The organism is Streptomyces scabiei 87.22, assembly GCF_000091305.1.
Taxonomy (GTDB): domain Bacteria; phylum Actinomycetota; class Actinomycetes; order Streptomycetales; family Streptomycetaceae; genus Streptomyces; species Streptomyces scabiei.
This window is the reverse complement of record NC_013929.1, coordinates 3,282,013-3,339,683: the sequence shown is the minus strand read 5'-3', so window position 1 is coordinate 3,339,683 and position 57,671 is coordinate 3,282,013. Positions and strand designations below refer to the sequence as shown.

The window sequence follows — 57,671 nt, the reverse complement described above, 5'->3', positions numbered from 1 at the left end:
GTGGTCCTGGTCGTCGGCACCGTCCTCGTCTCCATGCTCCTCGCCGTCGCCGTCACGGCCGCCTCGGTCGCCGTGTGTGCCGTCGTCATCCGCTCCCTCCTGACCCACCGCTGACCTACCTCTGACGCGACAGCTCCACGGGCCCACCCCTACCCGCACTGTCTAGCCCCCTCGACAGAAGGGGGTGGGCCCGTCACACCTGAACCCCTGCAAGGAGGAACCCGCACATGCGTCCCTCGGCTCCCCTCGGAGCCATCCGCCACCTGGCCAGCCTCGCCCGACACGGCGACCTCGGCGCCTACGCCCGACAGATCCAACATCTCGGCGGCTGCGAGCGGCCCGTCCGAATGGAGGGTCACCGGCTCGATGTCCATGCCGCAACTGGAGAGATCGTCCGGGAGATCGCCGACACCGACCTTCCGGCCGGACAGCTCCTGATCCGCTGCAACAACCGCCGTGCCACCCGGTGCGCCGCCTGCGCCGAGGTGTATCGCAAGGACACATTCCACCTCGTCACGGCCGGACTGAGCGGCGGCAAGGGCATCGGCCCTGCCGTCGCCCAACACCCCCGCGTCTTCGCCACCTTCACCGCCCCCTCCTTCGGCCCCGTCCACAATCGCCCCAACGGCGGCCGGTGCCGCTGCGGCCGGACTCACCCGGAGGACGACCCCGCCCTCGGTACCCCGCTCGACCCTGACCGGTATGACTACCGCGCGGCCGTCCTGTGGAACGCCCACGCCGGCGCTCTCTGGGCCCGCTTCACCACCTACCTGCGCCAACAGCTCGCCTCCCGCGCGGGCCTCACCCGCTCGGAACTCCGCGACTCCCTCAAGGTCTCGTACGCCAAGGTCGCCGAATACCAGCAACGCGGCGCCGTCCACTTCCATGCCGTCATCCGCCTCGACGGCCCCGAGGGCGCCGAAGACACCCCACCGCCCTGGGCAACGACCGAACTCCTCACCGACACCATCCGCACGTCGGCGCGCCTTGCCGAAGCCCCCGGCCCTGTCCTGGACGCACGCCCCTACACCTTCCGCTTCGGCAAACAGCTCGACGTCCGTCCCATCCGCTCGGCCGACTTCGCGGGCACCTCGGAACTCTCCAGCCGCGCCGTCGCCTCATACATCGCGAAGTACGCGACCAAGGGCGCCGAGACCGCCGGCACCCTCGACCGCCCCATCCGCAACCCGATCACCGACCTCATCGGCTCCGGCGTCACCGACCACGCCCGACAGCTGATCCTCACCTGTTGGCACCTCGGCGCCCGCCCCGAACTCGAAGACCTGCGCCTGCGCAAGTGGGCCCACATGCTCGGCTTCTGCGGCCACTTCTCTACCAAGTCCCGCGCCTACTCCGTCACCCTCGGCGCCCTCCGCCAGGAACGCGCCGACCACAACGAAGCCCTCACCCGCGCCCGCGCCGCCGAAGCAGGCCACCCGCTACCCGACCCGGACACCATCCTCGTCCTCTCGCACTGGCGCTTCGCCGGCACTGGCCTGACCGCTGCTGAGACCTGGTTCGCGACATCGCGTCGGCCCGACGCCACCCCCGACACGGAAGGAGACTCGGCATGGATCGCCGACGAGACGAACTGATGACTGTCCCGCAGATCCTCGCCGAGCTGGGCGGAGTCTCCCGGCGCACCTTCTACCGCTGGCGGGAGCTGGGGCAGGCTCCGGAGGCGATCAAGCTTCCGAACGGTGAACTCCGCTTCTGGCGCAGTGACTTCACTTCGTGGCTTCACGGACTCGGGGAGGCGGCGTGAAGTCGCATGACGTGAAGGTGTGGGGCATCCGCAAGCGGCCGTACAAGACGCCGTCGTACGACGTGCGTTGGAAGGTCGGTGACGTCCCACCGTTCTCCGAGACCTTTCGCACCAAGGCGCTCGCCGACAACTTCCGCGCGAAGCTGCTCCGGGCTGCGCAAAAGGGCGAGGCATTCGACACGGAAACCGGTCTGCCGGACTCCATGGCACCGGTCAAAGCGTCCCTCTCCTGGTATGACTTCGCGCGGGCGTACGTCGCCATGAAGTGGCCGCATGCTGCCCCGAACTCGCGTGACAGCCTGAACGAGACGATGACACTCGTCACGACTCAGCTCCTGGGAGATCGGCCCGGTCGTCCGGCAGACGATGTGCTGCGGCGTGCCCTGCGCGGCTGGGCCTTCGTCGTCCAGGCCCCGGACGGCGAAGCGCCGCCGGTGGACATCGCCAATGCCCTCCGCTGGGTCGCCAAAGCCTCGCTGTCGCTGGCCACGCTCAAGAATGCGGCAGACATCCGCAGCGTTCTCGACTCGCTCAAGCTCACGTTGTCCGGGGCCCCGGCTGCCGCTGAGACGGTGCGGCGCAAGCGAGCCGTCCTGTTCAACGCCCTGGCCTATGCGGTCGAGCTGGGGGAGCTCCCGGAGAACCCGGTCACGCTCGTGAAGTGGAAGCTGCCGAAGGTGACCAAGGAAGTAGACCGCCGAGTCGTGGTGAACCCGCGGCAGGCTGCTGAACTCCTTGGCGCTGTCTCGTACGTCGGTGGCTACCGGCGGGCTCGTGGGCGCCGCCTGGTCGCGCTGTTCGCCTGCATGTACTTCGGTGGGCTTCGGCCGGCGGAAGCGGTGGCGCTGCGTCGTCCGGACTGCACGCTGCCGGAAACCGGGTGGGGCTCGTTGATCCTGGAGAAGAGCCGGCCCACCGTCGGCAAGCGTTGGACTGGCACGGGGGAGGTGCACGACAACCGCGGGCTCAAGAACCGGCCCGCGAACGAGACCCGCATTGTTCCGATTCCGCCCCGCCTCGTCCGCATCCTGCTCGCGCACATCGAGGAGTTCGGTACGGCCAAGGACGGCCGGCTGTTCGCCAACGAACGCGGGGGAGTGGTCGCCTCCACCACATACTGGCGTGTCTGGGACGAGGCGCGGCACCTGGCGCTCACGCCGGAACAGGTGGCCTCGCCGCTGGCTGCCCGCCCGTACGACCTGCGGCACGCCGCTCTGTCGTCCTGGCTCAACGCTGGCGTGGACCCCACCGAGGTTGCGGAGCGTGCGGGCAACAGCGTCGAGGTGCTCCTGAGCCGTTACGCGAAGTGCCTCGACGGTCGGCAAGACGTCGCCAACCGTCGGATCGCCGAACTCCTCGGGGAGGACGACGGCCAGGAGGAGGGGCCCGGCAACGGGACCTGATCCCGACACACCTTCGGCACGCGCACCTGCGGAATGATGGCCCCTGGACTACGGTCCGGGGGCCTCGTCATTTCCCTGGCCCCACCTGCGGATTTGTGCCCTGCGGCCAGTCCACACATAGTCCACAGCACCCGACATACGGCCGCTCCGAGCGGCACACGCCTGCACATACGCGAAGACCCCGGCCTCAGCGTTTCCGCTGGTGACGGGGTCTTTGGGCACCTCATGCAAGGTGCGCCTCCGTGACTCGCTTTCGAACCCTGGCGCACCCCTGTTGCGGCTGTTCAAAGCGCTAGATGGCAGTAGTAGGACGACGTCGCAGGTAGAGGTGACCGCATCAGTGGGGCCTGATGTCGCGCCGAGCGTTCGCGAGTGTCGGATGTTGGCGCCCGACGAAGTGGCAGAACTGGTCGAGGCATACCGGCGCGGCGCCACTGAACTATCGCTCGCCCGTGAGTACGGCGTCCACCGCCATACCGTGGACCGGCACTTGGAACGAGCGGGTGTTGTCAAAAGGCCGGTGGTCAAGATGACCCCGGCCAGGGTGGAACTGGCGAAAGAGCTCTACGAGCAGGGGCTCAGCAGCAACCAGATCGGGAAGAAGTTCGGTATTAGTGGCAGTACGGTCTGGAAGGCGTTGAAGCGGGCGGGAGTGAGGATGCGAGGGACTGCTGGCTAATCGACCAAGCAATGGCACTAAATGGTTGGATCCGGAAGGAGATCATCCAGGCTAGGCTCGGCATCCCTGCCCAACACTTCGCTCACTGCATTGCGCAGCGCCCGAAGACGCTCGATATTGCCACCGAGAAGTTCCAAGAGTTGAGCATCTTCCGTTTTATCGATTACCTCAGCGCTAGTGAAGCCGCTCTCGGTAAGGCGCAAGTAGTGCTCACGTTCAAGACCTGCACCAGCAAGTGCAAGCGAAGCGAGACCGGCCGGAATACCCAGCTCGAGTTGGGCAGGAATCAAGAATGAGAGGTTCGTCAAGTCCGCCACCGGGTGAAGCTCGGTGGCGATACCGATGATGGTGCCGATGACATCATGCGTCCTATTCACTACGGCACGGACTGGCCCGATGGCGTTCCTGTCCCTCCAGTGCTGCATAACGGTTCGTTCGAGCTGCGCGGCCGCGACACCATTTGTCCATAGGAGACACGCGACAGCCTTCTTTGCGCGCGCTGCGGTGACAACTGCGTCACCATCATTACTGAACGCGCTAATGACGCTAGGTGCAACCTGCTGGCGATGCAACGCACTAATGAAGGTGTTGAGTTCGACGCGTACACCGCGGGTATTGACCACCAGCCGTGTATCGTCGAGCTCCTGAGTCAACTGAGCTACGGCGATGAGTGTTGCGTGGTTCAGATCCTCAGGCCGAACACTCCGAAGGACATTCGTTACTCGGATGGCAGAACGAACGGTAAGTCCGCTCTGAGCCACGATCGCACCAAGCGAGTTTAGACGAAGCTCATCGTTACCTACATCGTCAATGAAGCCGACTCGGCACAGTTCCTGAAGAATCTGTCCAGTGCGCTCCGGATCGAACGCATTACCTGTCCCTGACAGCCGTGCCTGGTGAGCGGCAAAGCTGTTCGACAATACCGACACCACCTCGGCGCTCTGTAGCGCCCTGCCTTCGACCCGTGCGGATACAATTGCCACAACCCGCAGCACTAGCGTGTATGAGTCAGCTGACGGATCAAGCAGAGTTGAGCTGACGTTCTCCGGATCGCCCTGGACGTAACGGCCCCAGATCTCGTTGGCGTTCGCAGTCCCATACGTGAGCACAATGGCGCGCCCGTGTTCGGCGAGGCCAAGCCGCCCAGCGCGGCCCGCGATGTTCTTGTATTCCGCAACCCGATACCAAGCGTACGTGTTACGGCCCGTTCGTCGGCTCAATTCGGGCATGATGACCGTCTCGGCGGGCATGTTGACGCCCTGGGCGAGCGTAGTGGTGGCGACAATCACCCGGATCTGGCTGTCTGGCAGCCGAAACTGCTCCTCGACCACACGGCGTTCTTCCCGCTCGAGATCGGAGATGTGGAAGGCTGTGCCTCCTTGTAGACACTGGCGCAGATCGGCACTTGTCAGGCTCGGGTCGCCAGCAGGCAAGCGCTCAAGAGCCTGCGTTGCCGGCTGAAGGCCAAGTTCAGCTGCCAGATATCTGGCAGCCCCACGGGCATCACCGCGGGTGCCCCGGATCACGACTACTTGCTGACCATCTGCGACGAGCTTGCGTACGAGTGGGACCAGTAGCGTTCGAGCCCTCGATTCTCCATACTGCGGAGGGATCAGCTGCTCAATCTTCTCCTCGCCATCCGTATTGACGTACCTGTAGCTGCCGTTGGCTTCAAGTACGCCCTCATCGAGGGGCACCGGGCGCTCATCGCGCCGAAGCAGGTTTGCCTCAAGCCAGCTATCCAAGCCGCCGAGATCGCCGAGCACGGCAGATAGAGCCACGATTTGCGGCTCGATCCCTTCTTCCTTCCGGCTCTTAAGGAGCGTGAGTAGTAGCTCCAGATATTCGCCACGCGATCCGTCGACGATAGTCTGAACCTCGTCGATGACGACCACTGACACCAAAGGCAGGAGGTGAGGGAACGTCAAAGCCAAGTTTCCGAACTTCTCATACGTCAGGATGCCGAGGTCGAACTGTCCTCGAAGTAGGGCGGGCACATCGTCGCCAATGTCGCCGGTCGCGCGAATCACACGGACATCAGCTGGGCCGTAGATCCGAGTAAAGCGCTCGTACTGCTCATTGACAAGCGCCTTGGTCGGCAACAAGAAGACCGACCGGCCACCATTCTGCGTAGCGCTCAATGCAGCAAGCTCGCCGACCATGGTCTTGCCCGAGGACGTTGGTGCTATGACGAGGACGTTCTCGCCTTTTAGCAGTCCCGCCTCATTGATGGCTGATTGCTGAAGCGGATTCAGACCCGGCAGATTCGTGGCCCATGCGTCGAGTACCTCGTCCGACAGTCCATGTTCGGCGAGGCTCCGGATGTCGGCAGTAACAGGCGCTGCGATAAGTGACGGGTAGAGAGCACCGTAGCGTGGGCCCGGCGCGAAGACCGGCCAGATTACTTCGCCGTCCCATTGACCTCGAAGCGTCGGCTCCTGACGGGCCTGCGCGACACCCGATGCACTCGCGACAACTCGCTGTGTCACATACTTAAGGAGGTCGTAGAAGCTGATGCACCCGTCTTTGGCGAGGCCCTCCGGCCCGAGAAGCGCTTGCAGTAGGTGGTACGTAAGAAGCCCGTGTCCTAGGCGCGTGTCTTCCCAAGCTGGCTGATCTGCAGTGGATGCCGTCAGAATTAGCCGACCAGTGCCCGCCATCTGGTCAAGTAGTGCCTCGGTTGATAGCGGAACGCCTCCGTGACCACCTTTCGGTGTCAGAGGGGCTCTAAGTACCTTGGCGCCTGCACCTCCCGAAAAACAACAATCAAGCACTACCACGAGATGTCGGGCCGGAATATTTCCAACAAGCTCAGTGAATTCGTCCAGCGCAAGCGATGTCGCAGGCAGATTATGCGGATCAGCGTCGTAAGTGATGAGCTCGTGAGTGTCACTTCCGTGACCCGAGAACGCGATTACGACAGTGTCATCTTCACTGCTGGCTGTACGAAGACTAACGAGCTCAGCTCGGGTGCGTTCAAGTGTGGCATCAGTGTCAGTGACGAGAGTGCAATCCTCCTCTCCTAGGTTGTCCGCGAACAAGGCGCTGAGAGCGGCCGCGTCGCGCACGGCGGAGGCCAGGTTGCTGATGTACGGCGACTGGTAGCGGTTAATTCCAATGAAGAGTCCACGAAACCGTGGACGCCTTTCGTCGCCGTCAGTCATGTCCACTGCTCCTCCGCGAGCGGTGCATTATTCAGCTGGTCACGGATACTTCGCCAGTTCGGCATGAACCGCTCCATGAGCTTGGTGAAACGGTCGTCGTGGTGACGCTCCAGGTAATGCGTCATCTCGTGAACGACGATGTACTCCAGGCAGGCCGGCGGCTTCTTGGCGAGCTCGACGTTGAACCAGATGTGCCCGGTCTCGCGATTACAGGATCCCCATTTGGTCTTCATGCGCTTGATGCTCCACCGCGGCACCGATACGTCGAGGATCGGCTCCCACTTGGTGATCAGGGCCGGGATCGCGTGTCGAAGCTGTTCCCGGTACCAATGGTCGAGTAGTTCGCGTCGCCGTTCGGCTGCGGTGCTGGCTGGGACGTACAGCAGCAGTCGCTCGCCGTCGAGCTCGAAGTGAGCCCGCCCGGGGCGTTCAACGACTTTCATCCGGCGTCGAACACCCCACACGTAGTGAGATTCGCCGGTGACCATCTCTCGCGTGGACTGGCGTGCGGCTGACTGAAGTTGGTCGCGCTGCTCTTTGATCCACGGCAGACGTTGAATCACAGCGAGCCGCACCTGCTCATCGTCGAGCTGCTGCGGCGCCGCTACCCGAACGCGCCCAAGGGGTGGATAGACCCCGATGTGCAGGTTCTTGATGTTCTTGTAGATGACGTCGATGTCGATGCCACGGACGGTGAGATAGGCACTAGCGGTACTCATGACGTGCCTTTAGCAGTTCAAGCAGTTCATCGAGCCGGTCAAAGTCGGCGGGCAACGTCTGAGCAAGCGCGCGTTTGACCTTCTTCTCCTTCATCGCGTTGCCCACCCACGAGTCGGGCTTGGTGTGCAGGATGGTGGTATCCACCACTGCGGCCAGCTCCGGTGCCTGATCGAAGAAGTCGATCAGGGCGCGACGGGCGCCGTTGTCGGCCCACTCCGGGTACTCGGTGTCCGATTCGCCCTTACCCAGGTTGGACGCGTGCTCCAGTAGCTTCTCGAGGTACTCCTTGTAGTCCAGAGCGCCCTGCCGTCGTTCCTCGAGTATGGCGTCGAGTAGTTCCGACATCTTGTCGTAGTACTTCGGGTTCATCGGGCGCTCGTCGATGATCACCTTGCGCATGTTGTTGGCGATTGTCTCCGCCATCGCTTCGGGGTCCTTCTTGATACCCGCAGGAAGCTTGTCGAGCGCACCAGCCCCCATCTCGACGATCAACTGGATCAGCCCGGCTTCCTGGAAGTCAGACACGACCTCGGAGGGTTTTGCGCTGATATAGGTGTCGAGCAAGTGCCGCATGCCGGCCTCGTACTGCTTGAAGTCCACGTCCTCGCCAGCGCCGAGCTTCACCTCATCACGCACGTTGGCGTAGTGAGCGATCTCGTCCTTGATCGCTGTGGCCTCGGCGTCGCTGTAGCCAGCGGCCTGCATATCGTTGGCGAGGTTGCCGTACGCGCGGGTCACGGCCGCAACAGACTTGTAGAGCTCAACCCGCTTGGGTTCGTTGGCCTTGAGCTGCTCGGCGTTGCCCTGCTCGCGGGCGCAGAAGTACTGCTGATACTGGAGGGTGTCCTTCGGCGGTGCGACGGGTTCACAGAGTGCCCGGATCTTCTCCAGGGCCTCATCAAGGTCGTCACGGGCCTTGTCGATCCGGTCTGACAGCAGCCCCTCGATGTCCTTCGTCTCGTAGCCTTCGAGGGCACCGCCGGTGTAGTCAGTGATCGCGGATTCAAGAGAGTTGAACAGGTCGCGATAGTCGACGATGTAGCCGTAGTCCTTGTCCTCGCCGTCAAGGCGGTTGACTCGGCAGATCGCCTGGAACAGGCCATGATCCTGCATCTTCTTGTCGATATACAAGTACGTGGCACTCGGGGCGTCGAAGCCGGTCAAGAGCTTGTCGACAACGATGAGCAGCCGCATCTGGCCCGGGTCGTTGACGAACCTCTCCTTGACGTCCTTCTCGAACTGCTCGACCTTGCCCATCGCCTTATCGGCAGGCTCGTTGAAGTGGTCAGCGAGCATCTGCCGGTAGATCTCGTACTGGCGCAGCCGCTCCGTGGCACCGTGGCCGGAGTCTTCCTTGGAGATGTCACTCGCCTGCGGCGTGTACGACGTGATGATGGCGCACTTGCCCTTGAATCCAGCCTGGGTGAAGAGCTCGTAGAACTTGCACGCCTGGTAGATGCTCTGACTGACGAGAATCGCATTGCCACGGCCGTTCGACAAGCGCGGCTTGATCTCCATGTCGAGCAGGATGTCATTGACTATTTGTCGGGCACGCGGCTCCGAGCTGACAACCTTCTGCATGGTGCCCCAGCGCTTCTTGAGCTCGGCGCGGGACAAGTCCGTCATGCCACGGGTCTTGGCCTCAAACCACTGGTCGACCTTTGCCGGCGAGGTCAGGTCCTGGTCGATATTGCGTGCCTCGTAGCGTAGGTCCAGGACGACGCCGTCGGCCACACCCTCGTCGAACTGATAGGTGTGGATGAAGCTGCCAAACCTTTCTTCGGTGGTGGCTTTGTCCTCCTTGAGTAGCGGCGTGCCAGTGAAACCAATGAACATGGCTCCCGGCATGAGTGCCTTCATGGCGTCGTGCATCTTGCCCGACTGGGTGCGGTGGGCTTCGTCGACGAAGACGAAGATGTTGCCCTTAGCGTGGAAGTCCTTGGGGATGGTCGCTTTCAGCTCACGAATGAACTCGCTCTCAGCCGCATCGCGGGCGGCCTCGTCTTCCGAGCCGCGGAATTTATGGACCAGCGAGCAGACCAGCCACTCCTCGCTTACGTTCAATGTGGCCAGGAGATCGCCACCACTCTTCGTCCGGTAGATGGACTCGTTGACTCCTTGGAAGACCTTCTCAATCTGATCATCCAGTTCGGTCCGGTCGGTGATGAGGAGTACGCGCGCGTCCGGCTGGTTCTCGCGGATCCACTTCGCCAGCCACACCATGGTCAGCGACTTGCCAGAGCCCTGGGTGTGCCAGATGATGCCGCCCTCACGCTTGGCGATCCGCTCCTGAGCGGCCTTGACGCCAAAGTACTGGTTGTGCCGACTCGTCTTCTTCTGCCCCGCGTCGAAGACCATGAAGTCATGCACCAGCTCGAGCAGACGCTCCTTCGAGCAGAGCTGGGTCAAGGACCGATCGAGCGGGTCGGCGATGTCGGACGGCTCACGCCACGCCAGCCAGTACTTCTCCGGCGTGTCGATTGCGCTGTAGCGCAGCCCCTCCACGTCGTTGCCGGCCATGACGAACTGCACCGTGGTGAAGAACGGACGAATGAACTCGGGGCGCTGGTTCCCGATGCTCTGCCGGATACCTTCAGAGACGGCGACCTTCGAGCGCTTGAGCTCGATCGTCCCAAAGGCGATGCCGTTGACATAGAGCACGATGTCCGGGCGCTTCGTGTGCTGCCCCAGTACCGTCACTTCCTCCGCCAGGGCGAAGTGATTGACCTCCGGGCGTGCCCAGTCGACGAGCCATACCGTCTCCGTCTGCTCGCCCACACCAGGCTTGACCTTCACGCCGTACCGGAGCAGGCCGTAGACGTCCCGGTTCGCCTCGTACAGATCGCGACTGCTGCCGAGCGAGGCGTCGCTCTTCAGCTTGTCGATCGCCTTGTTGATGAGGTTGTCGCTGTAGCCCCGGGCACGGAGGTTTTGGGTGAGCAGCCCAACATCAATGTTGGAGTTTGCCGCGCGATACTCCCAGTTTCCGAGGTAATCGTAGCCCAATGAGTCTCGGAACAGCTCGATGACGCGATCTTGAGTCTTGCGCTCTGGCTGGCCGACGTTGCTCATGCTGCGCTCTCCTGGACGGGGAGGCGGGTGCGACCGGTGAGGAGCTGCTGCATCATGCCCTGCTTGACGTCCCGCGCCTTTGCGAGTCGTGCGTGGAGAATACTGATCTCACGGTCAATGTCGGCGAGGACCGACGCGATTGCTCGCTGCTCATCGTGTGGTGGAATGTCCACCGAGAGGCTCCTGACCGTTCCCCAATCCGAGCGGGGCATGTGCGTTCCGTACGCACCGCTCGCTGCTTCGATGAACCTCTCAGTTTCGACAATAGATCGCACGAATCGGCTATCAACGCCCGGCCGCGCACGAAGCACCCAAATCTCAGTTGTGCATAGTCCAGCCACATCCGCGAACCAGAACTTTCGCAAGTAGGCCCGCAACTTCCCAAACAGCACGTCACCAGGCCTAAAAACTGCCTTCAGCGAAATGGCGTCGGCCGCCTGCGACTTGCCGACGAGCCGCCCAGACCCACTTTCGACCTGCTCCAACTCGACGAGAGGGGTCGTCGGCGGAACATCGCGAGGCATCGCCCGCTCCCTCGAAGGGACGGCAAGCTGCTCAAAGATACCGGCCGACCAGGGCTCAGTGAAGCCGGGGAGGCGGGTCTTGCCGGTCAGGAGCTCCTGCATCATGCCATGCTTAATCACTCGCTTCTTTTCCACTAGCCGCCCGAGGTTTGCGATAAGCTGATCTATCTCCGAGAGAGCCTCTCCAATGGCTCGCTGCTCGGGGATGGGCGGAATTGGAAGGGAAACTTTTACTAGGTCAGACTTCTTGACGTGAACGAATGAGGACTTGAACCCATGCGCCTGCCTCTCGATCTCTTTCTGTACATTCTGAAGTACGAGAAACGAGTAATAAGGAGTGACCTTTGTCTTGTCTGGGGTTACCTTGAAGATATGTTGGTTTAGAACCGCATTTGGGCCAGTCCATATCCGAGCTCCAAACGACGTTCCGGTTGTGCCAGACCATGCGAAGAGGATATCACCTGCCCGAATACGATACTTCTCGCTAATTGGACCATCGTAGTAGTTGTAGGGACTATTGTCATCATTTAGGTTTTGGATCCTAATGATCGGAATACCGTGGGCCTTCCACTCTCCCGGCCTAAATGCTAGGCCGTTGATAAGTGTTAGCGTTTGGCCGATAGTATAGTCTTGCCAGCCATGTGGAAGCGCATCCATTCTTACCTGTTCGGAAAGCTGCCCTAGTTCCATTTAGCCTCCAAATTCTGGAAGTGACCTTGAGTTTGCCAACCCCTTGATGTTATGTCGAGGCTCACACGACCCCCATGGCTTTTAGGTGAGCACCGACTTGACGGTCCAGCTGCATGATCCGGCTCTCAATTTCTCCAACAGTCTCGGCATACCGTTCGCCAAGCTGCTGGATGCGGCCAACCAACGTCAAAGTCAGGGCGTTTACCTCACCAACGATCCGCTCGCTGATGGTGTTCCTCCACTTGTCGTCTAGCACGAGGGCCTTCACGTCAACCTCGGTAAGGTCGCCGTATTTCTTGAAAGTGGCGAAGTTTAGCACTGCCTCGGCTTCCTTGGCGGCCTTCTTGGCGACGGCTTCGTCGTTGTATAGCTTGATCAGGTGCTGGAGAGCCCTGACCTCTTCTGGTTCAGCTCTTTCGTGTCGAGCCACCTTGAGCCGAGTCGAAGCAAGAACCTTAGAGATCTTGCCGTCCTCCATTGCTTCAGCAAGCAGGCCGTCTTCGACAGCGTGTTCCTCGACGTATTCCTCAACGGCCCGGCCGGCTTCCTCGGCTGCCGCGTTCAGGGTGTCAACCTTGGCCTGCTCATCCGCAAAGTAACGAGTGACGACAAGCGTCGGCGGGATGAGGTCCATCTTGTACTTGGTGGCGCTGCGACCAGAGCCGATGACGAGGTCTGGGGTCTCGGAGAGCTTGCGTTCCTTGTCCTCGATGGTCTTGCGGGGCTTCGCCGCCTCACACCACCCCTCGTTCATGACGAGGAAGACGTCGTCGTGTATGACGCCGTGCCAATAAGTCATGAGCTGCTCGTAGACGTCATACTCGTCGAGCAGAGGGGTGTTCTTGAACCGGGCCAGCAGATCGTCACTGATACCAGCGATCAGGTCCTTGGGGACAGTGTCCGGGTTGAGCGCTTGCAGGATCGGCCGGTGCGCGGCGAACCAGTCGGCAACCTGGTCACGGACGTCCATAGCGAACTTCTGGAACTCATCGGAGTCCAGGATGGCCTGTTGTACCTCAGCAACGCCGACAGCCAGGTCGCTGTAGCCGGGACGGTTCGGCTTGAAGAGCGTGGCACGAAGGCTCGGGAACGCCTCCCAGTACCCGTTGAGTGCGTCCAGGTCGTGATCCGGGATTCCGCCGTGAAGGTGGGCGTGAAGGTCCTGGATGTCTTCCGGCTCGGAGGCGTCGATGTACCGCGGGATGTTGAGGTTGTAGTCGTTCTTCGGGTCGGCGACCTCGTGGAGCGGCACCATGCGCGAGTAGCGCTCGATCTCGACCTGCCTGTTGAAGACATCGACGATCTTGTGGATATCCTGGCTACGGAGGCGATTCTTGTTGCCGTCCTTGATAAAGCCCTTAGAGGCGTCGATCATGAAGACGCCGGTGCGTGCCTGGGCGTTCTCCTTGTCGAGGACAATGATGCAGGCCGGGATACCGGTGCCGTAGAAGAGGTTGGCAGGCAAGCCGATGATGCCCTTGATGTAGCCGCGGCGTAGCAGCTCCCTACGAATGCTCGCCTCGGCGTGGCCGCGGAACAGCACACCGTGCGGCAAGATGATCGCGGCCTTGCCGGTGCTCTTGAGCGACTTGAGGATGTGTAGCAGAAAGGCGTAGTCGCCGTTCTTCTCCGGCGGCCGGCCGTACTCGAAGCGGCCGTAGTCGTTCTCCAGGCCGTTGCTCCACGACTTGATCGAGAACGGCGGGTTGGCGACAGCGAAGTCGAAGGTCCGCAGCTGCCTCCCCGTGGTGAACTGCGGATTGGTGATCGTGTCACCTTTGAGGATGTCCGCGTCCTCGTTGTCATGGAGGATCATGTTCATCTTGGCCAGCGCCCAGGTGGCGTTGTCCTTCTCCTGGCCGTAGATGGTGATGCCGCGCGGTGCCTCGTCAGCCACCTTGAGGAGCAGCGAGCCCGACCCGCACGTAGGGTCGTAGACCGTGTGGTCCTGTCGGGTGCTGGGGTCGATGCCGACGACCTTGGCGAGAATGCGTGAGACCTCGGCCGGGGTGTAGAACTGGCCCTTCGATTTGCCCGATTCCGTTGCGAAGTGCCGCATCAGGTACTCGTAGGCGTCGCCGAGTAGGTCGTCGCCCTCAGCGCGGCTACCGCGGAAGTCCAGGTCAGCGAAGATCGTCACCAACTTGGAGAGGCGATCCTGCATCTCCTTGCCCTTGCCGAGCTTCTCCTCATCGTTGAAGTCCGTAAGGTCGATGACCTTGACCAGCGTCGGATTCGCCTCGGCGAGCCTGCCGATGATCTTGTTGATCTTGTCGCCGATCTCCTTGTCGCCCTTGAGGGCGACCATGTCATCGAAGGACCCGCCGACGGGGACATCGATCAAGGAGTTCGGATCGGACTTGGCCTTGTCCGTCACGTACTTCACGAACAGCAGCGTCAGGATGTAGTCCTTGTACTGGCTGGCATCCATGCCGCCGCGTAGCTCGTCGCAGCTCCGCCAGAGCGAGCCGTACAGGTCCGACTTTTTGAGAGCCACTACCACGCCACCCCCTCGTCCACGGCACGAGTTACATGCTCCCCCGAGGCGACGCCGAGGCGCCCGATCAACCTTTTCATGCCGTTACGTCCGTCCCTCATTCGTCCGACCGGGCCATCTGCATCCCCGAAAGTGATGCGTGAAGCGCATCCGCCAACGATAGCGGTAGCCACCGACACCTCACCCTTGTCTGACCACTCGGAGGCCCCCAAGCGGCCTGACTCCAGCAGGTCACCGCAGCACCGAGCGAACCAATCAACGGTGCCCCAATAGCGCGTCATGACAACGGACTTGCCCGCGGAGGTTATCTCAGCCATTACATGAGGAACTCTGACACCCCTCAGGACGTTTCGCATTAGAATGAATTTCATCTTTGAATAGTATAAACCAATTGGATGGATTGGAAAAGAAACAGAAGGGCTGCGCCATTCGGCCATTCCTGAATCGCTCGCCTTATCGGAAATGTCCGTGACTCCAGGCGGAGCCATTCATTCCGATTAAGTGCAAAGGCGTCTTACTCGGCGCTCAAGCCCTTCGCCTGCGCAGCCAGCACCGGAATCGCTTCAATCTTCTCAGCCGTGAGGTCGTTCCAGACAAGCCCCCGAGGCCGGCGACGCCCAGGGCACTGAATCACCTCGTCGGGCGTGATGATCAGGTCCACACTGAAGTCGTGCTCTGTCTCGGGGATCTCCTCGTCGACGACCTGGAGCTGGTGAACGGGCGCGACGATGACCGTCTTGTCCGTCACGAGGCCCGCCTCGATGAGAAGCGCCACCTCCAGGTCGGAATACCCCGCGCCCTTGCCGATGCGAGCACCGGAACGGTTGACCGCGACGCTGCCACAGATCACGACGTCGATGGGCCGCATGTCCTCGACGCCGACACGGCGAGCCACCTGTGAGGCGCCCCTCTTCTCCGCGGCCTGCTCGACGGGTAGCCCAAGCGTCTCGGGGTCCAGCAAGTAGAACGGCTGGAGGCTCGCCATCCTCGGCACGGCCATATAGAGGAGCTTGCCGTCCTTGAGGGCGCGGATACGGACCGGCAGTTGGGCCCAGTCGGGGTTCGCCTTGATCGTCCGGGCCCGCTTCCACACGACCAGCTCGGCCAGGCGGTCGGCTGTCACCTCGGCCCCGTAGAAGCCGGGGATCTTGCCGTACGAGCCTTCCGGCGCCGCGCCCTCACGTTCGAGCAGGCGCCACACCTGGTCACGGACGACTTCCTTGGCCTGGTCGATGTCGCTCACGTACCCCTACCGGTCCCGTTAGATCGCGGCCATGAGGGCCAGCAACCGATCGTTGACGTCCTGTACCCATGGCTCCTGTCGCCACTCGCGAAGCTCTCGACCAGCGGCAAACGCCAGGTTAAGACCACCGCCACCCCGTGTCAGCTCCACGGCGTCAATCGTCCGGTGCATGGTGGCCGCCGCCTCGTCGAGCCTGCGCTGGCGGATCAGCGACAAGGTGAGATTCCCGAGCGCGATGGCCTGGCTCTTCTGCTTCGCGGCGAGCGCCCTGGCGGTCATACGCAGGATGGGTTCGGCCCGCTCGGGCAGGTTCAAGAAGAGGTAGCACGAGCCGGACAAGCGGCCGAACTCGTTGGCCGTGTAGTACTCGGCAGCCATGTCATCGGCGCCGACCAGGTCGAGTTGTGCCTCTGCCTTCGTCAGCGCCTCCTCGCATGACTTGAGGTCGCCACTCATGGCGTAGCCCTCGGCCACGTGAAGCAAGCTGAGTCCGGTAAGGGAAGGACTGGCGGATCGTGCGACCTCCGCCGCCTGTCCTGCGAGGGTGGCGCCCTTGAGGGGGTCCTTCTCGCCGTAGAGCGCGACGAAGCTCTTGCGCAGGGTTGCGTATGCCTCGGCGTACGGATCACGCACCTGGCGTGCTGCAGCCACCGCCTCGTCCAGGTAGGCGACTGGTGCGTCGTGGTCGCGCCGCTGGCTCACGTCCCAGACGAGCTGCCCCATGAACGTGGCCGACTCGGCTTCCACCTCGAAGAGGGCTTTCCGAACACGCGGGTTGGTCGTGTTCTCCCGAAGGAACTTCACCTGCCCGTGGACCTGGCCGGCGGGACCGAGAAGCGCCGTCGAGGGTGCCTTGTCGTACCGCTCGTCGAGTTGGCGAATCCGCTCGTGCAGGTAGGCGACTGCCACGAGGTCGACCGACGAGGGGTGTTCGAGGACGTAGCTCATGCGCTCGCTGGGCTTGGCCTGGATGACCGTCACGTCATCGAGCAGGGACTGCAACTCATCGGCCGTCACCTTGAGTGCGGCGGCGAGCTTGGGACGAATCCATGGTTGGGGTTCGCTCTCGGCCGTCTCCCAGCGCACAACCGTCGAGCGCTCGACGCCCAGCCGTTCGGCGAGCTTCTCTTGGCTGTAGCCCGCAGATTTGCGACGCTGTGCGAGTCGCATGCGCTTGGCCGCCATTGCGCTTCCCTCCAGGGGCTTGGGGGCGTACCAACCATAGCCACCCGGGGGCCATTTGCGCAGGTCAAAGGTGCCCTTGCCTCTTTTTTGCGTCCTTCCTGCCCCTCGTTTGCTCTGGGTTTGTGCAGGTCAAGGGGCTTTTCTGGCCGTTACGCCGGTCCAGCGGCGCCTGGCCCCGAGCCCGCCGTTGGACCGGCTTCCAACGGCGGAAGGAAAGCAATGCGACCTGAGATTTACGGCTATATGCGCGTCGTCAGCAGCGACGAAGTTGATGACGAATCCGAGCGTGTGAAGCGCGAGTTGGCCGCGTACGCCCAGCGCGAAGGCTTCGCACTCGACCAGGTGTTCACCGAAAACATCAGGTGTTCGGAATCTGCCTTCTACGTGATGCTCGACTCCTTGAAGCGCCACGACGTACGGGACGTCATTGTTCCCTCGCTCTGGCACTTCGCTCGGCTGCCCGGCCTCCAGAACGCCATGCGCCAGCACATCGAGCAGGAAACCGGTGCGCGAATCTGGGTAGTTCAGGGGCAAGGCCGATGACCAACCAAGAACTTCCCCTGATCTACGGATACATGCGCGTCCCGCGAAGCCACACGGACGAGGAGCTACTTGCCCTTGAACGTGGTCTCCAACGCTTCGCCGCCTCCGAGGGCTACCAGTACGCCACGACCTTTCAAGAGTTCGTACCCGGCTGTACGGGAGCGTTCGGGGCGTTGGTCGCTGAACTCACCCGTGTCGGCGGTCGCCACGTGGTCGTACCGACCATTGACCACCTGGCGCTTCATCCGCTGTTGCAGGTTCACATGCTCGCGAAGCTGGAACTGGACGCAGGCGCCGAAGTCTTCGAGGTGGTCGAGTCGTGACCGAGGAGCAACCAGCATCACCGAACCGCGATTGGGTCTACACCAGCAGCCTGCAACTGGCTGCCGTGCCGACGGCCGCCAGTTGCTCGCGCATGTTCGTTCGGCTGACGCTGACGCGGTGGAACCTGTCCGATTACGTCGAGACGGCGGAGCTGGTGGTGTCTGAACTCGTCACCAACGCCGTGCAGGCGACGGGACTGACCGACCCGGAACCGAAGTCGTGGGAAATAACGGCGGAGCATGTCATCGGGGTACAGCTCCGTGCCACCGGCACGAGCTTGGTTCTGGACGTCTGGGACAGAAGCTCTGACGTACCCGTGACCGAAAACCCGGGTGACGACGCCGAAGGTGGGCGGGGGCTGTTGCTCATCGGGGCGATGGCGAAGCAGTGGGATGTCTTCCGCCCGCACGCCGGAGGGAAAATCGTGTGGGCAGAATTCGAACTGGACAGGGCGGCGAAACCACCGCCACTCAGCACCATGCCAGTACGCATCCCCGGGGCCACTAAACCACCCAAGGGGCCAGTCCACACGATGGCAGAGGAAGCGCTGTTGCAACGCTTTCTTGATGCTCTGTACCAATGGGATGAGCCGCGACCGATTTGAACCACACGACTCAAGAGAAGGCCGGCGGCCGTCTTTGATCTGACACATTGGTCCCCATACGAATTTCTCTGATTCCTGTTGAAGGGATACGCGGTCTAGATTGAGATAATTCCAGAAATGAGAAAACCCCCGCTGTCCTGGCTGGACAGTCGGGGGATTCCTTTCGATGACTTCCTTTACCCGATGGGCTGGCCCGTCATGAACGCGAAGACCAGGTGCACCGAGTAATCGGGGGTGGTGACCTCATGCTTGATGTCGCGCGGAATCAGCAGTACGTCGCCGGTCCGCGTGATGATCTGCTGAGGTTCGCCGTCCGCGCTTGGCCAGAGCGTCCAGCTTTTTGCGCCGCGCATTTGCACGATCGCACCCAGCCACTGATCGACGTGTGCGCCGATGTTGCGGTCGCCTGAGCTTGATTCGTACATACTGCACGCGACGCGACACCGAGCGAGCCGAGCCAACTGCAAGGCTGTGACGCTGTACCAGCCATCACTACGCGCGTCCATTCCTTCGTAGACACGCGTCCGGCGCCGCTCTTGGTACGCGGCCTCGATGGCATCGTTACTGACTTCGCGGTGGAATTCCGCGTCATCCACAAGCGCCACCGTCTGTGCCTCTGATCGCTCCCCTTTCAGGGGAAGTGGCAACCTTTCCAGGTATGCTGGATCAAAGGCACTGACGAAGTGAGCTACTCGCTGCTGCTCCTCGGCACGCATGTAAGTCGGCAATACAGCCGACCACAGGCGGGCGAGAAACTGCGATGCGATCGAGTTCTCTGCGACGACCGTCAACGATCAGTCGTAGATGTGCTGGCGGTTCTTGTGCAGGTCGTACCGGACCAAGCACTTGCCGGCCATGGGCGTCGCGGCGTACTCGTTGAAGTCGTCGTCACCCGGGTCGAGCACCTGCGTGGCGTGCACGGTGTCGTCGAGGCTGAGGTCGTCCAGCTTGCGCGGACGCAGCTCGATGACGCCGCTCTCGGCGTTGACGACCTGGACCAGCACCTCGTCCTCGGCCACCTCCACGCCCACGGGCGCGAACATGAGCCGGAACGAACTACCGGCCGGGTGGTCCGCCAGGATGGCGGCGAGCTGGTGAGCCAGATTGCTCTGGCTACCGACCAGAGTTTCCGTAGACATCGCGGTCACGGATTCCTCCCTAATGGAAGCCCCGGATTCTTTCAAATCCTCGAAAGGCTGATTTCATATTAAACTAATTCAGCCTTTTTGTAAATGCTTTTCTAAAGTTATCAATTAGGCCCGCTGAATCGATACTAAAAGCTCTTCGCCTGCGATTTGTGCACGTCCACGCAGGGCGTCATCTCGCCATTCAAGCAGTGTGGCGCCGAGCTTCTTCAATTCATCCTCATGCTGGCGTAGCACCTTGACGAGTGATCCATCTGATGATTCAAATAACAACCCGAGGACGAAAGGTTTTCCAGATAGCTTAGCCCTGGCGCGTGTTTCCTCTATCAGTGCGATCACTTCTTTCAATATTTGCTCCGATGTAGTTTGTTTTTTCATGATCTCCTCCAATTCTTTCATTCTTTGATTATAAATACTGGAAGAGGCGAAGCCAAGATGTAAATTTACAACGCTGCCGTCGCGCCGATTCTTATACTGGAGCTATCTTGAGGCATCGAGCATCGTGACCAGGGGCAGCCGCAGACGGCGGCGCCGGACAGCACGTACCACTCAGCCCGGCAGCCTCCCATCTCACTCTTCGTGGACCCGCCAGGCCTCGCCAGCACGAAGCGGGTGCTGTAAGAGGTAGAGCGACGTAGTATTCACAACGCCATTGAGAAAGTGTTGACTTCAAACAACACATGGTTCATAAATAGAAGTGTTGACTGAAATCAACACCTGAATTCCTCATCGGTGTCCTGCGGCTTCATGAGATGAACCATTCGGGTTCGTCGGCCGCAATTTACCGAGGAGGTGGCTCGCTATGAGCGAGCAGCCAACAGGAACAGGCCAGCTCCGTACGCTGGCTGTCCGGATTACCGAAGATCTGCGAGCACAACTGGACGTCGTCGCTCAGATCACCGGCCGCAGCACCACCGAAGAGATTCGGGTCGCCCTGGAGCACTGGGTCGAGAAGACCAAGTCTGACCCGGCCATTCTCCAGAAGGCAGCGGCAATCCGTGCCGACATCGAGCGTGAGGCACAGACGCGTCGCAACGCGATTTCGGCAATCTTCGGTGCTGAGGACACCGCGGGGGAGAAGACTGAAGAGCCAACCTCCGCCGGCCGTCCGGCTGCTCGTCGAGGCAAGACCTCTGACGAGTAGCACGCCGCTTCACCTTCGAGCGTGAGCTCAGGGGAGGCGTAGGGCGGGAGCCCACCTGGACGCGACTGATGTTGCTGTCCGGGTGGCGCTCCCGCCATTCTTCATATCTGGGCTGGCTCGGACCATATCTCTGTTAGGAAGATTGGCCCGCAAAGTAGACCTTGGCGACTGACGTCCGAGGCGGAAGTTTGTACTTCTCACCTTCTTTTGCCACCTTCTCGCGATCAACGACCTGCACGGTCCATTTGGCTGACGACTTTTCGACTAGCTTTACACCAGGACCTGAAACGATGATGCGATCTGACTTCTCGCAGTAGTACATATGGATCAGCTCGAACGGCAGCGGATCTACGGCACCGCCGATTCGCGCCTGACATTTATCGCCGCCGGTAAGTTCCATTGCCCAGGGCTTTGGTTCGGCTTCTGGCTTCATTTTTTGGACTTTTCCAGCTGAGTAGAGCTCTCGGAGTTGCTTGTCCCACGGCGACACGCCACAGAGGAGTGAAGTCCGATCCGGCTTCACCCAACATACGTTCGCTGAATCTGCGGTAGTGCCGCACCAGACGATGTCGGCGTCGACTGCGGAGGGGGATGGGGAGTGGCACTCCACTTCCCGCATTTCATGGACGATCGTGTATTCAGAACCGGGCTCCCCTGAATCATCAAGCGGCGCGATTGTCACCACTTCCGTTGAAGATAGTGACTTCTCGGACGAAGGCTCCGCGCTGCAAGCAGATGTGCCTACGAGGATAATCCACATACCCGCAGCAAGGAGTAGCCTCGTTTGCCTCATGGATGCCACTACGAACCCCTCGTTAGTCTAGAAAGGCCAAGCCGTTTCAAGGAAGTGCCAGGATCTGCTCGCATCGTTTTGGCTCAGACCCTGAAAACTTCCCCTCGCTCTCGTAGCGCTTCCAATCCTCGGTGAAGTAATGCTCCGTGTCCTTTGCGACACCCATCGAGCGATACGGGCCACGCGTTACGGTCCCCTTCGTGCTGCCCTGGACGTAATCAATGAAAAGCATCCACTCGTAGTTTCCCTTGCAGCTCAAGGTGTTTACGGTAACCTGCGCTGGGTCACTACGACTGACGGTGAATGCAGGCCCAATTAGTTCAGTCGGCGGGGGTGCCTCGCCGTCCACCAGCATGCTCGCTTCGCCTACGACTCCCTTATCGAATAGCCTACCCCCGTCCAGATCAAGTACGAACTCCCTGTGGTACATATCGCCACATCCGCCGCGGGGCTCGTAAACCCACTTGGGTGCAGGCAGCTCCCGCAGTTTCTTGTGGTGGATGTTTCTAATCTCTACGGGCTCATCTGTATTTCCCGAGAGGTCGATAACCAACTGCCCCGACTGCCAGGACCCGCCACCTGACGCAGCGGCAATCTTAATTCGGGAGTCCTCTTTTGTCGTCAAGGGGAAAGACTGGATACTGGAGCCACCCGGTTGCATGGCAACCATAGTGGCTCCGTCACAGCCGCGGAAAGTAGGCCACGTCGTATTGACGTTGAGTGGGGCTGCTTCTGCTTCTCCTTCTCCTTCTCCTGCCGACCATTTCCACCACAGGCCTAGAGCGGCGCCCACGGTAACGACGAACGCAGTACTCAGAGACAGCAGAATCCGTTGCTTCTTCCGCTTGGCGGCCGGCGGAGAGGGAGGCGCTGGGTTCGGTGAACCAGGTTGCTGCGCCGATTGTGGAGGGATCGTCGCAGCCACGTGGCTGTTCATGAGCTCGCGAAGCTCATCTTGATGGCTCGCGACGTATACCTTGAAGCGTGACTCAAACGCTGCAAGCAGCTCGCCTTTCCGCCTCTTGATAGTCGAGGAACTTTTCTCTACCCAGACTCCCGCGCGAAGCTGGCGCTGTCCTCGCGATCCACGGTTTTCTTCCTTCTTTTCCTCTATTCTCCATTCGGCATCGTTTGGTCTCCATGATTGACGCTTGAGACTAAAGGCAGCTTCGTCGCTTATCCCCAGAAGCTCAGCTGCCGCTGCGACTTGGAAAGTTGACTCCCCAAGCTGATCTACCAGGGGTTTTTCATTCCTTCTTGCAAGCGACTGCCGCATCGCATCAACGGAAACGCGACGCAGGACGGTGTCGAGTACGGTGATGCGGCCGCCCTCGGCGAGTGCGCCATCTACTGCCACTCCCGTGAGTAGTACCTGCTCAAGACCTAAGCAGCCTTCGAGTGACGCATCAGTTACGCCAACGTCTGCGAGACGTTTTAAGTCGTCCAGCGCGGTTCGCTCGACCGGCGGTGTCTCGTCCGTCCTGCCCGTGTCCAACTGATACGCCCTCTCTGTGAAGTGGATCGTCAGCATAGGGGAGTTGGGTCGGGGTTCGGGAGGCTTCACGAGCAGAATCACCTTCGCGAGATCTGTTGGGCGGGGTACCGGGGAGCGGTCGCCGACTACGAAGATCACGACCTTCCTGTTGCGCCACGGGACGCGAAGATCGATCCCACTGTTTATTTCGTCGACCATGAGTCACGCTAAAAGAAGTTTGCTATTGCGAATATATTTAATTTATGTTATAAATATATGCGGGGTCGGCCTTCATTGTAAAAGGAGGCTGACATGTCCGCTGTATCTATTGCGAGACGTGTAAATTACGATTTCGGAGATTTCACCGCGACAACCTCTACGGAGGAGATCAGATTCGGTGATCCGGCGTGCCTGGCTGACTATGTGGAAGCCTGGGTTCGCTGCGGTCGTGGTGTGCGAGTCTGCTGCGGAGATTTTCAGACGTTCATGATTGCGTTGGCCGTAATCATAGACGAATGGCTCACCGAAGAAACCTTCCTGGACTACGTCAAGGATGATCCTGATCCCGAAGGGGCGTCGGAGATCATTCCGCGCCGCGTCAGCAGCATCTTCGGAAAGATGGGCATGCACCACCCTGTGCTCGATCCGGACCTCTTCGCCATGCAGACCTTCTATGAGCTGCATGGCAGGAAAGACGGAGACCCGCCTTCTGGATTCTGAAGCACTTTCGTCTGGCCGACCCCACTCGCCCGCTCCACTGTGGAGCGGGCTTTTCCATGTCCCGATGCTTGACCCGAGAGTGACCCAGGGCTGACCCATGAGGCAGTGACCTGCGGTTTTCTGCGCTCAGCGGGTCAGCCCTGGGTCACTCTCGGGTCATTTCCCCCACGAGCTCTCATCGCCTGGTCTCGTAGTGATGTGCCCACCGAAAACCGCTTCCTGGCGGCAGTTGGGCCACACCCCCTTGAGAACTCAAGAGAGGAGACGTCTGTGTCGACTCTGATGGTTATCGGTCTCGTTGTGACTGCCTATTTCGTAGGCCGAATTCATCAGTTTGTGCGTGACGCGCGGTCGGTCTTGGGCCTCGACAAGAACGACAAAGAGTAGTCGCGCGCAGAGAACGGCGTGGGGACCGCCATTAGGTCCCTCGCCGTCCTCTCCAGACATTTTTGGATCCCTAGCAACTCAGTTCGCCATTCCTCACACCACATCAACCGCAAAGGAGCTTTTCCATGCCTCGAAACCGCTACATCGCCCGAATCAACGACGCCGAGCGCGCCCAGATCGCACAGCAGACAGAGGAAATGACCAGCCTCGCAAGGAGCCTCGGTCGTAAGGACACGGACATCTCCTCGGTCCAGGTCGCCGGCGACGGCAAGGAACGTCATCGCCTCCGTCGCGAGCAGAACCGGCGGCACAAGCCAGAGCGCTTTCGCGGCGCGAACAAGGCGTAGTTAAAACGCTTCCGGGGGTGGGGCTCTGGCTTCTGGAGCCCCACCCCCGGAACACCCCCAGGCACACGACATCACCAGAAGGAGGTCCCGCTATGCGTCTCACCACTCGCACCACGACCGACAGTCCCCGCGTCGCCCCGATTCCGTCGCCTCGTTGCTTCCGGCTCACCGCAGTCGTAGCGCTGGCAGTCGCGACCATGACGGCCTGCTCCGTCGGCTCGTCCCCGCACGGCAAACTCGCCCAGGACAAGCGGATCCTCGCCTCGTGCGATGCAGCCGCGCCGCCCGCCTCGGACATTCAGATCGACGGCACGGGGTCGAGCGCCTCGAAGGTCATCACCGAGGAGCGGATGGCCGCCATCGAGCAGATCGTCCGCACCACTGCCATTTGCTCCGGCCGTCTACGGGTGACCGTCTTCTCTGCATCCAGTGCGGCCACGGCGATGCTCTTCGACGGGCCGCTCCCTCTCCACGGCGCTACCGACAACGCCAGGCTCAAGCGGGTCGCGAAGGTAGTCGACGACACCATGACCGAGATCCGGGATGTATACGGGCCCGCGGTAGCCGGCCTCAAGGGCAAGGGCAGCGACATCACGGCCCAGTACCGGCTGGCTGGTGAATGGATCAATCAGGTGGGCGGTGACTTCCGCCTGCACATGTATCTGCTCACGGACGGCTTCCAGAACGTCGGCATCGATCTCGGCAAGCGAGCCGTCAGCAAGCAGGAAGTTGCGGAGCTGGCGAACAAGACGGCCATGCCGAAGATCCCCGGCGCTTCCGTCACCGTCGCTGGACTCGGCCGGGTGGCCGGGACACCACCGCGTTCAGACATCGTTGAGGGCTTGGTCAACTACTACGACGCCCTGTGCAAGAAGACCGGCGCTGCGGAGTGCGTCTCCGTCACCGACTACACCTCCGAGGGCCGGTGACCGCCGTGAAGCTGTTCTCCGACGCGACCGCGCCTCTGGACGTGTGGACGCACGAAGCCGATGCGGTTTCGCTGCCCCGGTTGGACGAGGTCGGCGGTCACCCTCGCCCGCCTGGCGTCGGCGTGACCTATGCCGAGCAGGAGTACCACGCACTGGCCGACGAGCAGGAACTGATCTGGCCGGCCGAGGGCGAGCGCGCGGCCCGGCCGTTCCAGGAACGGGCACGCAGCCTGGACCGCGTGGCCGCGGGGACGGAGTTCCTGCTGTCGGAGCAGGAGCACGAGGTTCGCCAAGCACGGGCCGACTACCAGCACGCGGCGTGGGTCCTGACCCCATATACACGGCGGGAGCCCGGAGCGAAGCTGCGTTACTGGATCTGCTGGCCGGTGCTTTGGTTCGGTGACACCGCAGGCGTCTGGTCGGCGGCAGTCACCAACGGCGACGTTCCCTCAATCGCGTTCGGGCAGTCACTCGCCTCCGGCCTAGCCGCCGCCTGCACCGGACTGGTCGGGGCCGAGCTGAAGTACATCCGTATGGCCAAGGCCCGACAGCGCGATCCCGAGTCGCTGACCGTGGACGAGGCGCGGTATGCGCGACTGTTCGCGGACACCGACAACGGCGGCAGCATCGTGAAGCTCATCAGCTTCTTCTCCCTCGTCGTCGTAGCGCTGCTCGCCGTCGGCATCTTCAATCTGCGGGCCAGCATTGAGGGCAGTGCCTCGGGGCTGACGTTCGGGTTGCTGGCTGCGGCGACGGCGATCGGGTCGGGGTTGCTCGGCTATTCGGCTGCCGACGAGGTAGCAGACCTCCTCGCCGGTATGGCCAAGCGCGCTCAGAATGCCGAACGGCGATACCTCAAGCTGGCCAAGTCCTCGGCATTCAGGGGCAAGGCGCAGGCCGAGGCAGCAGAGCGCTCCATCCGAGACGAGTACCAGCTGCGGGCTCAAGCAGCCGGTAAGCGGGTGGAGTCGCTGTCCTGGAGGGTGCAGCGCCGCAACCCGCAGGTGCTCGGGCACGGCTTTCCGGCTGGTGAGCAGGGCGGAGTTATCGGGAGGCGTGCGCGTCGAGGTGGTGTCGCGTGAACCGCGTCGGCTCGCTGCGTCCGAGCACTCTCCTCGGCAGTCGCCTACTTGGATCCCCGACGCCGGGCACGCCGGCCAGGCGAGCCCGTACGGACTACCTGCTCGGCAGTCCTGGCCGCCCGGCCACCGTGCCGACGCTGCTCATCGCCGACTTCGACAACTCCGGCTCGGTCACCAGCCCAGCCGGAACCGACCCCTTGTCGAACCGGTTTGCCGAAGTGGCGCACGCTTTCTCGGTCGTTGCTCGCCGTAGTGCGCGCCACGAGTTGGGGGCTGTGCTGCACTTCGACACTCCGTCGAGCGGCGACGTCCCCCCGACACCGATCACCCGACGCGGACTCGCGAGGCTGCGCTCCGGCCTCCACGTCCCGCCGGACGGTGCTGGTACGAGCGAGTTGGCCCCCAGCCTCCGCCGAGCCATCGAGATTGCCGATGCCCACCCCGATCACGCGGCAACGCTCGTTGTGCTCTCGGACTTCTGGTTGCTGGACCCTGAACCGTCCAGCGTGCTTGCCGAGTTGGCGGGGTTCCCCGGTGACGTTCACGCGGTCGTGCTCGGCAACCGTCTGGGCTCGGAGATGCTCGACGAGCGCATCACCGTGACGCATGTCGAGCGGGACGATCCGCCCGGCGCGGTCGCGCGGGCCTTGTTCTCAAGCCTGGTTGCCCGACGTCCCGGCAGTCACGTCCACGCGCCGATGTGACGTGCTCTGCGGGTGATGACGTAGCCCATTCCACAACACCTTTCTCGTCACCCGTGTGTCAGCCAGGAACCGAGGAATGTCCGCTCAGCAGGGCCGAACCTTCGGGCGACCATTCGACCGAACCGACGATTTCCCAACTCGCAATCCAGCTTCATAACTAGAAGCAGATTCCGGCAAGTCACGCTCAAGATCGCCGGAACAGGAAAGGAGAGAACGACATGACAAACACCATCGACGAATCCACCCGGTCAAACATCCCGCGTAGATTTCCCACCATCCTGGCCGACCCTCCGTGGGACATCCATCAGAAGGGCGGACGAGGGGCGGAGCGCCACTACCCGCTCATGACCCTGGAGCGCATCAAGGCTATGCCCGTCGCCGACATGGCCGAGGACGATGCCCACCTCTGGCTGTGGGTCACCAACGCCACGCTACGCGACGGCTACGACGTCGCCGAAAGTTGGGGCTTCACCGTCCGGTCGCCGCTCACCTGGATCAAGTTCCGGCTCGGGCTTGGCGTCTACCTGCGCAATGCGACCGAGCACCTGCTCTTCGCAACTCGCGGCAAGGCGCCGGTCCAGTTCCGTGCGCAGCCGACGTGGATCACCGCCCCAGTGCAAGACCACTCCCACAAGCCCGAGGAGCAGTACCCGCTCATCGAGCGCCTGTCGCCCGGCCCGTACTTGGAGCTGTTCGCCAGACGTCGGCCGCCGAGCAACTCGCCGTGGTTCGTGTGGGGGAACCAGATCGACGCTGATGTGTCGCTCTCCGGCTACCCGGTGCCCAGCGACCGTGGTCGCGACGAGCGGGCTACATGAGCGGCGAGAAGAAGGGCGAATCCCCGATGAGCAATCCATTCGCGTGGGTCCTGCGCGCTTGCTTCATGCTCCTTGGCGCGACGATCGCACTCAACCTCGCAGTCGCGTTCCTGCGGCCCGTACTGCCTTGGATTATCGGCGGTATTGCGCTGGTCTCGTGCACATGGATCGCCGTCGCTATCGCGCGGTGGAGACGTTCGAGATGGTGACGCCCACTCAACAGATGCCGCGCGTTGTGGAATCGACAAACTCCATTGACGTGTTGACCAAGATCAACGATAACTGGATATGCGGGGTGTTGATTTCAGTCAACACCCGGAATGAAAGGAGGTGACCTTATGACTTCAAAACGAAGGGGGACCAAAAAGGAACGCAGAGGGCGTGAGGAACGCCGCTTCACCGTACGTGGGATCCGCAAGGATCCGCCCGATATCCGCAAACTCTCAAAGGCGCTCATCGGCCTGGCCATGGCCGAGGCCGAACGCCAGGCCCAGGCCGAGCAGTCGACTCGCCGGACAGAAGCAGAGGCCACCTCTTCCGACACGGAGGTGAGGCAGGGGTGAGCTGGATGCGTAGCCACACCGAGCTGGTGTTCTCCGGCCTTCACCTGCCCCGTCCGCTGGACCCCGCAGCTGTCGCCGGATTCCTGACCCGGCTGGCCTCCGACCGCGACGCACCACGCGTCGCCCTCGAAGTCCGAGCCGACGCAGACGGCACCCAACACTTGCTCGGTTGCCACGCCACCGACGTCCAGTCGCTCCGCCGGATGCTGGGTGACCTCATCCCTGGCAGTCTGCTGACCGCACCGGGCACCGGCACAACTGCACCCCGTCCGCCCGTGGATGAATCAGGGCGGCTACATCTCCGTCCAACCGGATTTCCGCTGCGGAGCGATGACCGCGAGGGCACCACCCGGGCGTTGCTTTCAAGCCTCGCAACGCCACTCAAGCAGGGTGAACAGATCGTCGTGCAGGTGCTGTTCGGACCACGGCGCGCTCCGCGGGCCGTTCCGCCGAGCGTTCCCGATCCCAGTACCACCCTGCTCCAGCTCCTTACCCAGGGCGAGCGTCCGGCCAGTACCGAGACGCGGGCACGCCTCAAAGAGCGCGCCTCACAGCCGGGGTTCGCGACCACCATCCGGCTCGGTGCGTCGAGCCCGGATTCCGGCCGGCGCCGCCGATTCATCGGGAGTCTGCTCAGCGCGATCTCCACAGCCCAGAGCCCCGGGCTGCACATCGATCTGGTTCGTGAGCACCCCAAGCACGTCAACAAGGCGCGTTCGCCGTGGCATTGGCCGCTGTCGCTCGGTGTGTCTGAGCTTGTCGGTCTGCTCGGTTGGCCTTTGAACGATGGTGACTTTCCGGGCCTCCCGCCCGCACACCCGAGGCTCCTCCGCGCCGCCGCCGATGTCCACACCGGACCTCGCGTCTTTGCGAGGAGCGCCGTACCTGGCGATGACCGCTTGCTCGGCATCGGCGCCAAGGACCAGACGTTCCACGCCGTTGCGTACGGCCCCAGCGGTTCCGGCAAGACCACGGCGCTTCTGAATCTGATCTGCGCGGACATCGAGGCCGGACGCCCCGTCGCCGTCCTCGACCCGAAGCGTCAGCTCATTGACGACATCCTCGCGCGTATCCCTGAGCACCGACGGGGCGATGTCGTCGAACTGAACGCTGGCGACGACAATCCGGTGGGATTCAATCCACTCGACGTCACAGGCCGCGACCCCGACGTTGTGGTCGACGGCGTGCTGGCAGTCTTCGAAGCCGTCTTTGCTGACGGTTGGGGACCGCGCTCGGCGGATATCTTCTCGGCCAGCCTCCGCACCCTGGCCAGGGCCAGCACGCCGAGGCGGCCGGCCACCCTGGTCGATCTGCCCCGGCTGCTCACCGATCCCAAGTTCCGTCTCCAGCAGGTCGGACGGATGCACGGCGACGTCGGATTGGCCGGATTCTGGTCGTGGTACGAAGCACAGTCGCCGCAGGCGCAGGCAGCCGCGATTGCACCGCCGCTCAACAAGCTGCGGCAGTTCCTCCTCCGCCCGGCACTGATTCACATGCTCGACCAGCGGACCGGCAAGTTCCGGCTGCGCGATATCTTCCGCGAGAACAAGATCGTGCTCGTCCCCCTGAACGAGGGGCTCATCGGGCCGGGTACGGCGTCGCTGCTCGGCAGTCTCATCATTGCCGACCTGTGGCAGGCCACCCAGGAGCGTGCCGACGAGCCGGACGCCGACAAGCATCCCGGCGTCGTCTACATCGACGAAGCCCCTCGGTTCCTCAACCTGCCTGTGTCGCTCGCTGACGCCCTGGCTGTCTCACGGTCGCTCTCAGTCGGCTGGTTCCTGGCCGCTCAGTTCCGCAGCCAGTTCCCGCCCGCGCTGCGCACGGCGGTGGACATGAACGCCCGCTCCAAGATCATGTTCGCCACCGAGTACGAGGACGCGCGGGACATGGCCAAGCTCACCCGAACCCTCACCGCCGAGGACTTCCAAGCCCTGTCCAAGTTCCACGCCTACGCCAACCTCGTCGCCGACGGCCTGCCGTCTGGCTGGGCACTGGTGGAGACGCTGCCACCTCCACCCGTCACCACCGACCCGGAAACCGTACGAGCTACGGCTCGAAGCAACTACGCACCGGATCCGATCCAGCCCACGCCCGACACGAACACCGTGGACAGCGACGAGCCACAGGCACCCGAAGAGGGCGACTTCTCGACCGCGATCGAACAGATCGGTCGGAAACGGAGGCACCGATGATGCCTCTCTTCGCCCCTGTCTTCGCCCGACTGTTCGCGACCCTGCCATCTGGCCATTTCCGCAGTTCATCCGCCCTACACCCCACCTTGCGGGATGGGACTGACCCCCTACTCGGGGGTCACGGCGCCGAGCCTGGCGGCAGCTATCGCCTGCCTCGACGGAGGACGGGAGGTGCCCGATGACCCCGAGCGATGTCGCCAGTCTGCTGCTGCGGCTCTCCGAACGCGACCTGGCCGTCCTGGAATCGCTGCGCGCCCACCGGCTGCTCGGCACCGCGCAGATACGCCGCCTGCACTTCGCAGAAGGCCACGCCACCGTCACGGCAGCTTCGGGAGCCACCATGCGTGTCCTCGTCCGGCTCGAATCGCACGGTTTGGTGGCGCGGCTTACTCGGCGCATTGGTGGAGTGCGCAGCGGCTCGTCGGGGATCGTCTGGCAGCTCGCCTCGACGGGCGAGCGGCTGCTGCGCACCGTGCACGGGGAGAAGAAGCGGCGACGCTACGTCGAGCCGTCCCCGGCGTTTACGGCGCACACTCTGGCCGTCGCCGAACTGGCTGTGCAGCTCCACGAGTACGCCGGCCAAGGGGTCATCGAACTGCTCAACGTCGAGACCGAGCCCTCGTGCTGGCGCTCGTTCGTCAACCCGCACGGCACGCTCGAATGGCTCAAGCCCGACCTGTACGCCGTCACGGCCAGCGGGGACTACGAGGACCACTGGTTCCTTGAGGCCGACCGCGCTACCGAGCACCCCACGGTCGTCGTCCGCAAGGCCAAGACCTACCAGCGCTACGCCGCCACAGGCGCCCACCAGGCCCGACACGGCCTGTTTCCCGCCGTTACCTGGGTCGTCCCGGACACGGCCCGACGTGGCGCCCTGGAGGCCGCCCTGTCGGCCGACACGGCCCTACAGCCGGAGCTCTTCCGGGTGTTCACCGTCGACGAGTTCGGGCGCCTCCTCACTGGCGATCAGCCGGATGCACCGACTTATGCCACCGGTCCGCCGTGAACCGACTGAGGTGCCGCAAAGTGTCAGCTGATTTTCAGCACTCCCCAAGCAAAAAGACACACAATGAAAAGGCGTCGAGATTTCACCGGAACTCCGGACAGTAATCCCGGAATTACGTTGCGGAATTGTCAACAAGTGCTGATTTTAAACAGCGGGCGAGCTAAAATAGGGATATAACTAAAGGAAAGGCAAACGACATGAAGACCGACGCGACACTACACTTCGGAGAATATCTCCATGGTCTGCGCCATGAGCGGAAACTCGGCGTACGAGAGCTCGCGAGAAGGTCTGGCATTGATGCGGGTGGACTGACACGCCTTGAGCGGGGGAAGATCACGCCGCAACCGGATACGTTAAAAGCCTTGGGTGCAGCACTGGACGTGCCGTTTGCAGACTTGTTCGCAATGGCCGGGTACGTCACGCCATCCGACCTGCCGAGTATGAGCACCTATCTGCGCACGCGCTACGGCCTGCCGGAAGACGCCATCGCCTCAGTTGATGAATATATCCAGCAGCTCATCGGCGAACAGGGCCTCGACCCCAACGGTCCGATGCCGCTCGAAGACGAAATTGAGAAACCACCAGGCAGATAGCAACTGGTGGGGAAAGGAGGAACACTATGAACACCATAAGAGACACCGCCCCCACCGTCAGTCCCGGAGCACTTACCGCACTACGTGACCTCGGCCGTGACCCAGCCAGCTCCCTGGAAGCCATGCGTCACATCGCTGCCCAGCAGGCGGGGTTGCTGCGAGGACTGCTCCCGGCCCCAGTCGGTCAGGCTCCCGCTCACCTCGCGAGCCTCTTCCCGACCATCGTCGTGGAGTCGGCTGCGCGCCTGCCCGTACCGGGAATTACCTTCTGGGCGAATCACCGTTGGCACATCCACGTGCGCGAAGACGACTCGGCCGACGAGCGTGCGTTTACGGTGCTCCACCAACTGAAACACATCATCGACCATCCGATCCGCCGAGTGACGACTGCTTTTAGTGACGCGGACTGGGACGCCCTGGCCAAGCACTTTGCTTGCCTGGCGCTTGCTCGCGAACTGACAGCGGCCTCGGCGTAAAGAAAAAGGAGGAACACCTGTGAACCAACCGCTCAACACAAACAACGGTGCAAGCAACTCCGTCCACTGTGTGCAGGTAATCGAAGAAATGGGAGGTGCGCGATGACCGTACCTGGTGCCATGAAGGCAGGGATCTCGTACCTGCGAGTCTCGACGAAAGAACAGGCCGAGAAGGGCGGACAAGCCGAGGGGTTCTCCATCCCCGCGCAGCGTGAGGCTAACCGTCGCAAGGCAGAAAGCCTCGGCGTCGTGATCGTCGCCGAGTTCATCGACGCGGGGGAATCGGCGAAGTCAGCAGACCGGCCCGACCTCCAGAGGATGTTGCGCTACCTCGCAGAAAACCCCGTCGACTACGTGTTCGTCCACAAGGTGGATCGCCTGGCAAGGAACCGCGTGGACGACGTCGAGATCACTCTGGCGATCAAGAAGGCCGGCGCGACTCTGGTCTCCGCGACGGAAAACATCGACGAGACCCCCTCCGGGATGCTGCTCCACGGCATCATGTCGTCCATCGCGGAGTTCTACTCCCGCAACCTCGCCACCGAGGTGCACAAGGGGATGAGCCAGAAGGCCAAGACCGGTGGCACCCCGGGCAAGGCTCCACTCGGCTACTTGAACGTCGTACTCCGCACACCCGAAGGGCGCGAGGAGCGCACGGTAGAGGTGGACCCCGAGCGTGCCGAGCTGATCAGCTGGGCATTCGAAGCCTTCGCGAGCGGCACGTGGACACTTCGGTCGCTGGCCGACGAGTTGGAAACCAGGGGGCTCACCACGAAGCGGACCCCCAAGATGCCGTCGCGCCCGATCCGGCCCAACGTCCTGCACAGCATCCTGACCAATCCCTACTACAGGGGTGAGGTCGTGTATCGGGGCGTCATCTACCCCGGCCGCCACACGCCGCTTACCGACCTGGTCACCTGGCAGAAAGTTCAGGACGTCCTCGCTGCCAACCTCGTCGGTGAGCGACAGCGCGACCACCCGCACTACCTCAAGTCCAGCGTCTTCTGCGGCGACTGCGGCAGCCGACTGATCATCACCAACGCCAAGAACCGCCACGGCGTGGTCTACCCGTACTTTGTGTGTCTGGGGCGACACCAGAAGACGACCGGCTGCACGCGCAAGGCGCTGCTCATCACCAAGATCGAGAAGATGGTCGAAGACCACTGGGCCAGCGTCCGGCTTGCCCCCGAACTCCGCGACGCCATCGAGGAGGGGCTCCGAAGCGAACTTGCCTCCCACCGCAAGGAAGCCGAAGACGAGCACAGGCATCTGGTGGCCGAGAAAGCGAAGCTCACCGCGCAGCGTCAGAAGCTGCTCGAAGCGATCTACAGCGGTGCGGTGCCGATGGATCTCATCGCCAGCGAGCAGCAGCGCATCACCGACCAGCTCACGGCTATCGAGGGAAGGCTCGGCGCGGCCACGGCCACCTTCGATGCGATCGAGACCAACCTCACGCGCGCACTGGACCTTGCCCGCGACTGTCACGCCGCTTACCTGGCAGCTGATCCGCAGCTACGCAGGCTGTTCAACCAGGCGTTTTTCACCCACCTCATGATCGACGAGGACGGCGTCCACAGCGAGTACGCCGAACCGTTCGACACGCTGCTTGATGGAGACGTCCTGGAGGCGGGGCAAACGGCCCGGACTGATCGCGCAGAGGGGCAGGCCAGGCTGCGTGAAGTCCTGGAACGGCCCGCATCGTCCGCCAACAAGAAGACCCCCAGCACGCTGGCTGGGGGTCTCTCTGTTCACCTTCCGACCCCCGTTCGGGGTGTCGAAGGTTCGAATAAAACTACTTTGGTGCCCCCGGCAGGATTCGAACCTGCGCACACGGCTCCGGAGGCCGTTGCTCTATCCCCTGAGCTACGGGGGCGTGTCGGGCGCCTTGTTCGGCGGCGACGGGTAGAACCCTACCAGCTCTGCGAGGGAGATCATGAACGGTTTCCGGTGGGCCGAGGGCGGGGTTGAGCTGGGGGAGGTCGCCCGCACGGGGTGGAAGTGGGGAAAACCCGGACGCGGCGGTGCGGGCGGACCTACTCTCGAGTTGTGCCAGGCGCGTCCGGCCGGGTGCTTGTTGTAGACGACAACAAGGTCATCCGGCAGCTGATCAGGGTCAACCTCGAGCTGGAGGGCTTCGAGGTGGTGACCGCGGCCGATGGTGCCGAGTGCCTGGACGTCGTTCATCAGGTGCGGCCCGACCTCATCACCCTCGACGTGGCCATGCCCCGGCTCGACGGTCTCCGTACCGCCGCCCGGCTGCGTGGTGACGCCCGGACGCGACGCCTTCCCCTCGCCATCGTCAGCGCCTGTTCGCAGTACGAGGTCGAGGCCGGGCTCGACGTCGGCGTCGACGCCTTTCTCGCCAAGCCCTTCGAACCGGCCGAACTCATCGCCCTCGTGCGGCAGTTGATGGAGCGGGCGAGATCCGGTGACGGCGAGGGCGTGTCGTACGGGATCGGCGTCGACGGCCCCACCCCCGCCGGCGTCCCGCTCGGCGGGAGCGAGCACACCGACCACACCGAGTGTGCCGAGCGCGCCGGCCGCACTGGAACCTGAGTCCGAGTACAGGGTGAGGGGCCGTCGCGTCAGCATCTGACGGTCCGCCCCCAAGCCTCGGGATGCTCCCCTCCATCCGGGGCGCGTCGCTCTCCCGTCCCTGCCCTCGGCCGTACGTCGGCCCAGCCCTGTCCACATCCCGGACCACAGGCCAAACCGGCTCGCATACCCACCCCCCTCCTCCCCTACGCTTGTCCCGTGACCCCCGTCGAGCTCTCCCGTACCGTGCTGCGCGCGGTGCGTCGTGCTGTGGAGGGCGGGGAGCTGAGCGTCGCCGTGCCCGCACGTGCCGTGGTGACCCCGCCCGGGCCCGGAGGCAGCGGGGACTACGCGACGAACATCGCGTTGCAGCTGGCCCGGCCCGCCGGGCGGCCGCCGTTGCAGGTCGCCGAGATACTGCGGCCCCATCTCAGCAGCACCGAAGGCGTCGCCGCCGTCGAGATCACCGGCCCCGGGTTCCTCAACATCCACCTCGACCGGGCCGCCACCACCACACTCGTGCGTCGCATCCTGGGGACGGAGGGGACGGAGGGGACGGAGGGGACGGAGGGGACGGAGGGGACGGAGGAGGCAGAGGAGGGGACCGTCTTCCTCCCTTACGGGCACAGCGACACCCTCGCCGGGCAGGTTCTCCGGCTGCGCATCCCGTACGACATCCGTGCGGAGGTCGTCGCAGACGCCCTCGGGCGGATCGTCGCCAGCCAGGGCGGTCGCGTCGAGGTCGATCACATCCGACCCCAGCACATCGCCGCCGTCGGCCACGGCGACGACGGGAGCCCCGTCGGCCCCGTCGGTCCCGGCGCTCCTGTCGGTTCGGTCGGTCCCGGCGGTCCCGGCGGCCCCATCGACCTCCGTCCCGTTCCCGCCCCCGAGGACCCCACCCCCCTCGGCCCCGACGCCCTCCGCTGGGCCCTCCTGCATCCGGCCGCCCACGACCGCCCCCGGATCACCGCGGACCTCCTCGCGCAGCGGGCGGGAAACCCCCTCTTCCGGGTCCGTTACGCCCACGCCCGTGTCCGCGCGCTCACCCGCAACGCCGCGGCCCTCGGTTTCACGGCCGCCCCCGGCCCCCTGGGCGCTCTCTGCGGCCCGGCCGAGCCCTACCCCTCCGCCACTCAGCTCACCGCCGACCCGTCCATCCCCCTCGTCACCGCCCTCACCACCTACCCCTCCACCCTCACCCGAGCCGCCACCCTCCGCGCTCCCGATCGGCTGGCCCGGCACATGGTCGTCCTCGCCGACGCCCTGCTCGCCTTCCAGCACACGGTGCTGCCGCGCGGCGACGAGAAACCCTCGGCCGCCCACCGGGCCCGGCTGGCGCTTGCCGAAGCCACCGGGACGGTGCTGGCCGGCGGCCTGTCCCTGCTCGGCATCGACGCACCCGCCTACCTCTGAGCGAGCCCGCGGAGCCATAGCCGTCGTGGCCGTGGTCCGAGCCCGGACCCGGCCCCGTCCGGCCCCGGCTGCCGAGCCCCGGCCCCCGCCCCGCAGCCACACCAGAGTTCACAGAAAGCCGTACAGACATGAGCCGTTCCGCACACCCCGCCGGTCCCCGTCACGCCGACGTGCTTCCCGAGGGGCACTACGCCGCCCCGCCCGCCGATCTGAACGTGCTGGACCCCAAGGTGTGGGCGCAGACCGTGACCCGGGCCGAGGACGGAGTCGTCAGCGTCGGCGGGATCGATGTGAAGGCACTCGCGGAGGAGTTCGGTACGCCGGCGTACTTCGTCGACGAGGCCGACTTCCGGGCGCGGGCGCGCGCCTGGCGTACGGCCTTCGGGCAGGACGCCGACGTGTTCTACGCGGGGAAGGCGTTCCTGTCCCGGGCCGTCGTGCGCTGGCTGCACGAGGAGGGGCTCAACCTCGACGTCTGCTCGGGTGGTGAGCTGGCGACCGCCCTCTCCGCCGGCATGCCCGCCGACCGCATCGCCTTCCACGGCAACAACAAGTCCACCGACGAGATCCACCGTGCCGTCGAGGCCGGCGTCGGCCGTATCGTGCTCGACTCCTTCCAGGAGATCGTGCGGGTCGCCCACATCGCCCAGTCGCTCGGCCGGCGGCAGCGGGTGCAGATCCGCGTCACCGTCGGCGTCGAGGCGCACACGCACGAGTTCATCGCCACCGCCCACGAGGACCAGAAGTTCGGGATCCCGCTCGCCGGCGGGCAGGCGGCGGAGGCCGTGCGGCGGGCGCTCAGGCTGGACGGGCTCGAACTCATCGGGATCCACTCGCACATCGGGTCCCAGATCTTCGACACCTCCGGGTTCGAGGTCGCCGCCCACCGTGTCGTCGGACTGCTCAAGGACATCAGGGACGAGCACGGCGTCGAGCTGCCCGAGATCGACCTCGGCGGCGGGCTCGGCATCGCCTACACCAGCGCCGACGACCCCCGCGAGCCCCACGAGATCGCCAAGGCCCTGACCGAGATCGTCAACCGGGAGTGCGACGCCGCCCGGCTCCGGACCCCGCGGATCTCCGTCGAGCCGGGTCGCGCCGTCGTCGGCCCCACCGCGTTCACGCTGTACGAGGTCGGCACCATCAAGCCGCTGGACGGGCTGCGGACGTACGTCTCCGTGGACGGCGGCATGTCCGACAACATCCGGACCGCGCTGTACGACGCCGAGTACAGCGTCGCGCTGGTGTCGCGGACCTCCGAGGCCGAGCCGATGCTCGCGCGCGTGGTCGGCAAGCACTGCGAGAGCGGTGACATCGTGGTGCGGGACGCGTTCCTGCCGGCGGACCTGGCACCGGGTGACCTGATCGCCGTTCCGGCGACCGGCGCGTACTGCCGTTCCATGGCAAGCAATTACAACCACGTGCTGCGGCCGCCGGTCGTCGCCGTCAATGATGGACAGGCCCGCGTCATCGTCCGCCGGGAGACGGAGGAGGATCTGCTGCGTCTCGATGTCGGATGATTGATGATTTACGTGCGTCCGCCGGGGCGTACCGGTGCACCACCCGTGGCTCGGACGGTCCACGCGCCGTTCGTACGCCCCGCGCGCCGGTTCGAGTGGTCAGCTGATCCGCGCGCGGGGCGGGCGGTATCCGCAGCCGCACGCCTGCGCGCCGGGTGACGCACCCCCACCCCACGCGCCCGGCATCGCACCGCACAGCACCACGCCGCACCACACCGCACAACAAAAGAACATCACTCAACCCGGGCCGAAAGATCTCCGTCTCCAGGCCCGGTGAAAATGAAATAGATGTCTCACGATCCGGACGAAGGATAGAAACTCCCGTCCGGTGAGTGAGACTGGTTCCACCGTATTCGGTATGTCGGTATGTGAGGAAACGAGGTCGGATGATGCGTACGCGTCCGCTGAAGGTGGCGCTGCTGGGCTGTGGGGTCGTCGGCTCAGAGGTGGCGCGCATCATGACGACGCACGCCGACGACCTCGCCGCCCGTATCGGCGCCCCCGTCGAACTCGCGGGCGTGGCGGTCCGCCGGCCCTCGCGCGTGCGCACGGGCATCGACCCTGCGCTCGTCACCACCGACGCGACCGCCCTGGTCAAACGGGGGGACATCGACGTCGTCGTCGAGGTCATCGGCGGGATCGAGCCCGCCCGCACCCTCATCACCACCGCGTTCGAGCACGGCGCCTCCGTCGTCTCCGCCAACAAGGCGCTCCTCGCCCAGGACGGTGCCGCGCTGCACGCCGTGGCCAATGAGGCCGGCAAGGACCTCTACTACGAGGCCGCCGTCGCCGGTGCCATCCCGCTGATCCGGCCGCTGCGCGAGTCCCTCGCCGGCGACAAGATCAACCGGGTGATGGGCATCGTCAACGGCACCACCAATTTCATCCTCGACAAGATGGATTCCACGGGCGCCGGGTATCAGGAGGCCCTCGACGAGGCCACCGCCCTGGGATATGCCGAAGCCGACCCGACCGCCGACGTCGAGGGGTTCGACGCCGCCGCCAAGGCCGCGATCCTCGCCGGCATCGCCTTCCACTCGCGCGTACGGCTCGACGACGTGTACCGCGAGGGCATGACCGAGGTGACCTCGGCCGACTTCGCCTCCGCCAAGAACATGGGCTGCACCATCAAGCTGCTCGCCATCTGCGAGCGGGCCGCGGACGGTGGCTCCGTCACGGCGCGCGTGCACCCCGCGATGATCCCGCTGACCCACCCCCTGGCCTCCGTGCGCGGCGCCTACAACGCCGTGTTCGTGGAGTCCGACGCCGCCGGGCAGCTGATGTTCTACGGGCCGGGCGCCGGCGGCGCCCCGACCGCCTCCGCCGTGCTCGGCGACCTCGTGGCCGTGTGCCGCAACCGGCTCGCGGGCGCCACCGGACCCGGCGAGTCCGCGTACGCCGCCCTGCCGGTCTCGCCGATGGGCGACGTGACCACCCGCTACCACATCAGCCTCGACGTGGCCGACAAACCGGGTGTTCTCGCCCAGGTGGCGACCGTGTTCTCGGAGCACGGGGTGTCGATCGATACGGTGCGGCAGCAAGGACGGCAAGACGGCGGTGGCGAGGCCTCTCTCGTCGTCGTGACCCATCGCGCCTCGGACGCCTCCCTCAGCGGGACCGTCGAGGCGCTGCGCAACCTCGACACCGTGCGGGGTGTCGCCAGCATCATGCGGGTTGAAGGAGAGTAACCAGCAATGACCCACCAGTGGCGCGGAATCATCGAGGAGTACCGGGACCGGCTGCCCGTCTCCGACAGCTCGCCGGTCGTGACGCTCCGGGAGGGCGGCACGCCCCTCGTACCCGCGCAGGTGCTCTCCGAGCGCACGGGCTGCGAGGTGCACCTCAAGGTCGAGGGTGCCAACCCGACCGGGTCCTTCAAGGACCGGGGCATGACCATGGCCATCACGCGGGCGAAGGAGGAGGGCGCCAAGGCGGTCATCTGTGCCTCCACGGGCAACACCTCCGCCTCCGCGGCCGCCTACGCGGTCCGCGCGGGCATGGTCTCCGCCGTGCTCGTCCCGCGCGGGAAGATCGCGCTGGGCAAGATGGGCCAGGCCCTCGTGCACGGCGCGAAGATCCTCCAGGTCGACGGCAACTTCGACGACTGCCTCACCCTGGCGCGTGAACTGAGCGACAACTACCCGGTGGCGCTGGTCAATTCGGTGAACCCGGTGCGCATCGAGGGCCAGAAGACCGCCGCGTTCGAGATCGTGGACATGCTCGGCGAGGCCCCCGACATCCACGTCCTGCCGGTGGGCAACGCGGGCAACATCACGGCGTACTGGAAGGGCTACACGGAGTACGCCGCCGACGGGATCGCGTCCAGGACCCCGCGCATGTGGGGATTCCAGGCGTCCGGTTCCGCGCCCATCGTGCGCGGCGAGGTCGTCAAGGACCCGTCGACGATCGCCACCGCGATCCGCATCGGCAACCCCGCGTCCTGGAACTACGCCCTGGCCGCGCGGGACGAGTCGGGCGGCCTCATCGACGAGGTGACGGACCGTGAGATCCTGCGCGCCTACCGGCTGTTGGCCGCGCAGGAGGGCGTCTTCGTGGAGCCCGCCTCCGCCGCCTCGGTGGCCGGTCTGCTGAAGGCCGCGGAGCTGGGCAAGGTCGACCCGGGCCAGACGATCGTCTGCACGGTCACCGGCAACGGCCTCAAGGACCCCGACTGGGCCGTCGCGGGCGCCCCGCAGCCCGTCACCGTCCCGGTCGACGCGGCGACGGCGGCCGAGCGCCTCGGTCTCGCCTGACCGTACGCCCGAGCGCGGGCGGCCGTACGCCTACGCTCGGGCGAGCGTAGGCCGACCGCTCGCGTATCCTCTCGCCCAGCCTTCCGAAAGACCTGGGAGTCGCGCGTAGACGGCGATTCCCGGGGGATAACCCTGACAGGACCCGACAGGGGGTGCACAGGGGGCTTACGACACGCATCGTGCGCCTCTTGTGCGCCCTATGTCGCCACAGAACCTTCCTTCGATAGGCTGTAGTGAACCCGCCCGCCGCATATGCCCCCCTGGGGTGCGGCGCCGTGCCGTCCTGAACGGCCGCAGGGTCCTCACGTACGCCTCGAATGTCATTCGACAATCGTCGATCCCGCAGCTCAAGGAGAGTCATCGAGCGATGGCCGGTCCAGCGTTCCGCGCCGCCGCCGTACGGGTGCGCGTCCCCGCCACCAGCGCCAACCTCGGCCCGGGCTTCGATGCCCTCGGCCTGTCGCTGGGGCTCTACGACGACGTGGTCGTCCGGGTGGCCGACTCCGGCCTGCACGTCGACATCGCGGGGGAGGGCAGCGAGACGCTCCCGCGCGACGAGCGGCATCTGCTCGTACGCTCCCTGCGCACCGCCTTCGACCTGCTGGGCGGACAGCCCCGGGGCCTCGAGATCGTGTGCGCCAACCGTATCCCGCACGGCCGGGGCCTGGGGTCCTCCTCCGCCGCCATCTGCGCCGGCATCGTCGCCGCCCGCGCCGTGACCATAGGCGGCGACAACCGGCTGGACGACGCCGCGCTGCTCGAACTGGCCACGGAGATCGAGGGCCACCCCGACAACGTGGCGGCCTGCCTCCTCGGCGGCTTCACGCTCTCCTGGATGGAGGGCGGCGCCGCGCGCGCGATCAGGATGGACCCCGCGGATTCCATCGTTCCGGTGGTTTTCGTCCCCGGGAAGCCCGTGCTGACGGAGACGGCGCGCGGACTGCTCCCGCGCACCGTCCCGCACGTCGACGCCGCGACCAACGCGGGCCGGGCGGCGCTCCTGGTGGAAGCCCTGACCAGGCGCCCCGAGCTGCTGCTGCCCGCCACCGAGGACCGGCTGCACCAGGAGTACCGGGCGCCCGCCATGCCGGAGAGCACGGCCCTGGTCGAGCGGCTGCGGGCCGACGGCATCCCCGCGGTCATCTCCGGCGCCGGACCCACCGTCCTGGCCCTGGCCGACGACGCGAGTGCCGACAAGGTGGCCGATCTCGCGGGTGCGGGCTGGGCCGCCAACCGGCTGGACCTCGACGCCCGAGGGGCGTGCGTCCTGCCGCTCACCACCACCGTCACCGGACCCGGCGCCGACGGCGCCGAGGAATAGCGGAGTCCGGTTGCGGGATTTCGAGAGGGGGAATGTTTGTTGGATCCGGTAGTGTTAACCTCAAGTCTGCACCTGCCCCAGCCATGGCGAGGTGCTTATCGTCCCCGTCAGGGACAACCTTTCTTCCGGGAGTCTCCCAAGCCGCACTGTGCTTCGTACGTCAAGCTCTACGCCGTACGCAGGCACTGAGCGGTCTGCCGAGCAGGCCCCGGAACAGGCGCGTCGCCGATCCCCGTGACACGGACACTCAGTGCCACGGCCCGGAAAGCGCCGAATCATCAGAAATCTCCTCCGCCGCCTTTGGCGGACCACCGCCCCGGCACGGTCCACCCGAACAGGGCCGAAGCCGGACAGCACAAACGGTCGCCGAGCCAGAAGGCCGACGTCCGCTCCAGGGAAGGACCCTTCGTGAGCGACACCACCGATCTGATGGGCGCACGTGTCGAGGACACCGCTGCCGCGCCCGCCACGGACGCCGCGCCTGCCAGCGGTGCCGGCTCCCGGCGGCGCCGCGGCACCGGCCTAGAGGGCATGGTGCTGGCCGAGCTGCAGCAGGTCGCATCCGGCCTCGGCATCAGGGGCACCGCGCGGATGCGCAAGAGCCAGCTGATCGAGGTCATCAAGGACGCGCAGGCGGGAGGGGGCGCCCCGGCCAAGGCCGAGGCGGCCACCGAGACCAAGCCGAAGCGCCGCGCCACCTCCAAGGCACGCACGGGCGACGACGCGGCCCCGGCCGAGAAGGCCCCCGCCAAGAAGGCCGAGGCGCCCGCCGCGAAGGCCGTGGCCCAGCAGCAGATCGAGATCCCCGGCCAGCCGGCCGGCGGGGACGAGGCGCCCACCGAGCGCCGCCGACGCCGTGCCACCGCCGACGCGGGCAGCCCCGAGACGGTCACCGCCGAGGCCAAGAGCGAGCCCAAGGCCGAGACGCCGGTCCAGGCCGAGGCCAAGGCCGACGCCGGTGACCAGGGCGAGGCCCGTCAGGGCCGCCGTGAGCGCGGCCGGGACCGCGGCGAGCGCACCGACCGCGCGGAGCGCGGCGAGCGCGGCCGCCGGGGCAAGGGCGACGAGCAGCAGGGCGGCGGTCAGCAGGGCGGCGGCCAGCCGCAGCGTGACCGCGGCCAGCAGCAGGGCCAGCAGCAGGGCGGCGGTCGCCAGGACCGTGACCGTCAGCGTGACAACGGCCCGCAGGACGACGACGACTTCGACGGCGGACGCCGTGGCCGTCGCGGCCGCTACCGGGACCGTCGTGGCCGTCGCGGCCGTGACGAGATCGGCACCCCGGAGCCGCAGCTCGCCGACGACGACGTCCTGATCCCCGTCGCGGGCATCCTGGACATCCTCGACAACTACGCGTTCATCCGGACCTCCGGCTACCTGCCGGGCCCGAACGACGTGTACGTGTCCCTCGCCCAGGTCCGCAAGAACGGCCTGCGCAAGGGTGACCACGTCACCGGTGCGGTCCGCCAGCCCAAGGACGGCGAGCGCCGCGAGAAGTTCAACGCGCTGGTCCGCCTCGACTCCGCGAACGGCATGGCCGCCGAATCGGGCCGTGGCCGACCGGAGTTCAACAAGCTGACGCCGCTCTACCCGCAGGACCGGCTCCGCCTGGAGACCGACCCGGGGGTGCTCACCACCCGCATCATCGACCTCGTCGCGCCGATCGGTAAGGGCCAGCGCGGTCTGATCGTGGCCCCGCCGAAGACCGGCAAGACCATGATCATGCAGGCGATCGCCAACGCGATCACGCACAACAACCCCGAGTGCCACCTGATGGTCGTCCTCGTCGACGAGCGTCCGGAAGAGGTCACCGACATGCAGCGGTCGGTGAAGGGCGAGGTCATCTCCTCGACCTTCGACCGTCCGGCCGAGGACCACACGACGGTCGCCGAGCTGGCCATCGAGCGTGCCAAGCGCCTCGTCGAGCTGGGCCACGACGTGGTCGTACTGCTCGACTCGATCACGCGTCTGGGCCGTGCGTACAACCTGGCGGCGCCGGCCTCCGGCCGCATCCTGTCCGGTGGTGTCGACTCGACCGCCCTGTACCCGCCGAAGCGCTTCTTCGGTGCGGCCCGCAACATCGAGGACGGCGGTTCGCTGACCATCCTCGCCACCGCGCTGGTGGACACCGGGTCCCGCATGGACGAGGTCATCTTCGAGGAGTTCAAGGGCACGGGCAACGCCGAGCTGAAGCTGGACCGGAAGCTCGCCGACAAGCGGATCTTCCCGGCGGTGGACGTCGACGCGTCCGGTACCCGCAAGGAAGAGATCCTGCTCGGCAGCGACGAGCTCGCCATCACCTGGAAGCTGCGACGTGTGCTGCACGCGCTCGACTCCCAGCAGGCGATCGAGCTGCTTCTGGACAAGATGAAGCAGACGAAGTCGAACGGCGAGTTCCTGCTGCAGATCCAGAAGACGACGCCGATGCCCGGTAACGGCGACTAGTCGAAAAGCACTGCGCTGGGGCCACCCTCCATGTGAGGGTGGCCCCAGTTTTCTGTAGGGGGACACGTGTACGATCACGGTCTTCATGCTCGGAACAATTGTTGTAATCCCAGGGGGGAATCGAGTGGCTAGACCCTTGTCCGGAGCCATGGCCGCCGCGATAGCGGGGGCGTTGCTGCTGACGTCGGCGAGCGGGGTCTCCGCCGACACCGGCACGACGCCCGACGCACTGGACGTGCGGATCGCCAAGGCCATGGCCGCGGGCGACTCCGCGAACGCGAACCTTCCGGAGCGGCAGCCGTCGTCGAGCGCGAGCTCCGACGGCGGCCTCGAACGGTCCGCCCAGATCATCGGCGGCTCGACGACCACGATCGGCTCGGCGCCGTGGATGGCGCAGCTCTGGTACTACGACCCGACCCAGGACCTCGGCTTCTTCTGCGGCGGCTCGGTCGTCTCGCCGACGAAGATCCTCACCGCCGCGCACTGCGTCGACAAGGACTACTTCGACTGGGTCAAGTACGGCGAGATCATCACCGGCACCGACCAGCTGCCCACGGCCGTCTACAACGACGACGGCACCCTCGACCACGTCGACTACCACGGCGGCACCCGCAGCACGCTGACGCGCCAGTGGAACCACTCCTCGTGGGACGAGGCGGCGATCGACAACGACGTCGCCGTCCTGACGCTGTCGGCGCCGGTCAAGGCCACGCCGATCAAGATGACGACCTCGGACGACACCGCCTCGTACAAGGCCGGCACCTCGGCCAAGGCGTACGGCTGGGGTCGTACCAGCTCCAAGACCGACGACATCTCGCAGAAGCTCAAGACGGCCACGCTGCCGATCGTGAGCGACACCACCTGCGGGGCCACGTGGGACAGTTACTTCATCAAGGGCCACATGGTCTGCGCGGGCAAGCCCGCCGGCGGCACCGACGCCACGACCACCGCCACCTGCAACGGTGACTCCGGCGGCCCGCTCGTGGTCAACAACAAGGTCGTCGGCGTCGTCTCCTGGGGCGTCATCGACTGCGTCGCCAAGGGCGCCTACCCGGTCTTCGCCAAGGTCAGCAAGTACGTCGGCGCGACCTACCCGCGCGTCGACGACGCCGCCATCACCCGGGACGGCAAGGCCGACGTCTTCCTGCGCAACAAGGAGACCGGCACGGGCTACGTCCGCGCCTCCACGGGCTCCAAGCTGGGCGACCGCGCGTCCCTGAGCTCCAACGGCAGCTGGACCGGCTACAACCTCGTCCAGCAGACCGACCTGAACCGGGACGGCTACCAGGACTTCGTGCTGCGCCGCTCCTCCGACGGTGACGTCTTCTGGCGGCGGTACGTGCCCTCGTCCAAGACCTGGACGACCACGCAGATCTTCGACGACTGGAAGACCCGCACCCGGATCATCACCCCGGGTGACGTCACCGGCGACGCCCTGCCCGACGTGCTCTCGGTCGACTCAGCGGGCTCCCTGTGGATCTACCCCGGCAAGGGCACCGGCTCCTTCGGCACCCGCGTCAAGGTCAGCACGGGCTGGAACTCGTACAACGCGGTGCTCGGTCACGGCGACTTCACCGGCGACGGCAAGGCCGACCTGATCGCGCGCACCAAGACCGGCTCGAACATCTACCTGTTCAAGGGCACCGGCAAGTCCGGCACGGGCGCCTTCGCCGCCAAGATCAAGGTCCGCTCGGACTGGAGCTCCTACAACACGCTGATCACCCCCGGTGACGTGAGCGGCGACGGCAGGGCGGACCTCCTGGCCCGTACCCCGGCCGGCACGCTCTACCTCTACAAGGGCACCGGCAAGGCCACGAGCGAGATCTTCGGCACACGCGGCTCGGTCGGCAGCAGCTACGCCCAGTACGACCTGCTCGGCTGAAACACCAGGTGAGCCCGGCTCCCCGGGCTCATCGGTCACTCACGGTGCCCATCGCGTTCTACGCGATGGGCACCGTTCGTCGTGCAACCCTTTCCCGGATTACTCCGTCTGACCGAACGGAGTGACCATGGAGCGGTATGGCCACATCCGTCCCGGCAGGCCTGGGCCTGAGCGCAGGGGGTAACCGACCGGAAAGGGAACCGAGGAGCAGATGTCCGCCGAGAACACGCAGGCAACCGGCAACCCGGGCAGTCCCGGCACCACCGGCCCGCGCCACCGGGCGAGCAAGGGCCGCCGCCGCAGGACACGCGGCGGCCACAGCAAAGCGGCGGTCGCCGTCCTGTGGACCGCCGCGGGCGTGCTCGTGCTGGGCGGCACGGGCATCGGGTACCTGTACTTCAAGCTCAACGGCAACATCAAGAGCGTCGACATCAACCAGGCCCTCGGCACCGACCGGCCCCTCGACGTCGACAACGGCTCGCAGGACATCCTCGTCCTCGGCTCCGACACCCGCTCGGGCAGCAACAAGAAGCTCGGCGGCGGTGTCGACGACGGCAGCGCCCGCTCCGACACGGCGATGGTCGTGCACGTCTACGAGGGCCACAAGCGGGCCAGCGTGGTCTCCATACCCCGGGACACCCTCGTCGAGCGGCCGGAGTGCACCGACGCCAAGGGCACGACGCATCCGGCGGCCTCGTACGCGATGTTCAACTCCGCGTACTCCACGGGTGGCGCGGCGTGCGCGGTGAAGACCGTCGAGTCCATGACCGGCATCCGCATGGACCACTACATCGAGGTCGACTTCGCGGGCTTCGAGAAGCTGATCAACGTCCTCGGCGGGGTCGACATCACCACCACCAAGGACATCAAGGACCCGGACAGCCACCTGAACCTGAAGGCGGGGGAGCACACGCTCACCGGCAAGCAGGCCCTCGGCCTCGTCCGTACCCGGCACGGGGTCGGCGACGGGTCCGACCTCGGGCGCATCCAGCTCCAGCAGGCGTTCATCAAGGCACTCATCGAGCAGGTCAAGGACGTCGGCGTCCTCGGCAACCCGAAGAAGGCGTACGACCTCGCCGTCTCCGCCACCGACGCCATCACCACCGACTCCGACCTGAAGACCGTCAACGACCTCGCGTCCTTCGCGAGCGGCCTCAAGGGCATCGGCGCCAAGAACATGACGATGGTGACCATGCCGGTCCAGTACGACCCCGACGACCCCAACCGCGTCCTGGTGGACGAGGCGAAGGCGAAGCAGGTCTGGGCGGCCCTGAAGGCCGACAGGCCGATCCCGAAGGCGGCGACGAAGGGCACGGCGACGGGCAGCGCCGAGGGCGTCGTGCGCGCCGGCACCTGAGCGGCACGGGGAACCGGGGCGGCCGTACGGCGGAGGCGGGGCGGCGGGGAATACCTGAGCCCACCCCCTGGTTTGGGGAGATGGCACCAGTGCTGGCAGACTGGTACGTCGGCTCCGGTTCACGCTCCCGCATCCCGCGGCGGCGACCCGGCGCCCTCCCGAACCTAGGAGACACCTTGAAGCGCGACATCCACCCCGAGTACGTCGAGACGCAGGTCAGCTGCACCTGTGGCGCGTCGTTCACCACCCGTAGCACGATCGAGAGCGGCACCATCCGTGCCGAGGTCTGCTCCGAGTGCCACCCGTTCTACACGGGCAAGCAGAAGATCCTCGACACCGGTGGCCGCGTGGCCCGCTTCGAGGCCCGCTTCGGCAAGGCCACCGCTGCCAAGAAGTAGCGAGCCCCCAGCGCCGGTCCGCGGTGCCCCTCCGGGGGCATCGGGACCGGCGCTTTGCGGTGCAGCGCACAGGCACGGACCGGGGGCGACGCCCCCGGGACCGGCCCACTCACAACGTTCGTACAGGGAGCCGGAGAGATGTTCGAGGCGGTCGAGGAACTGGTCGGGGAGCACGCCGACCTGGAGAAGAAGCTCGCCGACCCGTCGGTCCACGCGGACCAGGCCAACGCGCGCAAGCTGAACAAGCGCTACGCGGAGCTGACCCCGATCGTCGGCACGTACCGCACCTGGAAGCAGACCGGCGACGACATCGACACGGCCCGCGAGTTCGCCGCGGACGACCCGGACTTCATCGCCGAGGTCAAGGAGCTGGAGAAGCAGCGCGAGGAACTGACGGAGAAGCTGCGGCTGCTCCTCGTCCCGCGCGACCCCAGCGACGACAAGGACGTCATCCTGGAGATCAAGGCCGGCGCGGGCGGCGACGAGTCCGCCCTGTTCGCCGGTGACCTCCTGCGCATGTACCTGCGGTACGCCGAGCGCGTCGGCTGGAAGACCGAGATCATCGACTCCACCGAGTCCGAGCTGGGCGGCTACAAGGACGTCCAGGTCGCCGTGAAGACCAAGGGCGGCCAGGGTGCCACCGAGCCCGGCCAGGGCGTCTGGGCGCGGCTGAAGTACGAGGGCGGGGTGCACCGCGTGCAGCGGGTGCCCGCGACCGAGTCGCAGGGCCGCATCCACACCTCCGCGGCCGGGGTGCTCGTCACCCCCGAGGCCGAGGAGGTCGACGTCGAGATCAACGCGAACGACCTGCGGATCGACGTCTACCGCTCCTCCGGGCCCGGCGGGCAGTCCGTCAACACCACCGACTCCGCCGTGCGCATCACGCACATCCCCACCGGAGTCGTCGCCTCCTGCCAGAACGAGAAGAGCCAGCTGCAGAACAAGGAGCAGGCGATGCGTATCCTGCGCTCCAGGCTGCTCGCGGCGGCGCAGGAGGAGGCGGAGCGGGAGGCCGCCGACGCCCGCCGCAGCCAGGTCCGCACGGTCGACCGCTCCGAGAAGATCCGCACGTACAACTTCCCGGAGAACCGCATCTCGGACCACCGGGTCGGATTCAAGTCGTACAACCTGGACCAGGTCCTGGACGGCGAACTCGACGCGGTGATCCAGGCCTGTGTCGACGCGGACTCGGCCGCGAAGCTGGCGGCCGCGTAAGGCACGCCCGAGCACGAAGAAGTACGACGGAGGACTTGCGTGAACCTGCTGCTCGCGGAAGTGGCCCAGGCCACCCAGCGCCTGGCCGACGCCGGCGTGCCCTCGCCGCGCAACGACGCGGAGGAGCTCGCCGCGTTCGTGCACGGCGTCAAGCGGGGCGAGCTGCACACCGTCAAGAACTCCGACTTCGACGCCCGCTACTGGGAGGTCATCGCCCGGCGCGAGCAGCGTGAGCCGCTCCAGCACATCACCGGACGCGCGTACTTCCGCTACCTCGAACTTCAGGTCGGGCCAGGGGTGTTCGTGCCCCGGCCGGAGACCGAGTCGGTGGTCGGCTGGGCCATAGACGCCGTGCGCGCGATGGACGTCGTCGAGCCGCTCATCGTCGATCTGTGCACCGGTTCCGGCGCCATCGCGCTCGCCCTCGCCCAGGAGGTGCCGCGCTCGCGGGTGCACGCCGTGGAGCTGTCCGAGGACGCCCTGACGTGGACCCGCAAGAACATGGCGGGCTCCCGCGTCGACCTGCGCCAGGGCAACGCCCTCGACGCCTTCCGCGACCTCGACGGCCAGGTCGACCTCGTCGTCTCCAACCCGCCGTACATCCCGCTCACGGAGTGGGAGTACGTGGCGCCCGAGGCCCGCGACTACGATCCCGAACTCGCCCTGTTCTCGGGCGAGGACGGTCTCGAACTCATCCGCGGCCTGGAGCGCACCGCACACCGGCTCCTGCGCCCCGGAGGTGTCGTCGTCATCGAGCACGCCGACACCCAGGGCGGCCAGGTGCCGTGGATCTTCACCGAGGAGCGGGGCTGGGCCGACGCGGCCGACCACCCGGACCTCAACAACCGGCCGCGGTTCGCGACCGCCCGCAAGGCGCTGCCCTGATGAGCACGAGCAGGGGCACGCGCCCCGTCACCACCCCCCAGCAGCAGTACGTGTACGAGGAGGCCCGCTAGATGGCACGGCGATACGACACCAACGACGCGACCGACCGCGCCACCGGTCTGCGCGAGGCCGCGTCCGCCGTCCGCCGGGGCGAGCTCGTGGTGCTGCCGACGGACACCGTGTACGGCATCGGCGCGGACGCCTTCACCGCCGAGGCCGTGGCCGACCTCCTGGAGGCCAAGGGCCGGGGCCGCAGCATGCCCACGCCCGTGCTCATCGGCTCCCCGAACACCCTGCACGGCCTCGTCACGGACTTCTCCGAGATGGCCTGGGAGCTGGTCGACGCCTTCTGGCCGGGCGCGCTGACCCTCGTCGCCAAGCACCAGCCGTCGCTGCAGTGGGACCTCGGCGACACCCGCGGCACCGTCGCCGTCCGCATGCCGCTGCACCCCGTCGCCATCGAACTGCTGACCGAAGTCGGCCCCATGGCGGTCTCCTCGGCCAACCTGACCGGGCACCCGGCCCCGGAGAACTGCGACGCCGCCGAGGCCATGCTGGGCGACTCCGTCTCCGTCTACCTCGACGGCGGCCCGACCCCCGGCATCGAGCCGTCCTCGATCGTCGACGTCACGGGCAAGGTGCCGGTCCTGCTGCGGGCGGGCGCCCTGTCGGCGGAGGAGCTGCGCAAGGTCGTACCCGACCTCGAGGTGGCGAATTGACGGCCCCTGACGCGGGGCGTGGCATATGGGACGGGGAAGAGACGCGGACCTTCACGGGGCTGCCGCGGGACACCTTCCGCATCCTCCACGTCAGCACAGGCAACGTGTGCCGCTCACCGATCACCGAGCGGCTGACCCGGCATGCCCTCGCGGACCGGCTCGGGGACCCGCTCTGGGGAGGTCTGGTCGTCGAGAGCGCCGGGACGTGGGGGCACGAGGGGGCGCCCATGGAGGCGAACGCGGAGGCGGTCCTCGCGGACTTCGGCGCGGACGCCTCCGGCTTCACCGGGCGTGAGCTGCTCGACGAGCACGTCATCCGCGCCGACCTGGTGCTGACGGCCACCCGGGACCACCGGGCCCAGGTCATCTCCATGGGGCACTCCGCCGGGCTGCGCACGTTCACCCTCAAGGAGTTCACCCGCCTGGTCCGCGCCATCGACCCCACCACCCTGCCCTCCCTGGAGGAGGGCATGGTCGTCCGCGCACGCGCGCTGGTCCGTGCCGCCGCCGCTCTACGCGGGTGGCTCCTGGCCCCCACCGCCGAGGCCGACGAGGTCTACGACCCGTACGGCGCGCCTCTCCCGTTCTTCCGGTCGGTCGGCGACGAGATACACCAGGCACTGGACCCCGTCGTGACCGCGCTGACAGGGGTGCCGGCCCGGGCGTAGCCGTCGCCGGGCCCCGGTCCCGCGGACGTCGGCGGGCACGACGTCGCGCACGCGGGGCGTCCCGGGCCTACATTGGTGCTACGTCACCGTCGACGCCCCGGAGTCCACCATGTCGGTCACCCCTGTCCTAGAGGCCGATGTCCTGCGGCGGCAGGACCCCGAGCTGGCCGACATCCTGCTCGGCGAGCTGGATCGGCAGGCGACGACGCTGCAGCTCGTCGCCGCGGAGAACTTCACCTCGCCGGCCGTGCTGGCCGCCCTCGGCTCACCGCTCGCGAACAAGTACGCGGAGGGCTATCCGGGGGCCCGGCACCACGGCGGCTGCGAGATGGTGGACGTCGCCGAGCGGCTGGCCGTGGAACGGGCGAGGTCGCTGTTCGGGGCCGCACACGCCAACGTCCAGTCCCACTCGGGCTCTTCGGCCGTGCTCGCCGCGTACGCCGCCCTCCTGCGCCCCGGCGACACCGTGCTCGCGATGGGCCTGCACTTCGGCGGTCACCTCACCCACGGGTCGCCCGCGAACTTCTCCGGGCGCTGGTTCGACTTCGTCGGGTACGGGGTCGAGGCGGAGTCCGGGCTCATCGACCACGAGCAGGTACGGACCCTCGCGCGCACACACCGGCCCAAGGCCGTCGTCTGCGGGTCGATCTCGTACCCCCGCCACATCGACTACGCGTTCTTCCGGGAGGTCGCCGACGAGGTGGGGGCCTACCTCATCGCCGACGCCGCCCACCCGATCGGGCTGGTCGCCGGGGGAGCGGCGCCCAGCCCGGTGCCGTACGCCGACATCGTGTGCGCCACCACGCACAAGGTGCTGCGCGGGCCGCGCGGCGGGATGCTGCTGTGCGGGGACGAGCTGGCCGAACGCGTGGACCGGGCGGTGTTCCCGTTCACGCAGGGCGGCGCGCAGATGCACACCATCGCCGCGAAGGCCGTCGCGTTCGGCGAGGCGGCGACACCGGCGTTCACCGCGTACGCCCATCAGGTGGTCGCGAACGCCCGCGTACTGGCCCGGGGGCTGGCCGAGGAGGGGCTCGTGGTCGTCACCGGCGGTACCGACACCCACCTGCTCACCGTCGATCCCGCGCCGCTCGGCGTCGACGGACGCACCGCCCGCGGCCGGCTGGCGGCCGCCGGGATGGTCCTCGACTGCTGTGCCCTGCCCCACGGAGACGCCCGTGGCCTGCGGCTCGGTACGGCCGCGCTGACCACCCAGGGCATGGGCGAGACGGAGATGGCCCGGCTCGCCGTACTGTTCGCGGGGGCCCTGCGGGAGGGCGGGGACGGCAAGCGGACCCGTGAAGAAGTACGGGACCTGGCCGGAAGATTTCCGCCGTATCCGCGCTGAGGTGGGGTAGACGCACCACCAGGCACAGCATCACGTGCAACCATCGTCGCTACCCGGATGTCCTCAACCTTATGCGCGCCTCGCTAGGGTGTGGGGCTGTGATGGCCAGCGAGACCTGTGGGGAAGCCCGTGCGTGAATACCTCCTGACGCTCTGCATCACGGCCGCGGTGACGTACCTGCTGACAGGGCCGGTACGGAAGTTCGCGATCGTGGCCGGAGCCATGCCGGAGATCCGTGCGCGCGACGTCCACCGAGAACCGACGCCGCGCCTCGGCGGCATCGCGATGTTCTTCGGCCTGTGCGCCGGTCTGCTGGTCGCCGACCATCTGACCAACCTCAGCGAGGTCTTCGCCAAGTCCGACGAACCACGCGCACTGCTCTCCGGGGCCGCGCTGATCTGGCTCATCGGCGTCCTGGACGACAAGTTCGAGATCGACGCGCTGATCAAGCTCGGCGGGCAGATGATCGCGGCCGGCGTGATGGTCATGCAGGGTCTGACGATCCTCTGGCTGCCCGTCCCGGGTGTCGGCATCGTCGCGCTGACCCAGTGGCAGGGCACGCTGCTCACGGTCGCCCTGGTCGTCATCACCATCAACGCCGTCAACTTCGTGGACGGCCTCGACGGCCTCGCGGCCGGCATGGTCTGCATCGCCTCCGCCGCGTTCTTCATGTACGCCTACCGCCTCTGGTACAGCTACGGCATCGAGGCCGCGGCCCCCGCCACCCTCTTCGCGGCGGTCCTGATGGGGATGTGCCTGGGCTTCCTGCCGCACAACATGCATCCCGCCCGGATCTTCATGGGCGACTCCGGCTCGATGATGATCGGCCTGGTACTGGCGGCCGGCGCGATCTCGGTCACCGGGCAGGTGGACCCGGACGTGATGAACCTGTACGGCTCGGAGCGCAGCACGGTCTACTCGATGGTGCCGGTCTACATCCCGCTGCTGATGCCGCTGACCATCATCGCGATCCCGGCGGCCGACCTGATCCTCGCGATCGTGCGGCGCACCTGGCGCGGCCAGTCGCCCTTCGCCGCCGACCGGGGACATCTGCACCACCGCCTCCTGGAGGTCGGGCACTCGCACAGCCGGGCCGTGCTGATCATGTACTTCTGGTCGGCGGTCATCGCCTTCGGCGCCCTCGCCTACACCGTGAACGCGGCGTCCATGTGGATCGTCCTCGCCATCGCGATGTTCAGCGGAGTCGGGCTCTTCCTCCTGCTGCTGCCCCGCTTCACCCCGCGCGCCCCGCGCTGGGCGCAACGCATCGTGCCGCCGCGCTACCGCCGCCGCGCGGTCGTCCCGGCGGCCCCGGAGCCGGCCGCGGACTGGACCCCGTCCCTCAACGGCGCGACGGCGATCGGCGGCCGTACCCACGAGCACGAAGCGGAACCCAGCCCGGCGGGCGCGCGCCGCTGAGCCGCGATCGGCTGCCGCGACCGCCGTCGCGGTGCCTCGCGGGGGTTCGGGAAGCGGCCGGAGGCCGGGTGCGACGTACGCACCCGGCCTCCGGCCGTCCGTCGTGCGGGCGCACGGGCCGGGCGTCGCGCTGACGGCAAGGTAAGAATCTGACTAACGCTTTGCCGATGCCATGCAAGAACCTGACGGTGCAAAACGGCCTTATACCAGACAACTCGGCCTGGAATTTGCACAGACGGGCGGGTTCACTCTCATGTGTGACACCTGGCACAGCATTCAGGTAAAGACCTCATCAAATAGTTTGTGATACGGTTCACGAGAACCCGGGACAGAGTCGAAGGACCGCAATGCGACGGTCCATTGGCGTGAGATTTCCGCTCGCCCCCGGGGTCTACGCTCGTCCATGACGACACCCTGCCCCCTCAGCAAGCGGAGTTGCCGCCATGCCGTCCAATGACGTCCGGACCCTCCTTCAGGCAGCCGTACCCACGGCGGCCGCCGGCGCGATCGCCGCTGTCATCAGCGGTGTGGTCGTCGGAGGCAAGGGGGCTCTCGGTGCCGTCGTCGCGGCGGTGATCACGATCCTCTTCATGGGAATCGGGCTCTACGTTCTGCAGCGCACCGCCAAATCGCTTCCTCATCTGTTCCAGATGATGGGCTTGATGCTCTACGCGGCACAGATCCTGCTGTTGTTCATCTTCCTGTCCGCGTTCAAGAACACCACGCTGTTCCATCCCAGGGCCTTCGCGTTCACGCTCGTCGCCACCACGCTCGTGTGGATCGCGGCACAGACGCGCGCACATATGAAGGCCAAGATCCTCTATGTCGAACCCGATGCGTCCACGGGCAACAAGCCCGAAAAATCGGGGCACTCGTCGTGAGGAGTAGGGCCGGGATAAGGGCGTGTACGAACTCCTGCTATCGTCCGGTGCCAACTGCGGCATCGCGGGCGCGGGCATCTGAGCTGACGCCTGCTCAATCGCGAGGCTTGATGCCCCCCAGCCGCCCCCACATCCGTAACACCAGTCCAGTGCCGACCCGCGGCTGTGCGCCGCGCCGACACAACGAGGTTGCCGTACCCATGCGTCACGCCGAAGGAGCCCGTGGTGAGTGCTGACCAGACCCAGCTCGCCTTTGACTGGAGCTGTCGGATCATGTCCGACAACGGCTGTGGCTTCCCGGCTCCGGGCCTGCACTCGTTCCTCTTCAAGCCGATCGCCACGGTCGGGGGGTTCGAGTTCAACAAGGTGATGCTGCTCGCGCTCATCACCACCCTCCTGGTGATCACCTTCTTCACACTCGCCTTCGGCAAGGCGAAGGTGGTACCGGGCAAGCTGCAGATGATCGGTGAGGCGGGCTACGACTTCGTACGCCGCGGCATCGTCTACGAGACGCTGGGCCGTCGCGAGGGCGAGAAGTACGTCCCGCTGATGGTCTCGCTGTTCTTCTTCATCTGGGTCATGAACATCTGGTCCGTGATTCCGCTGGCCCAGTTCCCGGTGTCGTCGATCATCGCCTATCCGATGGTCCTGGCCGCCATCGTCTACGTGGTCTGGGTCTCGCTGACCTTCAAGAGGCACGGTTTCGTCGGCTTCTTCAAGAACGTCACCGGCTACGACAAGTCGCTCGGCCCGGTGCTGCCCCTCGTGATGGTCATCGAGTTCTTCTCGAACCTGTTGGTCCGCCCGTTCACTCACGCGGTGCGACTCTTCGCCAACATGTTCGCCGGCCACCTGATGCTGGTCATGTTCACCGTTGCCTCCTGGTACCTGCTGAACAGCTGGATGATCCCGGCGGCCGGTGTCTCCTTCGTCATGACCATCGTCATGATCCTCTTCGAGCTCTTCGTGCAGGCCGTCCAGGCGTACGTCTTCGTGCTCCTCGCCTGCTCGTACATCCAGGGCGCGCTCGCCGAGCACCACTGAGTCACGCGCGCCACCAGCCCCCAGAACGTCCGGTGGCCAACCCCCGCCGGTCCATGAAAGAGAAGGAAGAATCAGCATGGCTGCCATGGAGACCCTCGCCGCCCTTGAAGGCAACATCGGTTCCGTCGGCTACGGCCTCGCCGCCATCGGCCCCGGCGTCGGCGTCGGCATCATCTTCGGTAACGGCACCCAGGCCCTGGCCCGCCAGCCCGAGGCCGCCGGTCTGATCCGTGCCAACCAGATCCTCGGCTTCGCCTTCTGTGAGGCGCTCGCCCTCATCGGCATCGTCATGCCCTTCGTCTACAACTGACGAGCCCTGACGAGCAAACCTTTCAACGAAAGGCACTGATGTGATCGCCAACCTGGTACAGCTGGCGGCCGGGGAAGAGCAGAACCCGCTCATCCCGCCCGGCCCCGAGCTGCTCGTGGGCGCCATCGCCTTCGCCATCGTGTTCTTCTTCTTCTGGAAGAAGCTCCTTCCGAACATCGACAAGGTTCTGAAGGAGCGTCGCGCGGCGATCGAGGGCGGTATCGAAGAGGCCGACGCCATGAAGGTCGAGGCCCAGAGCGTGCTGGAGCAGTACAAGGCCCAGCTCGCCGAAGCCCGGCACGAGGCCGCGCGGCTGCGCCAGGAGGCGCAGGAGCAGGGCGCCACGCTCATCGCCGAGATGCGGGCCGAGGGCCAGCGGCAGCGCGAGGAGATCATCGCCGCCGGTCACTCGCAGCTGGAGGCCGACCGCAAGGCCGCCTCTTCGGCGCTGCGTCAGGACGTGGGCAAGCTCGCCACCGACCTGGCCGGCAAGCTCGTCGGCGAGTCCCTCGAGGACCACGCCCGGCAGAGCCGCGTCATCGACCGTTTCCTCGATGATCTCGAGGAGAAGGCCGAGGCCGCGCGATGAACGGAGCGAGCCGCGAGGCCCTGGCAGCCGCACGGACGCGTCTCGACGCGCTGACGGACTCCACGTCCGTGGACGCGGCGCGTCTCGCCGACGAGCTGGCCGCCGTCACCGCGCTGCTCGACCGTGAGGTGTCGCTGCGTCGGGTCCTCACCGACCCGGCGCAGGCGGGCGAGGCCAAGG

General features: G+C 65.4%; 53 protein-coding genes, 1 tRNA gene and 1 pseudogene (2 of these 55 only partly in view). 42 read left to right on the top strand and 13 right to left on the bottom strand.

The window, feature by feature from the left end; all coding sequences use genetic code 11:
- The 5 genes from SCAB_RS13895 to SCAB_RS13875 form a co-directional block, all read left to right on the top strand.
- A protein-coding gene (locus SCAB_RS13895) for a hypothetical protein (RefSeq protein ID WP_013000708.1) crosses the window boundary here: on the top strand, window positions 1-114 show its 3' portion. Its footprint begins 195 nt before the window's first position; the window shows 114 of its 309 coding nt (coding positions 196-309); its start codon lies off the left edge, out of view; it ends in the stop codon at window positions 112-114.
- Between the two features lie 113 nt (window positions 115-227).
- A complete protein-coding gene (locus SCAB_RS13890; RefSeq protein WP_013000707.1) occupies window positions 228-1,595 on the top strand; it encodes a replication initiator in 1,368 nt (455 codons plus the stop codon).
- Window positions 1,571-1,765, top strand: a complete 195-nt coding sequence (locus tag SCAB_RS13885) for a helix-turn-helix transcriptional regulator (RefSeq protein WP_013000706.1) — start codon at window positions 1,571-1,573, stop codon at window positions 1,763-1,765. The genes SCAB_RS13890 and SCAB_RS13885 overlap by 25 nt, the downstream gene beginning before the upstream one ends.
- Window positions 1,762-3,168, top strand: coding sequence for a tyrosine-type recombinase/integrase (locus SCAB_RS13880; protein WP_041669187.1), 1,407 nt, complete (start codon window positions 1,762-1,764; stop codon window positions 3,166-3,168). The genes SCAB_RS13885 and SCAB_RS13880 overlap by 4 nt, the downstream gene beginning before the upstream one ends.
- Before the next feature lie 328 nt (window positions 3,169-3,496).
- Window positions 3,497-3,847, top strand: coding sequence for a hypothetical protein (locus tag SCAB_RS13875; protein ID WP_148274204.1), 351 nt, complete (start codon window positions 3,497-3,499; stop codon window positions 3,845-3,847).
- Between the two features lie 17 nt (window positions 3,848-3,864).
- On the opposite strand, the gene SCAB_RS44790 is transcribed toward SCAB_RS13875, so the two are convergent.
- The 7 genes from SCAB_RS44790 to SCAB_RS13840 all read right to left on the bottom strand — a co-directional run bounded on the left by SCAB_RS44790 (window position 3,865) and on the right by SCAB_RS13840 (window position 16,942).
- Window positions 3,865-7,011, bottom strand: a complete 3,147-nt coding sequence (locus SCAB_RS44790) for a DEAD/DEAH box helicase (RefSeq protein ID WP_013000703.1) — start codon at window positions 7,009-7,011, stop codon at window positions 3,865-3,867.
- Window positions 7,008-7,730: a M48 family metallopeptidase gene (locus tag SCAB_RS13865; RefSeq protein WP_013000702.1), complete on the bottom strand. Its 723-nt coding sequence runs from the start codon at window positions 7,728-7,730 to the stop codon at window positions 7,008-7,010. Before SCAB_RS13865 ends, SCAB_RS44790 begins: the two co-directional genes overlap by 4 nt.
- Window positions 7,717-10,803, bottom strand: coding sequence for a type I restriction endonuclease subunit R (locus SCAB_RS13860; protein WP_013000701.1), 3,087 nt, complete (start codon window positions 10,801-10,803; stop codon window positions 7,717-7,719). The genes SCAB_RS13865 and SCAB_RS13860 overlap by 14 nt, the downstream gene beginning before the upstream one ends.
- Window positions 10,800-12,017, bottom strand: a complete 1,218-nt coding sequence (locus tag SCAB_RS44785; protein ID WP_078580107.1) for a restriction endonuclease subunit S — start codon at window positions 12,015-12,017, stop codon at window positions 10,800-10,802. The genes SCAB_RS13860 and SCAB_RS44785 overlap by 4 nt, the downstream gene beginning before the upstream one ends.
- 61 nt (window positions 12,018-12,078) lie before the next feature.
- On the bottom strand, window positions 12,079-14,520 hold the full coding sequence (locus SCAB_RS13850; protein WP_013000699.1) for a type I restriction-modification system subunit M: 2,442 nt from the start codon (window positions 14,518-14,520) through the stop codon (window positions 12,079-12,081).
- Between the two features lie 508 nt (window positions 14,521-15,028).
- The gene (locus SCAB_RS13845; protein WP_013000698.1) at window positions 15,029-15,757 is read right to left on the bottom strand and encodes a 5-formyltetrahydrofolate cyclo-ligase; all 729 of its coding nucleotides are present in this window, start codon (window positions 15,755-15,757) and stop codon (window positions 15,029-15,031) included.
- A gap of 18 nt (window positions 15,758-15,775) precedes the next feature.
- Window positions 15,776-16,942 carry a helix-turn-helix domain-containing protein gene (locus SCAB_RS13840; RefSeq protein WP_013000697.1) on the bottom strand — a complete coding sequence of 389 codons (1,167 nt, stop codon included), beginning with the start codon at window positions 16,940-16,942 and terminating at the stop codon, window positions 15,776-15,778.
- A gap of 219 nt (window positions 16,943-17,161) precedes the next feature.
- On the opposite strand from SCAB_RS13840, the gene SCAB_RS13835 reads away from it, so the two are divergent.
- Genes SCAB_RS13835 through SCAB_RS13825 form a run of 3 tightly spaced genes read left to right on the top strand, consistent with a single transcriptional unit; the run spans window position 17,162 to window position 18,413 of the window.
- Entirely contained in the window at window positions 17,162-17,485 is a 324-nt protein-coding gene (locus SCAB_RS13835; RefSeq protein WP_013000696.1) for a recombinase family protein, read from the top strand.
- Window positions 17,482-17,808: a recombinase family protein gene (locus tag SCAB_RS13830; protein WP_013000694.1), complete on the top strand. Its 327-nt coding sequence runs from the start codon at window positions 17,482-17,484 to the stop codon at window positions 17,806-17,808. Before SCAB_RS13835 ends, SCAB_RS13830 begins: the two co-directional genes overlap by 4 nt.
- On the top strand, window positions 17,805-18,413 hold the full coding sequence (locus SCAB_RS13825; protein WP_013000693.1) for an ATP-binding protein: 609 nt from the start codon (window positions 17,805-17,807) through the stop codon (window positions 18,411-18,413). Before SCAB_RS13830 ends, SCAB_RS13825 begins: the two co-directional genes overlap by 4 nt.
- Window positions 18,414-18,589: 176 nt before the next feature.
- On the opposite strand, the gene SCAB_RS13820 is transcribed toward SCAB_RS13825, so the two are convergent.
- The 3 genes from SCAB_RS13820 to SCAB_RS46970 form a co-directional block, all read right to left on the bottom strand.
- A complete protein-coding gene (locus tag SCAB_RS13820) occupies window positions 18,590-19,204 on the bottom strand; it encodes a JmjC domain-containing protein (RefSeq protein ID WP_148274203.1) in 615 nt (204 codons plus the stop codon).
- Window positions 19,205-19,207: 3 nt separating this feature from the next.
- Window positions 19,208-19,561: a hypothetical protein gene (locus SCAB_RS13815; RefSeq protein ID WP_013000691.1), complete on the bottom strand. Its 354-nt coding sequence runs from the start codon at window positions 19,559-19,561 to the stop codon at window positions 19,208-19,210.
- A gap of 105 nt (window positions 19,562-19,666) precedes the next feature.
- Window positions 19,667-19,957: a hypothetical protein gene (locus SCAB_RS46970; RefSeq protein WP_148274202.1), complete on the bottom strand. Its 291-nt coding sequence runs from the start codon at window positions 19,955-19,957 to the stop codon at window positions 19,667-19,669.
- A 403-nt stretch (window positions 19,958-20,360) separates the two neighbouring features.
- On the opposite strand from SCAB_RS46970, the gene SCAB_RS13810 reads away from it, so the two are divergent.
- A complete protein-coding gene (locus SCAB_RS13810) occupies window positions 20,361-20,702 on the top strand; it encodes a ribbon-helix-helix domain-containing protein (RefSeq protein WP_049875703.1) in 342 nt (113 codons plus the stop codon).
- Between the two features lie 133 nt (window positions 20,703-20,835).
- On the opposite strand, the gene SCAB_RS46965 is transcribed toward SCAB_RS13810, so the two are convergent.
- On the bottom strand, window positions 20,836-21,387 hold the full coding sequence (locus SCAB_RS46965; protein ID WP_013000690.1) for a hypothetical protein: 552 nt from the start codon (window positions 21,385-21,387) through the stop codon (window positions 20,836-20,838).
- A gap of 154 nt (window positions 21,388-21,541) precedes the next feature.
- Window positions 21,542-23,188 carry a hypothetical protein gene (locus SCAB_RS46960; RefSeq protein ID WP_148274201.1) on the bottom strand — a complete coding sequence of 549 codons (1,647 nt, stop codon included), beginning with the start codon at window positions 23,186-23,188 and terminating at the stop codon, window positions 21,542-21,544.
- A gap of 93 nt (window positions 23,189-23,281) precedes the next feature.
- Between SCAB_RS46960 and SCAB_RS46955 the strand changes: the two genes are divergently transcribed.
- The 12 genes and pseudogenes from SCAB_RS46955 to SCAB_RS49390 all read left to right on the top strand — a co-directional run.
- The gene (locus tag SCAB_RS46955) at window positions 23,282-23,689 is read left to right on the top strand and encodes a hypothetical protein (RefSeq protein ID WP_148274200.1); all 408 of its coding nucleotides are present in this window, start codon (window positions 23,282-23,284) and stop codon (window positions 23,687-23,689) included.
- A 512-nt stretch (window positions 23,690-24,201) separates the two neighbouring features.
- Complete coding sequence (locus SCAB_RS13800; RefSeq protein ID WP_013000687.1) at window positions 24,202-24,423, top strand: hypothetical protein; 222 nt, start codon at window positions 24,202-24,204, stop codon at window positions 24,421-24,423.
- Window positions 24,424-24,515: 92 nt separating this feature from the next.
- Window positions 24,516-25,352, top strand: a complete 837-nt coding sequence (locus tag SCAB_RS13795; RefSeq protein ID WP_041669179.1) for a VWA domain-containing protein — start codon at window positions 24,516-24,518, stop codon at window positions 25,350-25,352.
- Between the two features lie 5 nt (window positions 25,353-25,357).
- Window positions 25,358-26,434: a hypothetical protein gene (locus SCAB_RS13790; protein ID WP_148274199.1), complete on the top strand. Its 1,077-nt coding sequence runs from the start codon at window positions 25,358-25,360 to the stop codon at window positions 26,432-26,434.
- On the top strand, window positions 26,431-27,138 hold the full coding sequence (locus tag SCAB_RS13785) for a hypothetical protein (protein WP_013000684.1): 708 nt from the start codon (window positions 26,431-26,433) through the stop codon (window positions 27,136-27,138). The genes SCAB_RS13790 and SCAB_RS13785 overlap by 4 nt, the downstream gene beginning before the upstream one ends.
- A gap of 218 nt (window positions 27,139-27,356) precedes the next feature.
- Complete coding sequence (locus tag SCAB_RS13780; RefSeq protein ID WP_013000683.1) at window positions 27,357-27,956, top strand: MT-A70 family methyltransferase; 600 nt, start codon at window positions 27,357-27,359, stop codon at window positions 27,954-27,956.
- Window positions 27,957-28,294: 338 nt separating this feature from the next.
- Window positions 28,295-28,519: a hypothetical protein gene (locus SCAB_RS46950; RefSeq protein ID WP_148274198.1), complete on the top strand. Its 225-nt coding sequence runs from the start codon at window positions 28,295-28,297 to the stop codon at window positions 28,517-28,519.
- A 5-nt stretch (window positions 28,520-28,524) separates the two neighbouring features.
- Window positions 28,525-30,714, top strand: coding sequence for a type IV secretory system conjugative DNA transfer family protein (locus SCAB_RS13775; protein ID WP_231885239.1), 2,190 nt, complete (start codon window positions 28,525-28,527; stop codon window positions 30,712-30,714).
- Between the two features lie 178 nt (window positions 30,715-30,892).
- The gene (locus SCAB_RS13770) at window positions 30,893-31,720 is read left to right on the top strand and encodes a replication-relaxation family protein (protein ID WP_013000681.1); all 828 of its coding nucleotides are present in this window, start codon (window positions 30,893-30,895) and stop codon (window positions 31,718-31,720) included.
- A gap of 197 nt (window positions 31,721-31,917) precedes the next feature.
- Complete coding sequence (locus tag SCAB_RS44780) at window positions 31,918-32,313, top strand: helix-turn-helix domain-containing protein (RefSeq protein WP_013000680.1); 396 nt, start codon at window positions 31,918-31,920, stop codon at window positions 32,311-32,313.
- Between the two features lie 26 nt (window positions 32,314-32,339).
- The gene (locus SCAB_RS13765; RefSeq protein WP_148274197.1) at window positions 32,340-32,789 is read left to right on the top strand and encodes a hypothetical protein; all 450 of its coding nucleotides are present in this window, start codon (window positions 32,340-32,342) and stop codon (window positions 32,787-32,789) included.
- Window positions 32,790-32,891: 102 nt separating this feature from the next.
- Window positions 32,892-33,896: pseudogene (locus SCAB_RS49390) on the top strand (recombinase family protein); the annotation flags it as partial.
- Window positions 33,897-34,587: 691 nt separating this feature from the next.
- On the opposite strand, the gene SCAB_RS13760 reads toward SCAB_RS49390, so the two are convergent.
- A tRNA-Arg gene (locus SCAB_RS13760) sits at window positions 34,588-34,662 on the bottom strand.
- A gap of 194 nt (window positions 34,663-34,856) precedes the next feature.
- Here SCAB_RS13760 and SCAB_RS13755 point away from each other — a divergent pair.
- The 21 genes from SCAB_RS13755 to SCAB_RS13655 form a co-directional block, all read left to right on the top strand.
- Window positions 34,857-35,345 carry a response regulator transcription factor gene (locus tag SCAB_RS13755; protein WP_013000678.1) on the top strand — a complete coding sequence of 163 codons (489 nt, stop codon included), beginning with the start codon at window positions 34,857-34,859 and terminating at the stop codon, window positions 35,343-35,345.
- Window positions 35,346-35,543: 198 nt separating this feature from the next.
- Window positions 35,544-36,740: an ArgS-related anticodon-binding protein NrtL gene (gene nrtL / locus SCAB_RS13750; RefSeq protein ID WP_013000677.1), complete on the top strand. Its 1,197-nt coding sequence runs from the start codon at window positions 35,544-35,546 to the stop codon at window positions 36,738-36,740.
- A 128-nt stretch (window positions 36,741-36,868) separates the two neighbouring features.
- A complete protein-coding gene (gene lysA / locus SCAB_RS13745; protein ID WP_013000676.1) occupies window positions 36,869-38,260 on the top strand; it encodes a diaminopimelate decarboxylase in 1,392 nt (463 codons plus the stop codon).
- A 389-nt stretch (window positions 38,261-38,649) separates the two neighbouring features.
- The gene (locus tag SCAB_RS45870; RefSeq protein WP_037729205.1) at window positions 38,650-39,948 is read left to right on the top strand and encodes a homoserine dehydrogenase; all 1,299 of its coding nucleotides are present in this window, start codon (window positions 38,650-38,652) and stop codon (window positions 39,946-39,948) included.
- A 6-nt stretch (window positions 39,949-39,954) separates the two neighbouring features.
- Window positions 39,955-41,013, top strand: coding sequence for a threonine synthase (thrC, locus tag SCAB_RS45865; RefSeq protein ID WP_013000674.1), 1,059 nt, complete (start codon window positions 39,955-39,957; stop codon window positions 41,011-41,013).
- A gap of 367 nt (window positions 41,014-41,380) precedes the next feature.
- Window positions 41,381-42,334 carry a homoserine kinase gene (gene thrB / locus SCAB_RS13730; protein WP_013000673.1) on the top strand — a complete coding sequence of 318 codons (954 nt, stop codon included), beginning with the start codon at window positions 41,381-41,383 and terminating at the stop codon, window positions 42,332-42,334.
- A gap of 408 nt (window positions 42,335-42,742) precedes the next feature.
- Entirely contained in the window at window positions 42,743-44,776 is a 2,034-nt protein-coding gene (gene rho, locus SCAB_RS13725; RefSeq protein ID WP_173402873.1) for a transcription termination factor Rho, read from the top strand.
- 148 nt (window positions 44,777-44,924) lie between these two features.
- Window positions 44,925-46,658 (top strand): trypsin-like serine protease, encoded by a 1,734-nt coding sequence (locus SCAB_RS13720; RefSeq protein ID WP_013000671.1) that lies wholly within the window; start codon window positions 44,925-44,927, stop codon window positions 46,656-46,658.
- Window positions 46,659-46,869: 211 nt separating this feature from the next.
- A complete protein-coding gene (locus SCAB_RS13715) occupies window positions 46,870-48,015 on the top strand; it encodes an LCP family protein (protein WP_013000670.1) in 1,146 nt (381 codons plus the stop codon).
- A gap of 176 nt (window positions 48,016-48,191) precedes the next feature.
- Window positions 48,192-48,413, top strand: coding sequence for a 50S ribosomal protein L31 (rpmE, locus tag SCAB_RS13710; protein ID WP_013000669.1), 222 nt, complete (start codon window positions 48,192-48,194; stop codon window positions 48,411-48,413).
- Between the two features lie 138 nt (window positions 48,414-48,551).
- Window positions 48,552-49,628, top strand: a complete 1,077-nt coding sequence (prfA, locus tag SCAB_RS13705; protein ID WP_013000668.1) for a peptide chain release factor 1 — start codon at window positions 48,552-48,554, stop codon at window positions 49,626-49,628.
- Window positions 49,629-49,667: 39 nt separating this feature from the next.
- Window positions 49,668-50,513 (top strand): peptide chain release factor N(5)-glutamine methyltransferase, encoded by an 846-nt coding sequence (gene prmC / locus SCAB_RS13700; RefSeq protein ID WP_013000667.1) that lies wholly within the window; start codon window positions 49,668-49,670, stop codon window positions 50,511-50,513.
- 71 nt (window positions 50,514-50,584) lie between these two features.
- A complete protein-coding gene (locus tag SCAB_RS13695; protein WP_013000666.1) occupies window positions 50,585-51,232 on the top strand; it encodes an L-threonylcarbamoyladenylate synthase in 648 nt (215 codons plus the stop codon).
- Entirely contained in the window at window positions 51,229-51,900 is a 672-nt protein-coding gene (locus SCAB_RS13690; RefSeq protein ID WP_037728589.1) for an arsenate reductase/protein-tyrosine-phosphatase family protein, read from the top strand. Before SCAB_RS13695 ends, SCAB_RS13690 begins: the two co-directional genes overlap by 4 nt.
- A gap of 109 nt (window positions 51,901-52,009) precedes the next feature.
- On the top strand, window positions 52,010-53,248 hold the full coding sequence (locus SCAB_RS13685) for a serine hydroxymethyltransferase (RefSeq protein WP_013000664.1): 1,239 nt from the start codon (window positions 52,010-52,012) through the stop codon (window positions 53,246-53,248).
- A 129-nt stretch (window positions 53,249-53,377) separates the two neighbouring features.
- The gene (locus SCAB_RS13680) at window positions 53,378-54,667 is read left to right on the top strand and encodes an MraY family glycosyltransferase (protein ID WP_013000663.1); all 1,290 of its coding nucleotides are present in this window, start codon (window positions 53,378-53,380) and stop codon (window positions 54,665-54,667) included.
- 443 nt (window positions 54,668-55,110) lie between these two features.
- Window positions 55,111-55,548 carry a hypothetical protein gene (locus SCAB_RS13675; protein WP_013000662.1) on the top strand — a complete coding sequence of 146 codons (438 nt, stop codon included), beginning with the start codon at window positions 55,111-55,113 and terminating at the stop codon, window positions 55,546-55,548.
- A gap of 273 nt (window positions 55,549-55,821) precedes the next feature.
- The gene (gene atpB / locus SCAB_RS13670) at window positions 55,822-56,592 is read left to right on the top strand and encodes a F0F1 ATP synthase subunit A (protein WP_013000661.1); all 771 of its coding nucleotides are present in this window, start codon (window positions 55,822-55,824) and stop codon (window positions 56,590-56,592) included.
- A 76-nt stretch (window positions 56,593-56,668) separates the two neighbouring features.
- A complete protein-coding gene (atpE, locus tag SCAB_RS13665) occupies window positions 56,669-56,902 on the top strand; it encodes an ATP synthase F0 subunit C (protein ID WP_013000660.1) in 234 nt (77 codons plus the stop codon).
- 40 nt (window positions 56,903-56,942) lie between these two features.
- Window positions 56,943-57,491, top strand: a complete 549-nt coding sequence (locus tag SCAB_RS13660) for a F0F1 ATP synthase subunit B (RefSeq protein ID WP_013000659.1) — start codon at window positions 56,943-56,945, stop codon at window positions 57,489-57,491.
- Window positions 57,488-57,671: the start of a F0F1 ATP synthase subunit delta gene (locus tag SCAB_RS13655; protein ID WP_013000658.1), read on the top strand. It continues 632 nt past the right edge of the window; only the first 184 of its 816 coding nucleotides appear in the window; its start codon is at window positions 57,488-57,490; its stop codon lies beyond the right edge, outside the window. The genes SCAB_RS13660 and SCAB_RS13655 overlap by 4 nt, the downstream gene beginning before the upstream one ends.

Bases quoted from the DNA above. Each gene is read 5' to 3' on its own strand.
- SCAB_RS13890 (WP_013000707.1), top strand. From the start codon at position 228: ATGCGTCCCTCGGCTCCCCTCGGAGCCATCCGCCACCTGGCCAGCCTC.
- SCAB_RS13885 (WP_013000706.1), top strand. From the start codon at position 1,571: ATGGATCGCCGACGAGACGAACTGATGACTGTCCCGCAGATCCTCGCC.
- SCAB_RS44790 (WP_013000703.1), bottom strand. From the start codon at position 7,011: ATGACTGACGGCGACGAAAGGCGTCCACGGTTTCGTGGACTCTTCATT.
- SCAB_RS13865 (WP_013000702.1), bottom strand. From the start codon at position 7,730: ATGAGTACCGCTAGTGCCTATCTCACCGTCCGTGGCATCGACATCGAC.
- SCAB_RS13860 (WP_013000701.1), bottom strand. From the start codon at position 10,803: ATGAGCAACGTCGGCCAGCCAGAGCGCAAGACTCAAGATCGCGTCATC.
- SCAB_RS44785 (WP_078580107.1), bottom strand. From the start codon at position 12,017: ATGGAACTAGGGCAGCTTTCCGAACAGGTAAGAATGGATGCGCTTCCA.
- SCAB_RS13840 (WP_013000697.1), bottom strand. From the start codon at position 16,942: ATGGCGGCCAAGCGCATGCGACTCGCACAGCGTCGCAAATCTGCGGGC.
- SCAB_RS13835 (WP_013000696.1), top strand. From the start codon at position 17,162: ATGCGACCTGAGATTTACGGCTATATGCGCGTCGTCAGCAGCGACGAA.
- SCAB_RS13830 (WP_013000694.1), top strand. From the start codon at position 17,482: ATGACCAACCAAGAACTTCCCCTGATCTACGGATACATGCGCGTCCCG.
- SCAB_RS46970 (WP_148274202.1), bottom strand. From the start codon at position 19,957: ATGAAAGAATTGGAGGAGATCATGAAAAAACAAACTACATCGGAGCAA.
- SCAB_RS13810 (WP_049875703.1), top strand. From the start codon at position 20,361: ATGAGCGAGCAGCCAACAGGAACAGGCCAGCTCCGTACGCTGGCTGTC.
- SCAB_RS46960 (WP_148274201.1), bottom strand. From the start codon at position 23,188: ATGGTCGACGAAATAAACAGTGGGATCGATCTTCGCGTCCCGTGGCGC.
- SCAB_RS46955 (WP_148274200.1), top strand. From the start codon at position 23,282: ATGTCCGCTGTATCTATTGCGAGACGTGTAAATTACGATTTCGGAGAT.
- SCAB_RS13800 (WP_013000687.1), top strand. From the start codon at position 24,202: ATGCCTCGAAACCGCTACATCGCCCGAATCAACGACGCCGAGCGCGCC.
- SCAB_RS13795 (WP_041669179.1), top strand. From the start codon at position 24,516: ATGCGTCTCACCACTCGCACCACGACCGACAGTCCCCGCGTCGCCCCG.
- SCAB_RS13780 (WP_013000683.1), top strand. From the start codon at position 27,357: ATGACAAACACCATCGACGAATCCACCCGGTCAAACATCCCGCGTAGA.
- SCAB_RS46950 (WP_148274198.1), top strand. From the start codon at position 28,295: ATGACTTCAAAACGAAGGGGGACCAAAAAGGAACGCAGAGGGCGTGAG.
- SCAB_RS13775 (WP_231885239.1), top strand. From the start codon at position 28,525: ATGCGTAGCCACACCGAGCTGGTGTTCTCCGGCCTTCACCTGCCCCGT.
- SCAB_RS13770 (WP_013000681.1), top strand. From the start codon at position 30,893: ATGACCCCGAGCGATGTCGCCAGTCTGCTGCTGCGGCTCTCCGAACGC.
- SCAB_RS44780 (WP_013000680.1), top strand. From the start codon at position 31,918: ATGAAGACCGACGCGACACTACACTTCGGAGAATATCTCCATGGTCTG.
- SCAB_RS13765 (WP_148274197.1), top strand. From the start codon at position 32,340: ATGAACACCATAAGAGACACCGCCCCCACCGTCAGTCCCGGAGCACTT.
- lysA (WP_013000676.1), top strand. From the start codon at position 36,869: ATGAGCCGTTCCGCACACCCCGCCGGTCCCCGTCACGCCGACGTGCTT.
- SCAB_RS45870 (WP_037729205.1), top strand. From the start codon at position 38,650: ATGCGTACGCGTCCGCTGAAGGTGGCGCTGCTGGGCTGTGGGGTCGTC.
- thrC (WP_013000674.1), top strand. From the start codon at position 39,955: ATGACCCACCAGTGGCGCGGAATCATCGAGGAGTACCGGGACCGGCTG.
- thrB (WP_013000673.1), top strand. From the start codon at position 41,381: ATGGCCGGTCCAGCGTTCCGCGCCGCCGCCGTACGGGTGCGCGTCCCC.
- SCAB_RS13720 (WP_013000671.1), top strand. From the start codon at position 44,925: ATGGCCGCCGCGATAGCGGGGGCGTTGCTGCTGACGTCGGCGAGCGGG.
- SCAB_RS13715 (WP_013000670.1), top strand. From the start codon at position 46,870: ATGTCCGCCGAGAACACGCAGGCAACCGGCAACCCGGGCAGTCCCGGC.
- prfA (WP_013000668.1), top strand. From the start codon at position 48,552: ATGTTCGAGGCGGTCGAGGAACTGGTCGGGGAGCACGCCGACCTGGAG.
- SCAB_RS13695 (WP_013000666.1), top strand. From the start codon at position 50,585: ATGGCACGGCGATACGACACCAACGACGCGACCGACCGCGCCACCGGT.
- SCAB_RS13685 (WP_013000664.1), top strand. From the start codon at position 52,010: ATGTCGGTCACCCCTGTCCTAGAGGCCGATGTCCTGCGGCGGCAGGAC.
- SCAB_RS13675 (WP_013000662.1), top strand. From the start codon at position 55,111: ATGCCGTCCAATGACGTCCGGACCCTCCTTCAGGCAGCCGTACCCACG.
- atpB (WP_013000661.1), top strand. From the start codon at position 55,822: ATGTCCGACAACGGCTGTGGCTTCCCGGCTCCGGGCCTGCACTCGTTC.
- atpE (WP_013000660.1), top strand. From the start codon at position 56,669: ATGGCTGCCATGGAGACCCTCGCCGCCCTTGAAGGCAACATCGGTTCC.